At 68.0% G+C, this 57,671-nt stretch carries 47 protein-coding genes and 3 tRNA genes (1 of these 50 running past the window's edge); 28 read left to right on the top strand and 22 right to left on the bottom strand.

Going from position 1 to position 57,671, the window contains the following annotated elements; all coding sequences use genetic code 11:
- The 3 genes in view from ACH34Q_RS07920 to ACH34Q_RS07910 are tightly spaced (each overlapping or abutting the next) and all read right to left on the bottom strand, a layout consistent with a single transcriptional unit that may run on beyond the window.
- Positions 1–320: the 5' portion of a GntR family transcriptional regulator gene (locus ACH34Q_RS07920; RefSeq protein ID WP_395982120.1), read on the bottom strand. Its footprint begins 184 nt before the window's first position; the window shows 320 of its 504 coding nt (coding positions 1–320); its start codon is at positions 318–320; the stop codon falls past the left edge of the window.
- Positions 317–664: a hypothetical protein gene (locus tag ACH34Q_RS07915; RefSeq protein ID WP_395982119.1), complete on the bottom strand. Its 348-nt coding sequence runs from the start codon at positions 662–664 to the stop codon at positions 317–319. Before ACH34Q_RS07915 ends, ACH34Q_RS07920 begins: the two co-directional genes overlap by 4 nt.
- Entirely contained in the window at positions 661–1,137 is a 477-nt protein-coding gene (locus ACH34Q_RS07910) for an ATP-binding protein (protein WP_395982118.1), read from the bottom strand. The genes ACH34Q_RS07915 and ACH34Q_RS07910 overlap by 4 nt, the downstream gene beginning before the upstream one ends.
- Before the next feature lie 172 nt (positions 1,138–1,309).
- Here ACH34Q_RS07910 and ACH34Q_RS07905 point away from each other — a divergent pair, with 172 nt between their 5' ends.
- Both ACH34Q_RS07905 and fxsT read left to right on the top strand, forming a co-directional pair.
- Positions 1,310–2,083 carry a multiprotein-bridging factor 1 family protein gene (locus ACH34Q_RS07905; RefSeq protein ID WP_395982117.1) on the top strand — a complete coding sequence of 258 codons (774 nt, stop codon included), beginning with the start codon at positions 1,310–1,312 and terminating at the stop codon, positions 2,081–2,083.
- A 668-nt stretch (positions 2,084–2,751) separates the two neighbouring features.
- The gene (gene fxsT, locus ACH34Q_RS07900) at positions 2,752–5,232 is read left to right on the top strand and encodes an FxSxx-COOH system tetratricopeptide repeat protein (protein ID WP_395982116.1); all 2,481 of its coding nucleotides are present in this window, start codon (positions 2,752–2,754) and stop codon (positions 5,230–5,232) included.
- Between the two features lie 2,447 nt (positions 5,233–7,679).
- Here fxsT and ACH34Q_RS07895 read toward each other — a convergent pair.
- Positions 7,680–7,889 carry a hypothetical protein gene (locus ACH34Q_RS07895; protein WP_395982115.1) on the bottom strand — a complete coding sequence of 70 codons (210 nt, stop codon included), beginning with the start codon at positions 7,887–7,889 and terminating at the stop codon, positions 7,680–7,682.
- Between the two features lie 247 nt (positions 7,890–8,136).
- Here ACH34Q_RS07895 and ACH34Q_RS07890 point away from each other — a divergent pair, with 247 nt between their 5' ends.
- Complete coding sequence (locus ACH34Q_RS07890) at positions 8,137–8,388, top strand: hypothetical protein (RefSeq protein WP_395982114.1); 252 nt, start codon at positions 8,137–8,139, stop codon at positions 8,386–8,388.
- A gap of 493 nt (positions 8,389–8,881) precedes the next feature.
- On the opposite strand, the gene ACH34Q_RS07885 is transcribed toward ACH34Q_RS07890, so the two are convergent.
- Positions 8,882–9,505 carry a tyrosine-type recombinase/integrase gene (locus ACH34Q_RS07885; protein WP_395982113.1) on the bottom strand — a complete coding sequence of 208 codons (624 nt, stop codon included), beginning with the start codon at positions 9,503–9,505 and terminating at the stop codon, positions 8,882–8,884.
- Positions 9,506–9,803: 298 nt separating this feature from the next.
- The gene (locus tag ACH34Q_RS07880) at positions 9,804–10,610 is read right to left on the bottom strand and encodes a PIN domain-containing protein (RefSeq protein ID WP_395982112.1); all 807 of its coding nucleotides are present in this window, start codon (positions 10,608–10,610) and stop codon (positions 9,804–9,806) included.
- A gap of 2,414 nt (positions 10,611–13,024) precedes the next feature.
- Here ACH34Q_RS07880 and ACH34Q_RS07875 point away from each other — a divergent pair.
- Together ACH34Q_RS07875 and ACH34Q_RS07870 are read left to right on the top strand one after the other, a co-directional pair.
- Positions 13,025–14,227 (top strand): hypothetical protein, encoded by a 1,203-nt coding sequence (locus ACH34Q_RS07875; RefSeq protein ID WP_395982111.1) that lies wholly within the window; start codon positions 13,025–13,027, stop codon positions 14,225–14,227.
- 406 nt (positions 14,228–14,633) lie between these two features.
- Complete coding sequence (locus tag ACH34Q_RS07870) at positions 14,634–15,143, top strand: hypothetical protein (RefSeq protein WP_395982110.1); 510 nt, start codon at positions 14,634–14,636, stop codon at positions 15,141–15,143.
- A 339-nt stretch (positions 15,144–15,482) separates the two neighbouring features.
- On the opposite strand, the gene ACH34Q_RS07865 is transcribed toward ACH34Q_RS07870, so the two are convergent.
- Complete coding sequence (locus tag ACH34Q_RS07865) at positions 15,483–16,049, bottom strand: DUF2637 domain-containing protein (protein WP_395982109.1); 567 nt, start codon at positions 16,047–16,049, stop codon at positions 15,483–15,485.
- Complete coding sequence (locus ACH34Q_RS07860) at positions 16,042–16,263, bottom strand: hypothetical protein (RefSeq protein WP_395982108.1); 222 nt, start codon at positions 16,261–16,263, stop codon at positions 16,042–16,044. The genes ACH34Q_RS07865 and ACH34Q_RS07860 overlap by 8 nt, the downstream gene beginning before the upstream one ends.
- Positions 16,264–16,582: 319 nt before the next feature.
- On the opposite strand from ACH34Q_RS07860, the gene ACH34Q_RS07855 reads away from it, so the two are divergent.
- The 4 genes from ACH34Q_RS07855 (at position 16,583) to ACH34Q_RS07840 (ending at position 17,207) form a co-directional block, all read left to right on the top strand.
- Positions 16,583–16,786 carry a sigma factor-like helix-turn-helix DNA-binding protein gene (locus tag ACH34Q_RS07855; protein WP_395982107.1) on the top strand — a complete coding sequence of 68 codons (204 nt, stop codon included), beginning with the start codon at positions 16,583–16,585 and terminating at the stop codon, positions 16,784–16,786.
- Between the two features lie 188 nt (positions 16,787–16,974).
- A tRNA-Ser gene (locus ACH34Q_RS07850) sits at positions 16,975–17,059 on the top strand.
- A gap of 1 nt (position 17,060) precedes the next feature.
- Positions 17,061–17,133 (top strand) — tRNA-Met (locus tag ACH34Q_RS07845).
- A 1-nt stretch (position 17,134) separates the two neighbouring features.
- Positions 17,135–17,207: transfer RNA gene (locus tag ACH34Q_RS07840), tRNA-Arg, on the top strand.
- Positions 17,208–17,213: 6 nt separating this feature from the next.
- Here the strand turns inward: ACH34Q_RS07840 and ACH34Q_RS07835 are convergent.
- A complete protein-coding gene (locus ACH34Q_RS07835; RefSeq protein ID WP_395982106.1) occupies positions 17,214–18,443 on the bottom strand; it encodes an FAD-dependent oxidoreductase in 1,230 nt (409 codons plus the stop codon).
- 92 nt (positions 18,444–18,535) lie between these two features.
- On the opposite strand from ACH34Q_RS07835, the gene ACH34Q_RS07830 reads away from it, so the two are divergent.
- From ACH34Q_RS07830 to ACH34Q_RS07820, 3 genes are all read left to right on the top strand, one after another.
- Positions 18,536–19,171: a TetR/AcrR family transcriptional regulator gene (locus ACH34Q_RS07830; RefSeq protein ID WP_395982105.1), complete on the top strand. Its 636-nt coding sequence runs from the start codon at positions 18,536–18,538 to the stop codon at positions 19,169–19,171.
- Between the two features lie 335 nt (positions 19,172–19,506).
- Entirely contained in the window at positions 19,507–20,634 is a 1,128-nt protein-coding gene (locus ACH34Q_RS07825; protein ID WP_395982104.1) for an MFS transporter, read from the top strand.
- 45 nt (positions 20,635–20,679) lie between these two features.
- Entirely contained in the window at positions 20,680–21,867 is a 1,188-nt protein-coding gene (locus ACH34Q_RS07820; RefSeq protein WP_395982103.1) for an MBL fold metallo-hydrolase, read from the top strand.
- A gap of 19 nt (positions 21,868–21,886) precedes the next feature.
- Here ACH34Q_RS07820 and ACH34Q_RS07815 read toward each other — a convergent pair whose 3' ends face one another.
- The 4 genes from ACH34Q_RS07815 to ACH34Q_RS07800 form a co-directional block, all read right to left on the bottom strand.
- On the bottom strand, positions 21,887–22,111 hold the full coding sequence (locus tag ACH34Q_RS07815) for a hypothetical protein (protein WP_395982102.1): 225 nt from the start codon (positions 22,109–22,111) through the stop codon (positions 21,887–21,889).
- Between the two features lie 105 nt (positions 22,112–22,216).
- The gene (locus ACH34Q_RS07810; protein WP_395982101.1) at positions 22,217–23,098 is read right to left on the bottom strand and encodes a hypothetical protein; all 882 of its coding nucleotides are present in this window, start codon (positions 23,096–23,098) and stop codon (positions 22,217–22,219) included.
- A 138-nt stretch (positions 23,099–23,236) separates the two neighbouring features.
- Positions 23,237–24,022, bottom strand: a complete 786-nt coding sequence (locus ACH34Q_RS07805) for a class II aldolase/adducin family protein (protein ID WP_395982100.1) — start codon at positions 24,020–24,022, stop codon at positions 23,237–23,239.
- A gap of 9 nt (positions 24,023–24,031) precedes the next feature.
- On the bottom strand, positions 24,032–25,225 hold the full coding sequence (locus ACH34Q_RS07800; RefSeq protein WP_395982099.1) for an amidohydrolase family protein: 1,194 nt from the start codon (positions 25,223–25,225) through the stop codon (positions 24,032–24,034).
- A 104-nt stretch (positions 25,226–25,329) separates the two neighbouring features.
- On the opposite strand from ACH34Q_RS07800, the gene ACH34Q_RS07795 reads away from it, so the two are divergent.
- The 3 genes from ACH34Q_RS07795 (at position 25,330) to ACH34Q_RS07785 (ending at position 29,235) form a co-directional block, all read left to right on the top strand.
- Positions 25,330–26,040 (top strand): IclR family transcriptional regulator, encoded by a 711-nt coding sequence (locus ACH34Q_RS07795; protein ID WP_395982098.1) that lies wholly within the window; start codon positions 25,330–25,332, stop codon positions 26,038–26,040.
- A 259-nt stretch (positions 26,041–26,299) separates the two neighbouring features.
- The gene (locus ACH34Q_RS07790; protein WP_395982097.1) at positions 26,300–27,259 is read left to right on the top strand and encodes a PRC and DUF2382 domain-containing protein; all 960 of its coding nucleotides are present in this window, start codon (positions 26,300–26,302) and stop codon (positions 27,257–27,259) included.
- Positions 27,260–27,399: 140 nt separating this feature from the next.
- The gene (locus tag ACH34Q_RS07785; RefSeq protein WP_395982096.1) at positions 27,400–29,235 is read left to right on the top strand and encodes a glycoside hydrolase family 3 protein; all 1,836 of its coding nucleotides are present in this window, start codon (positions 27,400–27,402) and stop codon (positions 29,233–29,235) included.
- Positions 29,236–29,338: 103 nt separating this feature from the next.
- Here ACH34Q_RS07785 and ACH34Q_RS07780 read toward each other — a convergent pair whose 3' ends face one another.
- The 6 genes from ACH34Q_RS07780 to ACH34Q_RS07755 all read right to left on the bottom strand — a co-directional run bounded on the left by ACH34Q_RS07780 (position 29,339) and on the right by ACH34Q_RS07755 (position 36,558).
- A complete protein-coding gene (locus ACH34Q_RS07780) occupies positions 29,339–30,211 on the bottom strand; it encodes a polysaccharide lyase family protein (protein ID WP_395982095.1) in 873 nt (290 codons plus the stop codon).
- Between the two features lie 3 nt (positions 30,212–30,214).
- On the bottom strand, positions 30,215–31,804 hold the full coding sequence (locus tag ACH34Q_RS07775; RefSeq protein ID WP_395982094.1) for an alkaline phosphatase D family protein: 1,590 nt from the start codon (positions 31,802–31,804) through the stop codon (positions 30,215–30,217).
- A gap of 132 nt (positions 31,805–31,936) precedes the next feature.
- Positions 31,937–32,752 (bottom strand): carbohydrate ABC transporter permease, encoded by an 816-nt coding sequence (locus ACH34Q_RS07770; protein ID WP_395982093.1) that lies wholly within the window; start codon positions 32,750–32,752, stop codon positions 31,937–31,939.
- The gene (locus ACH34Q_RS07765; protein WP_395982092.1) at positions 32,752–33,882 is read right to left on the bottom strand and encodes a carbohydrate ABC transporter permease; all 1,131 of its coding nucleotides are present in this window, start codon (positions 33,880–33,882) and stop codon (positions 32,752–32,754) included. The genes ACH34Q_RS07770 and ACH34Q_RS07765 overlap by 1 nt, the downstream gene beginning before the upstream one ends.
- Before the next feature lie 7 nt (positions 33,883–33,889).
- Entirely contained in the window at positions 33,890–35,179 is a 1,290-nt protein-coding gene (locus ACH34Q_RS07760) for an ABC transporter substrate-binding protein (protein ID WP_395982091.1), read from the bottom strand.
- Positions 35,176–36,558, bottom strand: coding sequence for a Gfo/Idh/MocA family protein (locus tag ACH34Q_RS07755; RefSeq protein WP_395982090.1), 1,383 nt, complete (start codon positions 36,556–36,558; stop codon positions 35,176–35,178). Before ACH34Q_RS07755 ends, ACH34Q_RS07760 begins: the two co-directional genes overlap by 4 nt.
- A 145-nt stretch (positions 36,559–36,703) precedes the next feature.
- On the opposite strand from ACH34Q_RS07755, the gene ACH34Q_RS07750 reads away from it, so the two are divergent.
- Entirely contained in the window at positions 36,704–37,843 is a 1,140-nt protein-coding gene (locus ACH34Q_RS07750) for an ROK family protein (protein WP_395982089.1), read from the top strand.
- 185 nt (positions 37,844–38,028) lie between these two features.
- Here ACH34Q_RS07750 and ACH34Q_RS07745 read toward each other — a convergent pair whose 3' ends face one another.
- The 3 genes from ACH34Q_RS07745 to pdhA are packed head-to-tail and all read right to left on the bottom strand — an operon-like array spanning position 38,029 to position 41,470.
- Positions 38,029–39,327, bottom strand: a complete 1,299-nt coding sequence (locus ACH34Q_RS07745; protein WP_395982088.1) for a dihydrolipoamide acetyltransferase family protein — start codon at positions 39,325–39,327, stop codon at positions 38,029–38,031.
- Entirely contained in the window at positions 39,324–40,340 is a 1,017-nt protein-coding gene (locus ACH34Q_RS07740; protein WP_395982087.1) for an alpha-ketoacid dehydrogenase subunit beta, read from the bottom strand. The genes ACH34Q_RS07745 and ACH34Q_RS07740 overlap by 4 nt, the downstream gene beginning before the upstream one ends.
- A gap of 11 nt (positions 40,341–40,351) precedes the next feature.
- Positions 40,352–41,470, bottom strand: coding sequence for a pyruvate dehydrogenase (acetyl-transferring) E1 component subunit alpha (pdhA, locus tag ACH34Q_RS07735; protein WP_395982086.1), 1,119 nt, complete (start codon positions 41,468–41,470; stop codon positions 40,352–40,354).
- A 205-nt stretch (positions 41,471–41,675) separates the two neighbouring features.
- On the opposite strand from pdhA, the gene ACH34Q_RS07730 reads away from it, so the two are divergent.
- The 12 genes from ACH34Q_RS07730 to ACH34Q_RS07675 all read left to right on the top strand — a co-directional run bounded on the left by ACH34Q_RS07730 (position 41,676) and on the right by ACH34Q_RS07675 (position 57,636).
- On the top strand, positions 41,676–42,302 hold the full coding sequence (locus ACH34Q_RS07730) for a GntR family transcriptional regulator (RefSeq protein WP_395982085.1): 627 nt from the start codon (positions 41,676–41,678) through the stop codon (positions 42,300–42,302).
- A gap of 121 nt (positions 42,303–42,423) precedes the next feature.
- Positions 42,424–43,791, top strand: a complete 1,368-nt coding sequence (gene xylB, locus ACH34Q_RS07725; RefSeq protein ID WP_395982084.1) for a xylulokinase — start codon at positions 42,424–42,426, stop codon at positions 43,789–43,791.
- A gap of 103 nt (positions 43,792–43,894) precedes the next feature.
- Positions 43,895–45,058: a xylose isomerase gene (xylA, locus tag ACH34Q_RS07720; protein ID WP_395982083.1), complete on the top strand. Its 1,164-nt coding sequence runs from the start codon at positions 43,895–43,897 to the stop codon at positions 45,056–45,058.
- Positions 45,059–45,220: 162 nt separating this feature from the next.
- Complete coding sequence (locus tag ACH34Q_RS07715) at positions 45,221–45,451, top strand: hypothetical protein (RefSeq protein WP_395982082.1); 231 nt, start codon at positions 45,221–45,223, stop codon at positions 45,449–45,451.
- 18 nt (positions 45,452–45,469) lie between these two features.
- Entirely contained in the window at positions 45,470–46,507 is a 1,038-nt protein-coding gene (locus ACH34Q_RS07710) for an extracellular solute-binding protein (protein ID WP_395982081.1), read from the top strand.
- A gap of 13 nt (positions 46,508–46,520) precedes the next feature.
- Positions 46,521–47,438 (top strand): carbohydrate ABC transporter permease, encoded by a 918-nt coding sequence (locus ACH34Q_RS07705; protein WP_395982080.1) that lies wholly within the window; start codon positions 46,521–46,523, stop codon positions 47,436–47,438.
- Positions 47,435–48,349 carry a carbohydrate ABC transporter permease gene (locus tag ACH34Q_RS07700; RefSeq protein ID WP_395982079.1) on the top strand — a complete coding sequence of 305 codons (915 nt, stop codon included), beginning with the start codon at positions 47,435–47,437 and terminating at the stop codon, positions 48,347–48,349. The genes ACH34Q_RS07705 and ACH34Q_RS07700 overlap by 4 nt, the downstream gene beginning before the upstream one ends.
- 10 nt (positions 48,350–48,359) lie before the next feature.
- Complete coding sequence (gene yicI, locus ACH34Q_RS07695) at positions 48,360–50,672, top strand: alpha-xylosidase (RefSeq protein WP_395982078.1); 2,313 nt, start codon at positions 48,360–48,362, stop codon at positions 50,670–50,672.
- On the top strand, positions 50,672–52,042 hold the full coding sequence (locus ACH34Q_RS07690) for a GH1 family beta-glucosidase (protein WP_395982077.1): 1,371 nt from the start codon (positions 50,672–50,674) through the stop codon (positions 52,040–52,042). Before yicI ends, ACH34Q_RS07690 begins: the two co-directional genes overlap by 1 nt.
- A gap of 266 nt (positions 52,043–52,308) precedes the next feature.
- Positions 52,309–53,526 (top strand): MFS transporter, encoded by a 1,218-nt coding sequence (locus tag ACH34Q_RS07685; protein ID WP_395982076.1) that lies wholly within the window; start codon positions 52,309–52,311, stop codon positions 53,524–53,526.
- Positions 53,480–54,505, top strand: coding sequence for a LacI family DNA-binding transcriptional regulator (locus ACH34Q_RS07680; protein ID WP_395982075.1), 1,026 nt, complete (start codon positions 53,480–53,482; stop codon positions 54,503–54,505). The genes ACH34Q_RS07685 and ACH34Q_RS07680 overlap by 47 nt, the downstream gene beginning before the upstream one ends.
- A 113-nt stretch (positions 54,506–54,618) precedes the next feature.
- Positions 54,619–57,636: a glycoside hydrolase family 3 C-terminal domain-containing protein gene (locus tag ACH34Q_RS07675; protein WP_395982074.1), complete on the top strand. Its 3,018-nt coding sequence runs from the start codon at positions 54,619–54,621 to the stop codon at positions 57,634–57,636.
- Positions 57,637–57,671 lie beyond the last annotated feature (35 nt).

Genomic DNA, 57,671 nt, shown 5'->3' with positions numbered 1-57,671 from the left:
GGTAGGAAATCGCCGTCCTCGATCCGGGCTCGCAGGTCAGCGGCAATGCGCTGGTAGCGAGTCCGCACCTGCTCGGCCGACGCCTCCTCATCGGGCCCGCATACGAACCGGCCGATCGCCGCCCGAGCCCTGATCAAGCGTTCCGTTTCCAGTGAGGACAGGGCACGGCGAACCGTGTTGCGAGTGACACTGAACTCCCGGCATAGAGCCGCCTCGGAAGGAAGCCGAGAGCCGGCGGGATACGTGCCGGTTCTGACCCGCTGGCGCAGCGTGTCTGTGATGTGGACGTACGCGCCCCAACGAGTGGCTCGCTTGGTCATGAGGCGGAACACACACGGTGCGCGATTCGGATGATCGGATCGAGTGCCTCGAAGATGCGCTCTACCGTGCGAGGCAGGTCGGTGCATGGGGCGAGTGGACTCCCGTCCGGGAGCCAGTACCACCACACCGCTTCACTCTGCGCCTCCTGTGCAGGGGCGGCGATGATGCTCTCTCCGACGACCGGGACCTTCGGATGGAAGACGCGTAGCAACGGAACCGCCTCGGCATACCGAGTGACAGCAACCAGCTCGGTATCGGCGATCGCCCACCCGAGCCCGTCCAGGTGTTCCGCCGCCAGAGCGCGATAGCCGGGCGTCGAGGCAGCGATGAGGTAGGCAATCACGACTGGCCATCCTTGCCGTTCGACCACGCCTCTACCTCGAACCACACGGCCTTGCCACGGTGGGTCTGGTACGTCCCGTGCTGGTGGGCCAGTGCGCCGATGAGGAACATTCCTCGGCCGGACTCATCGAGCATTTCGGCGTTCTGAAGGCGAGGAGTGTCCCGACTCTGGTCATGGACCTCACAGCGCAGGCAGTTGCCCACGCGAAGCATGACAAGGCGCAACGGAAGCCCCGTGTCGGAAGCCGTGTGCTGGTAGGCGTTGGTGGCCACCTCCGAGACACAGAGTTCGGCGGTCTCGGCCGCGTGTGCCACGCCCCACGCGGTGGCAACGCACCGCGTGAAGCGGCGCGCCATACCGACCGACTCGGGCGCGTACGGGAGCTTCAGTTCACCGAGAAGCGACCCAAGAAACTCCTCGAAGACGGGAGACCGGTACCACGACACGAGATCCGGCAGTTGTTCGGCCGACACAGGAGAGCCTCCTCGGCTTGTCGGGGGAAGTGACCACATGAGCGGACGCACTGAGGTTCGCCATGTCCCGAGAGCCTTCCGGTGCCTGTGGGACCTCTCCACCGGCATCTAGGGACGTCTAGGGACGTCTTCTGTTAACGTCGCTGGTGACACAGACGCCACGGGAGGTCTCGTGAACGATTTGCTGCGACGTGCACTTTCCGACGCTCAGCTAACCGAGGCCGACCTGGCCGAACGCATCGGCGTAGACCCCAAGACCGTCCATCGCTGGCTAGCCGGCCGCGTCCCCTACCCCCGCCACCGGGCAAGCCTCTGTGGCCTCCTGGGCCAACGCGACGAATATCTGTGGCCCCAACTCGCCGCCCCGCGAGCACTCAGCGAGCCTCCAGGCGCCCAAGTCCTCGCTACCTATCCGCACCGCTGGGCCGTTCCCCGTGCCGTCTGGCAGCACCACTTCGCCAACGCCCGCCACGAGATCGGCATCCTCGCTTACGCAGGCCTCTTCCTCGCCGAGGACCAAGGCGTCATGCGGACCATTGCAGGCAAGGCCCGCGAGGGTGTCACAGTTCGAGTTCTCCTCGGCGACCCGGACGGCCCACGCATATCCGAACGCGGTACTGACGAGGGCGTTGGCGCCTCACTGGCAGCCAAGATCCGCAACGCCCTTGTGTTGCTCTACCAGCCCCTCCGCGACCTCGACAACGTTGAGATCCGCCTACATGACACAGTCCTCTACAACTCCATCTACCGAGCCGACGACGATTTCTTGATCAATCCCCACGCCTACGGCATCCCGGCGTCACATGCCCCCGTCCTCCATGTCCGCCACGCTCAAGCCGACGACATGGCCACCACGTATCAACACAGCTTCGACCGCGTCTGGTCCAGCGCTGGGGAACCCAGCGCGCCCCAGGACAACACAGACGTCAAGAAGCACTCCGGGTGAGCAGTTTCCTTGCGGTATCAAGGGCGCCCGCTATGCGGCCGCCGCCGGTCGGTCCGGACCGGGCATGCGGCCTCTCCGGGCCGACCCGCCCCGGCCGCCCGGCCGGTTGTGGTCGTTTCGTGGAGATTTCGGCGATGACCCCGTGTCTTCTCAGTGGGCGGGTCGATGATGGACGCTATGGCGAATTCCAGGCGGGGCCGCTGGGCGGGAGCCCTGACCGGTGGTGTGCTGCTGCTCGGTGTCGGGATCGTATTCGTCGTAGTCGGTCTGGACAAAGCCGACAAGATCGCAAGTAGCGCAGGCTTTTTCGTTGGTGTGGCCGGGCTAGCAATAGCGGTCTATGGAGTGAGCTTGGCCCGCAGCACCACGCCCCCATCACCGCCCCAGCCTCCCGAGCCAGCGCCGCCTGAACCGTCTTCCCTAGAGAAAGCAACCGCATCCGGTGAACGATCCGTCGCGATCGGAGGCGACAACTCAGCGCCGATTGTGACAGGGGACAACAACGAGGTCCAATGACGACCACACCACCTGACCCCCAGCAGCCGCACGGACAACACCGCGCCGGGGACCGCGCTGTCTCAGTCCACGGCGACAACCGGGCGCTGGTTGTGACGGGAGACCATAACCAGATCACAACGGTCCAGGGAGCACCACCCCCAGCTTTTCCCATGCCGGGTGAGGTCGAGACGCCGGGCCAGGTAGTGGAGGTGCCCCGGGAACCGACCCGGGTGTTCGTTGGCCGTGCCGAGCAGCTTGATCGACTTAATGCACTGGTGACAGAGCCCGGGACAAGAGATGTGGTGATCTCGCAGGCGGTGCATGGGTTGGGCGGAGTGGGCAAGTCAGAACTAGCGCTGCAGTTTGCGCATCTGCACCGGGATCACTATCCGGTGGTGTGGTGGGTCATCGCTGATGATGCTGAATCAATCGAGGCGGGTCTGGCGGCTCTGGCTCGCACACTTGTGCCCGAAGCAGCGCGGGAGTCCCCGCCTTCGGACGCTGCCCGGTGGGCGGTGGATTGGCTGAACTGCCATCCCGGGTGGCTACTGGTCTTCGACAACGTGACCGTCCCCACGCACATCGAGCGGTGGCTGGCGATACTGACGGGCGGGCATGTGCTGATCACTAGCCGCCGCGATGTCCGCTGGCCCGGCACCACTACAACCCTGCGGCTAGACGTGCTGGACGAGGATTCGGCGGTGGAGTTGCTGACTCAGGTCAGTGGTCACACCGACCCCGCAGGGTACGACCTGCCTGCGCGAATCGCCGGCGAACTGGGATATCTGCCGCTGGCGCTGGACCAGGCGGCCGCCTTTATCCAGCAGACCCACACAACGCTTGAACGGTATCTGCGATTACTGCGCGATCAGCCCTTCCAGGTGTACGAGGCAGCCGCCGACGGGGATAAGACACAGGCGACCATCGCCCGGTTGTGGGACATCACCATGCAGGCGCTGGCCGAGACTGCGCCGGACAGTATCGCGTTGATCCGGGTGCTGGCCTGCTACCACCCGGAGGACATCCCGCGCATCCTGGCCTACCCTTCGGTAGGCACTGATGAGGTGGCGATCGATCGGGCATTGGGGCTGCTGGTGTCCCACAGCCTGATTACGTTGACCGACGATCTGATCAGCATGCATCGCCTCACTCAGGCCGTCATCCTTCACGCGACTCCGGGCATCGAGTCTCGTGATGTGGCACTGGCCGGTCTTCTGGCTGCGCTGCCTCCCGATCCGCAATTCAACATCGACGGCTGGCCGCGCTGGCGAGCTCTGCTCCCGCACGTTGAACCGGCCACTAGCAGGTACCTCGCCGGGGAGCAGCCCACCAACCTGGAAACTCTCCTCAATCAGACAGGGCAGTTTTATCTTGTCCAGGGCCAAGCCCGCCAAGCAGAACGCCTCCTCACCACGGCCGTTGAGATCGCTGTAGCCGCCCACGGTTCCGATCATCCCGAAGCCGCCACCAGCGTGGGCAACCTCGCCGCCGCCTACATCGCCCTGGGGCAGCCCGGGAAGGCGAAGCCGCTGGCAGAGCGCGCGTTAGCAATCGCAGAGGCCGCTTACGGTCCCGACCATCCCATCGTCGGCCATTGGCTGGGAAATCTCGCTGGCACCTACCAGGAGCTGGGGCAGCCGGGAGAGGCGAAGCCGCTGGCAGAGCGTGCATTGGCGATCGCAGAGGCCGCTTACGGTCCCGACCATCCCGGTGTCGCCATCTGGCTGGGGAACCTCGCCGGCACCTACAGCGACCTGGGGCAGCCCGCTGAGGCCAAGCCGCGGTTCGAGCGGGCGCTGGCGATCGCAGAGACCGTTTACGGTCCCGACCATCCCACCGTCGGCAAATGGCTGAAGGATCTCGCTGCCACCTACCAGGAGCTGGGGCAGCCGGGAGAGGCGAAGCCGCTGGCAGAGCGTGCATTGGCGATCGTAGAAGCCGTTTACGGTCCCGACCATCCCACTATCGGCCAATGGCTGGAGAGTCTCGCTGCCCTCTACCGTGAGTTGGGGCAGCCGGGAGAGGCGAAGTCGCTGGCAGAGCGTGCATTGGCGATCGCAGAGGCCGACCAGGGCCCGGATCATCCCGATGTCGCTAACGCGCTGGGGAATCTCGCTGGCACCTACCAGGAGCTGGGGCAGCCGGGAGAGGCGAAGTCGCTGGCAGAGCGTGCATTGGCGATAGTAGAAGCCGTTTACGGTCCCGACCATCCCACTATCGGCCAATGGCTGGAGAGTCTCGCTGCCCTCTACCATGAGTTGGGGCAGCCGGGAGAGGCGAAGCCGCTGGCAGAGCGTGCATTGGCGATCGCAGAGGCCGACCAGGGCCCGGATCATCCCGATGTCGCTATCACGCTGGGGAATCTCGCTGCCATCTGCAGCGACCTGGGACAGCTCAGCGAGGCGAAGGCGCGGTTGGAGCATGCGCTGGCCATCTCCTTGGCTGCCTACGGTCCCGACCACCCCCACGTCCTCACTTGGCTGGAAAATCTCGTGATCATCTGCCACGACTTGGGGGACGAAGATGCAGCTGATGCGGCGGTCACGCAATTCGCCGAACAGTACGCAAAAAGGACATTGGGAGTCGAGCATCCTACGACCCAATTGCTGCAACAGTTCGGTGAGTCCCTAAAACCATCTACGGAGTGCTAGACAACTACCGAAGGGAGCGGGGGAACACCGCAGGTCGATCAGACCGTAAAGCGAGTGTGAAGCGGGGGTCTCGCGACCCCCAGCCCCCTGCGGGCCGGAGGGCACGCCCGCGCGAAGCTGTCTGTCACACCGTCTCGCCGTTCGCGCGGGCGCACCCTCCGGGACGGTGGCCGTGCTAACGCGAGTGCCAACAACAGCGCTGGATGACCTTGGACGACGATGGACGATCCGGAGGGCAGGGACCAGGCCAGGGGATGCCTGTGGACGGTCCTGGACATCGCCGATCTTGCTACGGATCAGAAGGCACGCGACTTTTACCTTGACCTAGCCATTTAAGCCACGGTAGTACCGCTCCTCGTTAACCAGCGGTCCCAGATCCAGCGCCGTGAACCCGGAAATCTTCGTCGTACAACTGCACTCGGCTAATTACCCAGTCGTATAGCATCGGGTTCATCTTGTCCGATCCGCCAACGCGGATGCATGGATTTTCTGGGCCAACAAAATCTGAGTCGTCCAGAGACCAGGTGTATCCACCCCAATACACAACAGAACTACCGACGACAAAAGCATAATAGTGTGGATCCTCTCGATACCATGTCACTTCTATATTTAGGACCACCCTCCCAGGTGATCGAAATGAAATTGTCCGCAGCTCATCGGTTATATTTTTGATGATATGTGCATGCATTTCGTTCTTTTGTCTCTGGATGCTTGCATCAAGCGCGCCCGGCAGTGTCCTCTGGGCTATGTAGTCCGGGTGAGCGCAGTAGAGACGTATATTTAGATATCCCGAGCATCTACCCGCGCTTAGATCGTCTGCCACCTCTCTGACATACTCAGATATTGAGCGAAGTCGTCCGCCCACAATAACGAGTTGGAGTGGCGAATCTTGCTTGGTTCGCTTTAGGTTTCTCTGAATATCCTGCATTATGTCGGCACGCGCCGCTCGCATGTTGCTGTACGTGATTTCTGGTGTCACATTGCGGCCCAGTTGCTGTTTTATTTCGATCAGAGTCCATATAGCCGCGTTGGCTGCGATGAAATAGAAGGCCGAAACATACCGGTCGAGTGCAGGTACAAGTGAAAATACCGCCACGCCAATCAGTGATGAACCAGCTAGTATCGCATTCCAGTTCTTGGTGAGATGGCCATGTACTCTAGATAGAGATTGTCCCATTTCACGTCCGTTCGCTGATGGTCAGCAACTGTGGCCGATTATAGGTGGCGTGAACAGGCTTATATCCTTACCTGTGAGTACTGTTGCTGTATGACTCAGGGAAAGAGAGAGGCCTGCTCAGGTAGTGGTGGGGCAGATGGGGCGGCTGTGCCTGATCGGGTGGGTTGCGAACCAACGCGGTGGCACCTTCCCTGCCTTCCGTTGAGCTGGACTGTTCACAGTCTGGATGACGGGAGGAGGACTCGTGTCTGGAGCTGGCACAACTGATCACCGACATTGGACAGGGACGAAAGATCATGGCGCCAGCTCTTGCACAGACGTTGGTATTGCGCTATATCAGGCATATGGAAACTCAGTGGGGACAAATAATTGGTGCAATAATTCTAGGCGCTACAGGCCTATGGTTTGCCCACAACTATCGCAGGCAACTGAAGATAAAGCTCATGGAACGCCTCGTCACCTCCTACGCTGACCTCTGGGAGATAACAGGGCAAGTTCCGCCCGACGGAATGCCGCCAAATCTAACTCAACGCCAGAAGCTGGCCGAGGATATGGGGGACTGGTACTTCCGCAACGGAAATGGGCTGCTTATTAGTCCAGGTATTCGGACTCTCTTTTTTGCGATAAAGTGGAACTTGGAATCGACACCACCTGCAGTACGACCGACGGCACTCGCAGTCAAACTTAACTCTCAGCCGCCCGATAAGGTCGATCTCATTTTCGCGTGCGCATGCATGCGCTTCATTTCGGAACTCCGGTCGGAGCTTAAATCAGACCTTGCTATTTATACGGGTCGCATAGCAAGAAAGCGATATGGGCTGCGCGAAGATGAGCGGGAACTGCTTAATGACTGCGGGCTTCGTCTGCCTCGATTTCTCCGAAATAGCCCCCCGAAGGGTCCATGTGTTTGCGGCACCTGCGAGGGTGGATCTGATCGTCACGGAACAGACATCCCAAGGTGATCAATTTGTAGTAGCCAAGGCCCAAGAAGGGCTAGCTGAACAGTGATGGAGCCTCGACGTACCAGACCTGTCATCTATGCGACTCCAAGTAGTATGCGTCGATAGTCGACCCCGAGCGGGTAACCAGGCGGCTCCCAGCATTCAATCCCTGCCGAGGTGGGACAGGTCGCCGTGTGTCATCGGACGATTAGTGAGCGATTAGACACGCTGATCAATGGGCATTTACGGCTACTCGCGGCGCGCCGCAACGCCAGGGCAGCCGCCTTGAGGGCCAGGATCCGAATGATTCCCAAGCTGAAGGTACGGGTTCAATCATCGTCCTTGATCCTCGTACGGACGTACGTGATGAGGTGATCTGGACACGTGGCGATCGCCTCGCCGTTTGGGTAGATGATCGTGAACTCCGCATCACGCCCGCAGACCTCAGAACCTCCCTGGGCACACTTGCGTGCGCGGCTCTTCTGGGCCCTTGGTGTGTAGTGGTCGGCGCTCCACTCCTTGACTTCGATCTGTGCCATGGTGCGTCCTTCAGCAGGTTGGCCGCTTCGAGGCTCACGATAAACCGCGTTGGCCGGAGGGCGTAGAGCCTAGGGAAGGTTGCCATGCCGAATGCCGGTCGAAGTCCGGAGACTGGTCGGTGTAGGTGCAGGTCAGGAGCGTCTGGCAGTAGGACTATAAATCCGCTGCCCGTCCCGAGCGCGCATCTGTCGCCAAGTGGACACGAGGGCTGCTGACACCCGCGCCCGTGGCGTCGATGATGGACACGTGGTCCGACGAGAGCAGTATGAGCGGCTGGAGCGACATCTTGTCGCAGATGGCCGGGGACGCATCGAGATGACCTTTGCTGAGGTCTCCACCGTGATCGGGGCACCCTTGCCCCGGAGCGCTTTCGATCACTCCGCATGGTGGGGCACGGACCCCAAGCACACTCAGGCGGTCTGGCTCGATGCCGGCTACCAGGCCCGACCCAACCTGACCGCGCATCGCGTCGCCTTCCTGCGAACCGCCGGACGGTGACAGCAATAGTGACAGCAACGGCCACCACCAGAGCCCACCACCGGCAGCCCAGGACCACCGTCCAGCCTCGGCGGACTCACTCCGGGCAGGGTGGTCGTTCTAGCTGAAAAGCGGACGGTTGGCGAGCGGCCATCAGATGAGGGCGTGTGGTTCTGTGGACTCTGCTGGCCGGCCTCCGCGCGCCAGGGGAGGCGAAGTGGGGGCGCGCGGCAGGCGACGAGTGCGGGCGAGAGGCCAGATCAGGGAGGCGACGACGGGCAATTAGCGGGCAATTAGCCAGGGTGATCCAGAGGTACTCACGGTCACTCGTGGGAGGGGTGGCGGGCAGGTCAGCGGCCCTAACAGGTGTGATCGGTTTGGTTCCCAAGCTGACAGCGCGGGTTCGATTCCCGTCACCCGCTCCACCACGAAGGCCCAGGTAGGGAGTACATCCCCACCCGGGCCTTGATCGTTTTTGGAGCCCTACGCGCGCCCTCGTGCCATTAACGTGCCATTAGGCCACCGGCACCAGGGCGCCGGCCGGACCGCCGTCATCCTCGTCTCCGCCCTGGTCACGCTCGGCCTGGACGAGCGCGTCAAACCCGTCCGCGATGGCGCGATCCCCCTTGGCCGACCGGTGCTGGTATCGCAGCGCGGCCCGCTCGTTGTCGTGCCCCATGCGTGTCATCAGATTCCGTAGCGAGACGCCCATGTCGGCCGCCAGCGTGTTGCCCGTGTGGCGAAGGTCGTGGAAGTGCAGGTTCCGAACGCCTAGCGCGCTAACCACGTGGCTCCAACGGGTGAGCTTGTTGAAGCCGCTCCGCCGCATCGGTCCGCCCTTGATCCCGGTGAAGACGAGGGCATCAGCGCCGGGCCGGACGTACTTGGTCATGTAGGCGACCAGGTGGGGAACGATCGCGGCCGGGAGGGAAACGGTACGCATGCCCGCCCGTGACTTGGTGGGGCCGAGAATCATCTCTCCATTGGCCCGCTCGACGTAGGCCGCCCGAACCCGGACGGTGCGGTTTACAGTGTCGATGTCGCACCGCCGGAGGGCGGTGATCTCGCCCCACCGGAGGCTCGCGAACGCAGCGAGCAGGATGAACGCCCCCGTAGGGGGCTGCTCGCTTCGGAGCACACATCCCGCGCGAACGGGCGAGAGGCTGCGACAGACCTTCCCGCGAGGGCGATGGTACTGACCGGCGGGGGCCTTGAAGCGGCTGCAGGCCGACCGTCCGCTTTCAGAAGTAGCAACCACCCTGCGGCCACCCCGTCGACCAAGGTCAGACGGGGGCCAACATGCGCCCATGGTGCTGGTTGGTTGCTGTCGTTGCCGTCACCCTCCGGCCGCCTGAGCCGCTGCCCGCACCATGCCTGGTGAAAACTGATTAGGCCCGTGGCGTCTGTGGCTGCCGTCAGGTAGCGCCCCTGATGGTTCAGTCCTCGGCGTCTGCGCGGGGAACCTGGACAGGCGACAGCCCCTCGGCTGCCGACCGGTACATCTGCACGTAGTCGCATGAGGCGAGGAGCGTCGGCTTGCCGAGGAGAACGTTGACCTGAATGGCCTGGTCAATGATCTCGGCGTCATTGTTTGGCTGCCGCCGGTGCCATCCGTTGTCGAGGAGCACCTCGATGGTTACGTCGGCACTCTGAGGCAGTGCAGCCGGCGAGGTCGGTTCGTTCCCGTGAAGCTGCCACAGTGCCTTGAGCACCTTGCGTGCTTGCTGCTTCTGTGACCTGTTGTTGCTGCGCTTGAGGGAGTCGAGTTCCTCGATGACCAGGATGGGGACGATCACGCGTACAGTCTGGCCCTTAAGTGGCAGGGCGAGGCTCTGCCAGTCGTACTCTGTGAAGAACTCACCCTCCATGAACGCAGAAGTGTCCGGGACCACGGGATGCCCTGGACGATCCACGAACACTTTGAGCCTTTCCAACTCCTCGTACGCTACCTGGAAACGGTGCTCCCAATCCTTGCGCTCTTGGTTAAGTACCCGGTTGAACACACCAGCGCTCACGTTGCTGAGCTCGGATACCCGGTGTTGGCTGGCCCGCAACTGGTCAATGAGGTCGGAGGAACTGAAGTGGTTACGAAGTTGGCCTTCGGCCATCTCGTACCAGTCGAGTACCGCTGCCTGTTGTCGATATTGCTGGTCGACTCGGTTGAACGGGTTACCACATTCTAGTTTTAGCCTTCTGAGGGTCTCGATAGCGTTATCGATTTGACCTGGACTCTTCAATCGCATGAGGGTAGTATCCTCCACTCGCGGTCGCCGCCACCACCTGATTTGTTGAGGTCTGGTAGGTGGGGGAAGGACTCCCCGCGTTGGGCGTCTCATCCTTGTTGTGGAGGGGGGCCAGAAGCCACGCGGCAGCTCGGCTCGGCCCTCGCCACGCAACCCACCTCAACCATGCAGTGCTGAGCGGAGAGTTGCTGCGTAGCGATTCATTACGAGTCCAACGAACAAGATCCACACCCGTCCACAGACGTCCCCTGACCTGCTTCAGAGTGCAACCTTGCGTGCTCCGATCCCACACGCGTCCAGGGTCGTCCAGGGCCGCTGTTAGCACCCGTGTTAGCAATCTCCCGAACGCATCCACCACGATCCGGATCACACAAGCACGAACGGTGCGCAAGCGTGACCGAGTGTCCCGCGCGACTGTGTGCTCCGGTCCGCTTGAGGCCAGGGCAGCAAAGCCCCGCTTTGGGCACGTTCGAGTGTCGTCACTCGCCGGCCGATGACCCGAGTGCTCACAGGCGTACAAGCAGCCCGATCAGGTGACTGAAGACCATCTCAGCGTGAAGTGTTACAGTGATAGATCCTCATCGTCGTAGAGCCTGTTTTCGCGATGCCGCCTGGCAAGATTGACTATCCAACGTTCCCGAGCAAGGGTTTGGGTGGGGCAGTCGTGAGAAGCGGCTTCGTCGGCGGCGTTTACCAACCTGAGCGCCATCGCACCCCGTTGATTGAATGCCCTCTGAATTGCTCTACCGACGTCGACGGAGTTCTTCGTGTGCTCCTCGAACCGCTCTCTTATCAGCTCCTCACTCTTACGGCATGCAGCGATGCGATCACGAAGCCATGTCTCGTGCTGCTCCGCCCGAGCTAGCCGACTTTCGATCTGCGCCCCTTGATGGCCTGCACAGATCTCACACAGGTCCTGTGTGACACCGAGACGTTCACGCACTAGCTGCGGCAAATCACAGCAGGCACAGTCGATGTTGATAGTGCTGGTAGGACGTGCCACAGTGGTCCCGTTCGACGTCTGGTCACCTGGAGAATCAACAGGGAATGGGATTGCTTGAAACCCGCGGACAGCCAGCACTTTACGAGTGAGGGCAGATCCGACCTTTTCTGCCTCCTCGCGACTTTCATACCGCTTGGCTTTGCCGAACTCACCAGCAAAAGAATTGTTGCCTGCATAGTACTTCGTGGCTCGCATTTGCCCACGCAGACTGACCTTGAGAATCCAGGGAAAACCGTGGTAACTCATCGATCGCGCATCGCTTCCAGGGTCGTATCGGAGGGAGAGCCCCCATCGATCTCGAAGTAGGCAAGCCAGGCACCCCATGGGACCCGATCACCGAGACATCAGAGCTAGGGCCACAGGAATCGAGATCCTCCCACTCTGGGCAACATCGTAACTACATCCCTGCTGTCTCGCCACTACGTTCGACTAGATGCCGGGTGTCTCGGTGACATCTTCCCCAAGATCTTGTGGTTGGACCGACCATCTCTCGGGCGAAGTCGGGGACGCCGGCCCTGCGCCGAGTCCTCCAGGAGTCAGACAGGCAGGACAACCCGACAGGTTTCTGCGACTTTATGATCTCCACGCCTTGCGTGCTGGGGCAGTCGTAGTCGGGTCTCCACGGCGGGATCGGAGGCACAGGCCGACCGTCCAGCGCGCCGTCCCTGGCGTGGTCGCCCAACGACCGCGTAGCGCCGCCCTCGTTCGGGCTCAGCAGGAACAAGGGCCAGGGCGACGATGACGAGGGTGAGGACGGCGAAGCGGGGGCGATGGTGCCGATGGCCTAATCGCTCGCTCATCGTTCGGCGGCGTCCTGGGCGCTGGAATGACTGGCCCAGGTCTGGGACTCACACCCACGGATCTGGGCCTTCTTCGTGGACGGGTAACGAGAATCGAACCCGCGCGGTCAGCTTGGGAATCATTCGGGATCATGGCCCTCACGGCGGCTGACCAGGCGTCGCACCGTACTGCGAGTGACCGTGAATACCTCTTGATCACCGTGGCTAATCGCTCACCGTCTGCCGCCTGGCCTGCTAGGTCTGCCATTGCATGTCCCGAGGTCGGGCGGTGCTGGACGTGCGCCTATGGTGACCGTCGTTGTCGTCAAGGCTGTCCTCACCAACCGGCCGGCGCTTCCTCCTGCGCCAGTACTCCGCAGGGCCAGAGGACTCGGAACGCAGGGCTTGTCACGGGCCGAGCACCGGCGGCCCCAGCAGCGACCGCCCCTGACCACAAGCTGTTCCCAACGCCGTGGCGATCTTAGGGCGATACTGCTTATCTAGAGCGTGGCTCCTGGTGTTCGACCCCGGTGGTCGCAAGGTAGGCCAATGATGCTGTTTGCGCGCGCTCGGTGGCACAGTCCGTCACACTGGAACTCGCCCTATCTCCAGACAGAAGGACAGAACCTCCTATGGACTTCGATGCACTGAAGACTTCGGGTTCCAAATTCTTACGGTCGGCGCTGACCCACTGGTGCAATGACTTCAGTGTCCTGACCGTTCTTCATGCCGGTATTGGTTGTGAGCACCTTCTAAAAGCGTACTTGACTAGCTTCAATGTGCTGTTGATCGCAGATTCAAGGGACCGCGCCCTGAAGTACGAGGCGATTGGGCGAGGCGATGCAGCACCGGCGCCATTGACTCAAGCTAAAACGATCGGTGCCGCAGAGGCCTTTGTGGTAGCAGAACGCCTAATGAGCGGTCGAATGCAGATCAATATGAGGGAGTTTGAAATCGTCTTATCGGCTCGCAACGGGGTGGCCCACTCTGCTTACCACGACGTAACGACTACGGCGAACACTCTCGCGCTTGCCGTGAAGCTCACAGAGTCTCTACGCACCGAGATGTCCATCTCATCACGAGAGTTCTGGCAGGAATATGAGGGTCTTCAAGGAGACCTGGAATTACTAAGAGAATCTTACATTAACCGACACACCAAAGGAGAGACGGCTCACCACAACTTGCGCGGAAACGAGCCGAGTGAAGGAAAGACAAGTAGCAGACAATCCGAGAGTGAAGTAAATGCCGAAGCAACAACGACGATGGAACTCGAATCAAAAGCATTCGCCGTGGCGAAGGTTGCTTCCGTTAAGATCGCTTACGCCAAACGCATCTACCAAGCTAGACATGGCAAGCGGTCGGCCGCGCGCGTGCAGGCCCTCGTAGAGCCCGATAATGGCGAGCTGGAAGGCTTTACCACGCGTCGAGCGTGCCCTTCCTGCGGCTACCAAGCATTTCTAACCGTTAAGTCGGAGCTAAGATTCTGTTCATGCCAGGGTAGATGCAATCATCGCGATCGACAACTTGAGAAGATAATTCCGACACGCTTCCAATGTCTTGCGTGCAGTTTGGAGTCGATCGAAGGGGAGGAGATTATCGCTTTCGGATTCACTGAACCATCCGACCATCTATATTATGCGGATTGCAGTATCTGTGAAGCGGACGCCTCGGTACTGGGAACGCACATAACGGAACAAACCCAGGAGGGGCCCATTACCTATGGATATCCGGAGCGGATATTTTGCTGGGAATGCGGCGAGCATGTCCAGGACCCCGTAAGGATGAACCAAGAATTTCGCGTCGACACAAAACAAAGGGTGAACATTTTTTACTAGTGGGATAGAATTCAAGTCGTTGTACCTGTCCACGCTCCTCGAATGTTCACCGTCGTTGTCAGCATCCGCGATAGCACGCCAACCATCCCGGAGGGTGCGACCGCGCGAACGGCGAGACGGTGTGACAGACAGCATCGCGCGGGCGTGCCCTCCGGCCCGCGGGGGGCTGGGGGGCACGAGACCCCCGCTTCACCCACGCTTGCCAGTCTTACCCCACAACTTCCGGGCCTGTACCTCCCGCTTCCTCCCACTCAAGGTCTTAACTAAGATATGTAAGATATGCTTGTCTAGTAGTGAATAACTTGGCTACCATTAATGCCATGGGGGCATTAATGAGACTTCTAACCACATCCGAGGAATAGTGAATAGCACACCTTTCTAGGTTATCCTACTCGCGGGAGCGTCCGTGGGAGCCCTATTCACCCTGATTGGAAACTTCTACCTGAAGAGACTTGAATGGAAGCGTGAAGATAGACAACGCTTTCTAGAGGAGCGTCGGGAAGCATATGTGAGCATGCTCACCGCGATAGACGAATTTTGGCTAAAATGTGCGGACCTGATTACTCTATATGAGGAAGCTTGGGAGTTTGAGCAGAAGCAACAGTCGGCCTTGCATATAGAGCAGAAGATTGATTCCGTCCTCCCTGAACTGGAGAAAGAGGTGTATCGGATAAATCGGGCAACGAGTATCGTCAGGCTTATCTCCCCGCGACCCGTGAGAGAGGCGGCAGGAAGGCTCGACTCCCGTGCAACGGTAATGACGATCGAACTTGGCAGTCGGCCAGCAGACGAGCCCGATAAGAAACCTCATTCCGTCGGATATCCTTCTGAAGAACGGAATGCTTTCCTTGATGTAGCGCGCAAGGACCTTCACCTTCCTGGTCTGGAAATCCAGAACGGTGAGTGGATTTCTTAGATTCGCGCTTAGGGCCCTAGTCCAGGACTTCCTCGATGGAAGGTTCGGATTTCCGAGGCGGACGATCGGTCCGGCGCGGCGGGACCGGACCGGAGAGGCCGCACGCCCGGCGCGCCGGGGCGGGCGGCCGCCGGCGGCGCGTAGCGGCGCCCTTGAAACCGTAATGAAAGTTCTAATCAGGGTCGTTGGGTGTCCAGACCGAGTCCGGCAGGTGGGCCTCGCCGCCGGTCCCCAGTTGGGCGATCCTTCAAGCGCGTGTGGGAAGAGCTTTGAGTCATTAGCGTAGGTATGCGAGAGCCCCAGCCATGCGCCGATGCGCATGACTGGGGCTCTGGTGGTTCAGGTGGTGTTGGGTTGGTCCACGGTGGCGATGATCCGCTTTACCTTGCAGCGGTCGATGCCGTGTCTCTCGGCTAGGTGGCGTTGGGAGAGGGGGCGTCCTGGGCCGTTGAGGCTTGCTTTGTACTCGGCCAACAGGGCTTCCTCGGGAGAGTGCTCCACATCGGTGCGGGTCGGTTCCGGGCTGGTGGCGCTGCGGGTGAGGGTCATAAGGAGTTCGAAGGAGCCGACTAGGGCTAGGGCCGGCCAGGCGCTGACCACCGCGCCTATGACACCGTGGTTCAGGCCGTGTGCCACGTTGGCACCGATGGTGGCGATGATGCCTACGGCTAGGCTCCACTTGGCCAATGGTGGTACGGGCTGCTTCCGACGGCTCGCGTCCAGGATCACCATGGAGGCCGCCCAGATGAGGCCGTCCACGGTGAACGGGACGAGGCGCGCCGTGATGCCGGACTCCCCGTGAGCGTGCACCAGCTCGTACGCGTGGCGGTACGAGATGACGGCGGCTACTGCTGCCACGGCCAGGACGGCTAGGGCTGTGGTGATCCGTGTGAGTCGGTCAGCCATCGGCCAGCTCCTCGCGCCAGGTGAGGGCGAACGGGTCGTTGGGGCCGTGGGTGGCTTCGCGTTCGGCGAGGGTCATGGCTGTGATGGCTTGGTTGTAGGTGAGTGGCGCCGGCCATGAGGTGGCGTGCCAGGTCTGGCCCTTGCGGGTGGCCGTGGCTATGGGGTTGCCGTTGACCGTGGCGGTCATCTGGGTGTCGGTGATTTCTAGGGCCATGGGGTGGCCTCCTCCCTGCTGAGGGGAGGGAGCCACGGGAGCCGGAGACGTGAGCCAACGCATGTCGATCTTGAGCGACGTGCGCTGACGGTGCCGGACTCGCCGGTGGCTCTCCTCCCTGGGTTTGCGCAGGTGGTTGGCTCCCAGAACGACTCCATCGGACGGTGCCGGACGTACCGGCACAGACCGTGGCTCAACGGTTCCTTAAGGACGGCATAAGCGGGTGCCGCTGGGCGGGTAGGGGTGCGAGGTTCGTGGCGTGGCACTGCGATCCGGCAAGAACGGCGATTCGTACGCCCCCGGGACTCCGGGAGGGCGTGTGCGTCCGGTGAGTGTCGCCCGGGCCTTCCGGGCACTGCCGACGGCGCATCGAGAGATCCTCAACGAGACGGTCTTCCGCGAGCGGTCGGTGAACGAGGCCGCCGCTTCGCTGGGAGTTCCGGTGGACGAGGTCAAGGCCCGCGTCTACCACGCGCTGCGTGCCTTGCGGGTGGCGCTCGATACCCCCGAACCGGGGCGCTAGGTGAGGTCGGGACCTCGTCGGAAAAGGCTTTGCCATGCCCGCGCGGGTACGGCAGGGTAAGGGCCAGACGAAGGAGAGGGGAGCGGAAATGCGAAGCCGAATGCGTAGTCGTCGCCGTTCCGTGCGCCCCTGGGCATGAATCGCATGTCCTGACCGCCCGCGGATCGCGGGCGGTCTTTTGTTTTCCCGGAGGGTTGGCCGAGCGGTAAGGCAGCGGCTTGCTAAGCCGTCGTCAGGGTGAACCCTGCGCGAGTTCGAATCTCGCACCCTCCGCGGCGGGTAGGAACGCTGGTGCGTTCGGTGGCCTCATAAACCACTTCAGGTGGGTTCGATTCCCACACCCGCTACGTCTCCGTGGCGCAGTGGAGAGCGCGTCTGGTTGCGGACCAGAAGGCCGCAGGTTCGAGTCCTGCCGGAGACATGCGGGTCAGGGGCGGAGGGCCTCTGCCATGGCCGCTTCGGCGCGGTCGATCTCCTGGAGCTGGAGGAGGATCTCCTTCGGTGTTGCCTCTCCGACCGCTTTCTGCAGCAGCGGGGTGTGGTCGAGGATCGCGTCGCGGAGCGGGCGCAGTACGGCGGGCGAGTGGTGGAACACCTGGCCCAGGGCGTAGGCGGTCTGGGACTGGCGCGCGGTGTGCGGCTTGCGGGGGGTCTCGAAGTCCTGAAGGGCCCTTTCGACCTGGACGTGGTCGCGCAGGTCCACACCGGCCAGGCGGCGGCCGAGGAAGTAGCCGTCCTCGGTGGCCATGCCGGCGCCGTACGCGGCGTACGGGGAGGTGGGGTGGGCCGCGTCTCCGATCAGGGTGGCCCGGCCCTTGGACCAGGTCTTGAGCGGCTTGCGATCGCGGATCACCCAGCGCTGGACGTGGGCGGGGTCGGTGGCGGCGATCAGTTCGGGCAGCGGGGACGGGAAGTGCCCGGCCAGGCCGGCGGCGGTGGAGTGCAGTTCGGCGGTGAAGTCCTCGCGGGCGTCGTGCGCGGTCAGGACCCACCATTGGAAGCCGTCGCGGCCCTTGTCGCGGATGGCCGTCCAGCTGCCCTGAACGGTGCGGTCGTGGGTGAGGACGCACATGCCGCGGGGGGCTGCGACGGACTCGTCGAACGTGTAGCCGCCGAAGACGTGCAGGTTGTGCTCGCGCTTGGGGGAGTCGCCCCACAGGGTGCGGCGTACGAGGGAGTCGATGCCGTCCGCGCCGATGACGACGTCGGCCTCGTGCTCCCGGCCGTTCAGGAACAGGCGGACGCCGTCGCGGTCCTGTTCGATGCGTTCGACGTGGTGGTCGACGTGCAGGACGCCGGCGGGCAGCGCGGCCAGGAGCCGCTCGTACAACTCGGGACGCAGCAGGCCGATGAAGCCGCCGCCGTAGTCGCGGACGATGTCGTCGGGGAGGTTCACCCGGACGCGGCGGCGGCCGCGGGCGTTGCGGAACTCCGACGCGCACGGCGCGCCGAGGTCGCCGGTGTCCACGCCCAGCAGGCCGAGCGCCTTGATGGGGGGTGGCCACAGGTTGAGGATGTTCCCGGCGGGCCGGGCTTCGGGATAGCGCTCGAACAGGACCACATCGTGTCCAGCCTGGTGGACGGACAGCGCTGCGGCCATGCCGCCGGGTCCGGCGCCGATGATCGCGACGCGGCCGCGCGGGGGTGAAGTGCTCATGGCCTGCCCTTTCCAGTAAACCGTAGTGCTCGCTACGGTTTAATGAGGATCGGGCCGCGCGGTCCGGATGTCAATGGGGCGACAATGGGGACGTGACTCAGCCCGGCGACCTGGCCATCAACCCGCCCCGGCAGGAGCGCTCCCGGCAGGCCTGGGCGCGGATCCTGGACGCGGGTGTCGCGCTGGTGGAGGAGGGCGGGTACGAGGCGTTCACGATCGCCGCCGTGTGCGAGCGCGCGCAGGTGGCCCCTCGTGCGCTGTACGACCGTACGAGCAGCAAGGAAGCCCTGTTCCTGGCCGTGTACGAGCATGGAATCGCCCGCATGCTGGCCGACCAGGAGGTCTTCACGCGCCAGGAGCGGTGGGCCGCCCTGGCGGGGCGGGAGGCGATCGACCGGGCGGTACGGGAACTGGCGGCGATCTTCGATCGGCATGCGCGGTTCCTGAAGCAGGTCGTCCTGCTGTCCGGGGCGCATTCGGAGGTGCGGTGGCGGGGCCGGGAGCATGTGCGCCGGCTGGCCGACCACTTCGGCGGCGCGGTGACGGCGGCCCAGTGGCCCGGCACGCGGACCGATCTGGCGGAGGCGGTCCAGTGGTGCTTCAGTACGGTCTTCTCAGGCCTGGTGCTGCGGCTGGTCTACGGGTCCGACTTCGCCGCGCCCGACGTCGATGACGCTGGCTATGTCGACCGCCTTGTGCTGACCGCCCAGCGCTACCTCCTGGTCTGAGGCCCGCGGGCCGCCGGTCGGGCCTGATGAGCGCGGGCCGATCATCCATGCCGTCGATGCTCGCGATCAGTAATCGCGATCAGCCGGGGGCTATGCGGCGGGGGTGACCTCACTCATAGTTATGGCAATCCGAAACGCCCGTTCACCCGGGCGGTCCCACCCCCCGGTGTGATGAGGCTCCGTCGCGTGGCGTGCCACGGCAACGATGCGACCTCGCATTCCGTCCTGCCGCCACGTGGAGTGCCCGCATGCCCAAATCCGTGTCCTCGCCACCGCCGATGGGTGTTACGGACACCCCGTCGGGGGCGGCACACCGCATGCGTGTGGTGCTGCTCATGGCCGGCAGTTGCCTGCCCATTCTGGGTGCGGTGCTGATCGCGCCCGTGCTGCCCAAGATGCAGGACCACTTCGGGGACGCGGCCGGCGCGAAGGCGCTCGTTCCCATCGTGCTGACGATCCCGGCCCTCGCGCTGGCCCTGCTGGCCCCCTTCGCGGGGGTGATCGTGGACCGGCTCGGCCGCAAGCGACTCCTGGTCGGCTCGACCGTCCTGTACGCGGTGTTCGGTACGGCCCCGCTCTGGCTCGACTCGCTGCCGGCCATCGTCGCCAGCCGTGCCCTGGTCGGGGTCACCGAGGCCGCGATCATGACCTGCTGCACCACGCTGATCGGCGACTACTACAGCGGGCGTGTCCGCGACCGCTACCTCGCCCTGCAGACGATGTGCGCGTCCGCGTCCGCGACGGCCTTCTTCGTCATCGGGGGAGCGGCGGGATCGGCCGGCTGGCGCGCCCCGTTCTGGATCTATGCCGTCGGACTGCTGATCGCCCCCGCGATGGCCGCCTTCCTGTCGTCCCCCCGGCCCGGCAAGGTCACCGACGCCGTCGAGGGAACGCCGCGTCCCTTCCCCCTGCGGCAGCTGGCCGGGATCTGCGGGCTGACGGCGTTCGGCGCCGTGGTCTTCTACACCGTCCCGGTCGAGATGTCCTACCTGCTGGACGATCTGGGCGTGGAGTCCACCGGCGTCATCGGCGGGGCCACCGCCGCCGCCAGCGCCGCGACCGTGGTCGGTTCGATCATCTTCACCAGGCTCTCGGGCGCTCCCTCGGTCAGGCTGCCGGCCGTCTTCGCCCTGTGTGCCACCGGGTTCGTGGTGATGGGCCTGGCGGACACCGCCCTCGTGCTGGTCCTCGGCGCGATGCTCAACGGGCTCGGCGCCGGCATCCTGCTGCCCTCCCTGCTCACCATGGCGATGTCGCGGCTGGACTACGCGGACCGCGGCCGCGGCACGGGCCTGTGGCTGGCGGCCTTCTTCGCCGGTGAGTTCGTGTGCCCGCTGCTTCTGCTCGCCGGCGAAGCCGCCCTCGGCAGCCTGGCCAGGGCCGTCGGTGTCCTCGGCCTCGTCACCGCCGTCGTGGCCGCCGTACTGCTGCTCTCCCGGCGCCGCGCGGCTGCGCTGTCGTAACGGATTCCCACCTTTCATCTCCGCTGATCAAGGAGCGTTTTCACCATGTGCGACGTCGTTGCGCGCGTCATCGGCCAGGCAGATTCGATGCCCGAGAACAGCCGCCGCCGGTTCCTGCAGGTGCTGGGCGCCACCGCCGTCTCGAGCGGCCTGCTGGCGGCGGGCGCGCAGCCCGCAGCGGCCCGGCCCGTCGGCCAGCGCCCGAAAAGCCGGACGCGGCTCGTCCTGCTGGGAACGGCGGGCGGCCCCGCGTGGATCAACGGAGCCCGGTGCGGTGTCTCCAGTGCCCTCGTTCACCGGGGACGCGTGCATCTCGTCGACCTGGGTGCCGGCGCCCAGCAGCGACTCGTACAGAGCGGGCTCGGCGGGCCGGCAGGACTCGGCACTTCCCTGGCCGCCGTACGCGCCATCTTCCTGACCCACATGCACAGCGACCACGTCACCGACTGGCCCGCTCTGTACGCGACGGGTCCGATGAACACCGTGGGGCGCAAGCTCCCCCCGATCGACGTGTTCGGCCCCGGAGACCGCGGCACCCTGCCGCGGGTGTTCCCCGCGAACCGGCCGGCGCCGCCGTTGTACAACCCCGCCGACCCCACTCCGGGGATCGCCGCCATGACCGGCTACCTGCGGCAGGCGTTCGCGGCCGACTTCAACGACCGCAGCCGTGACAGCAACTTCACCGACCCCAACGCCCTGTTCTCCGTACGGGACATCGACCTGAACGGGGTCTGGGACATCGACCCGCAGGGCAAGCCGCCCAGGCTCACCAGGCCGCTGCCGGTGTGGGAGGACGGCGACGTCCGGGTCACCGCCACGCTCGTCGACCACCACCCGACGGCCCCCGCCTTCGCGTACCGGTTCGACACACCGGACGGCTCGGTCGTCTTCTCCGGGGACACCGGCGTCAGCCAGAACCTCATCGACCTGGCCAAGGACGCCGACTACCTCGTCCACGAGGTCATCGACCCCGCCTTCGTCGATGAGCTCGTCGCGGTGCTGCCCCCGGAGATCGGCGAACCGCTGCGCGAGCATCTCCTCGTCTCCCACACCACCATCGAGCAGGTGGGACGCGATGTGGCGGAGAAGGCCGGAGCCAAGAACCTGGTCCTCACCCACCTGACTCCGGGCAGCGACGACACCAAGCGCTGGAGGCCAGCGCAGCGCGGCTACTCCGGCCGCCTCATCATCGGCCAGGACCTGCTGGAACTCAACGTCGGCAGGCGCTCCTAGCTCGGAACGAGGGCGGCGATCAGGGGCGAGAGCCCCCGGTCATGCTGTTGATGATCTCGTCCACCTGGGCGATGTCATAGCCGCGTACCACCACCCGCAGGCCGCCCTCAGGCGGCGCGGCCCCGGTTTCCAGCGCGGTGAGATAAGCCTCGACGTCGTCCGGGTGGTATCCGCGGAGCGTCTTGCCGAGCCCCCATTTGTTGGAGCCGTTCGAACTCGGGGACCGGGAACTCTTGCGGACCATGCGAACGTCCTCTCAGGGCGCGTGAACCTGGGGCTCCCACTCTCCCAGAAAGTGACGTTCCCTGATCGCTCCCTGACTACTTCAGGCCGGGCCGGGTCGTGCCCGTCAATCCAGAAGCTCTTCGGCGGTGTCGACCGTGGCGGCGCGCCGTACCCAGCGTTCGAGCTGGTCGGAGTCGGTGCAGCCGGTGACGCGCTCCCGGACATCGCTGGGTACATCGAGGCCACGGGCGTCGAGGACCAACAGCACCGACCTCGCCTCGCCCTCGGCCAGCCCCTGCGCCAGCCCCTGCGCCTTGCCTTCGGCTCTGTGGGTGATGGCGAAGTCCGAGGTCCACTCGTAGTCTTCGATCTTCACGGTCTCCTCCAGGAGCTTCCGGGCGGCGTCGGACAGTCGTGACACCACGTAGTCATGGTACAGCTTGCCGGTGTCGCCGGTCAGGGTGGCGAAGGCGGCTGAGAGGCTGCTGACGACGGCTTCGGCGTTCGGTCCGTCGGCGTGGGCGGGGGCGCTGAGGACGGCGAGTTCCGGCAGGCGCCGGGCCATGGACTCGTCGGTGACGGGGGGCAGGATCTCGGGATAGACGGTCAGGGGCTTGAGGACCCATTCGGGATGGCCCATGTCGATCGGGGCGGCGCAGCCCTGCGCGGTGGCCTGGTCGGGGCAGAACACCAGCAGCGTCACCGGGCATCTGCGGCGCAGGCGCAGCAGGGCCAGGTACGCGGGCCAGCTGAAGGTCTTCTCCTCTCGGGGACGTAACTGCGACTCGACCACCACGCCGAGACTGGGCCTGTCGGGGTCGTTCAGCAGGACGGTGGCGTCGCAGCGAAGCTCGGCCGGGTTGAGGTCGGCGTAAGACTCCGACGCCAGGGTGACCTGGACGTCGCTGGGCACGTCGAGCCGGAAGACGCTGCGCAGGAGTGCCGGGACGAGATCCGGCCGGTTGCGGACCATCTCCAGCGGGAGTTCATGGTTGAACGTAGGCACGACTTCAAGCTAACGGTAATCGATTGATTACATGGGGTTAATATCGGGCCAAGTTGAAATTGGTCCGAGTGGGCCATGTGTCCGGCTAGTACTCGTGTTCGGTACGTATGGCTTGGGTCGTGGTTGTAGTTGCTTTGTTCACTTGCCGTGGCCGCGCCGGTTTTGGGCGGCGCGGCCACGGGTGGTGGGCAATTGCAGGAGGGACGGGTCTGCTCTTAGTTCTTGGCGGACCATCGCCTCCCAGAAGCCGAGGAAGTTCTCGCCGTTGCTCTGACGCATCTTGTCGGCCCACCACTGGGGGAGTGGCGAGTCGAGGGTGCCTCCGGCGGCGCGGATGTGCCAGGCGCGCTGGCAGCGTTGCTCCAGGGCGATGGCTCGCTGGTGGACGGCCCGGGCCGAGCCGCCCAGGACGAAGACGCCGTGGCCCGCGAGGAGTGCGAGGTCGGCGCCGCCCATCTTGGCGACGGCGGCGCGGGCCGATTCCATGCTGTTGACGGCGCCCTCGTACTCGTCCACCACGACGAGTTCGCCGCCGCCGATGGCGGAGCTCTGGTCCATGGGGGGCGGGGCCTCGCGCATGTCGGCCCAGACCGTCCCGTAGAGGGGGTGGTTGTGCACGGCCCAGCCCACGTCGGGGCGTTGCTCGTGCAGGGCCAGGTGGAGGGGGATGCCCAAGGGGACGGGCCAGTCGCCCTCGACCAGGTTGCCTTCGAGGTCGATGCGGATGACCTGGTGGGGCTGGAGCTCATCCCACGTGATCAGCCAGGGGTTGCAGAGCAGGGTGCCGTCGCCGAGGGCGCAGGTGATGTGGCCGGCGAGATGGTCGTTGTAGCCCTCGCGCCACAGGCAGCGGGCCAGCAGGACGAGTTCCTCGCGCAGCGACAGGTCGGGGATGAGCTTGTCGGGGGTGGGTTCGAACGGCATGGTTCCCCTTCAGCCGAGCGGGAGGACGGTGGCGGGCAGGGGGTGGCGGTAGAGGGCGGCGGCGTTCTCGGAGCACATCGCGCGGAGCTCGGCCGGCGGGATGTGGCCCCAGGCCTCCTCGATGACGGGCTGGGTGTCGGGCCAGGTGCTGTCGCCGTGCGGGTAGTCGGTCTCGAGCATGATGTTCTCGACGCCGATCCGGTACCGGGTGTCGATCGTGGACGGGTCGTCGATGGTGCAGAACCAGAAGTTGCGGCGCAGCACGTCCGAGGGGCGCACGTCCCAGCCGTCGCCGTAGCCGGAACGGTCCACGATGTTGTCGAGCCGGTCGAGCAGCATCGCGACCCAGCCGATGCCGCCCTCGCTCATCGCGATCTTGAGGTTCGGGTGCCGGAGCGGGTGGCCGGACCAGAGCCATTCGGCGCACGAGCGCAGCGACTGCTGGCCGAACAGGGTGGCGCCCAGCTGGAGGCGGGGCGCGCCCGGCGGGTGCTGGGACAGGCCTGAGCTGCCCACGTGCAGGGAGACGACGGTGTCGGTCTCGACGCAGGCCTCCAGGATCGGGTCCCAGTGGTCGCGGTCCCAGAGCGAGGGCAGCCCGATGGCGTGCGGCCGTTCGGGGAAGGTCACCGAGGTGAAGCCGCGGGCGGCGTTGCGGTGGATCTCCTCGACGGCCAGCCGCGGGTCGGTGAGGTGGGTGATGCCCAGCGGGACGATCCGCTCGGGGTACTTGGTGTACCACTCGTCGTACAGCCAGTCGTTCCAGGCGCGGACGCAGGCGTTGCCGAGCTCCTGGTCGTGGGTGGCGAAGAAGACGCGCCCGCAGAACCCGGTGATCTGGGACGGGAAGTTCACCGACGCCCAGACGCCGTTGATGTCCATGTCCTTGATGCGCGCGTCGATGTCGTAGCAGCCGGGACGCATCTGGTCGAAGCGGAACGGCTCGAACTGGACGGTCTCGGGCCGCCGGCCGGCGACCGCGTTCATGCCGACCTGGGTGTAGCGGTCGCCCTCGAACTCCCAGACCTGGTGGCCCTCGGGCGTGTCCACGATGCGCGGCGCGCGCTCCTGGAGGTGGGCGGGCAGCCGCCCCTCGAACGTGTCGGGCGGCTCCACCACGTGGTCGTCCACCGAGATGATCGTGTATTTGGCCTCGCGCGGCGCCGGCTCCGGCAGGAACAGGTCGGGCTGGGCGATCGTCATGACCCTCCTTGTGGTGATCCGTCTCGGGCTGATCGGTCTTGTTCGCTGATCAGCGCGTGTGTTACTGTGCGATATATTTGTTGTATTAATCCTAGGTTGGTGGCATGAGCACGGTCAAGCAGGTGCGATCGGTCCACAACGCGTGCACGGTGGTCGAGGCCATCGCGGCCGGCCAGCCGGTGGGCGTGAGCGAGCTCGCGCGGCGGACCGGCCTGGACAAGAGCGCCGCGCACCGGATCGCGGTGACGCTCCATGCGGCGGGGTGGATCCGGCCCGCCGAAGGCCCGTCCACCCGGTGGGAGCTGGCGCCGGCGTTCCTCGGCCTGGCCCGCAGGGGCGGCACGGCGAGCCTGGCCGCGGCGGTCCTTCCGGCCATGGAACGGCTGCGCGACGACAGTGGTGAGACCGTCCTGCTGGCGGTCATGGAGGACGATCGGATGGTCGTCGCCGAGGTGGCCGAGAGCCGCCGGCCCGTACGGCTGAGCATGGCCACCGGGGCGGAGATGCCCGTTCCCGGCAGCGCGGCGGCGCGGGCGATCGCCGCGTACCTGCCCCGGGAGGAGGTGGAACGGCTGCGGGCCGCCCATCCCGGCTTCGATGACGACCGTTCCCTCGCGCGCGTCCGGCGGCAGGGCTGGTCGGCGAACGACGAGGAGGTCCAGGAGGGCGCGCGCGCCGTCGCCGCCGCGCTGACGGCACCCGACGGCTACCCGCTCGGCGCGCTCGTGGTGTGCGGCCCGGCCGACCGGATGCCCTCGATCCGGATGCGCGAGTGCGGGCGGCTGGCGGCCGAGGCCGCGTCCGACTTCCGCTAGGGCGCCCTCGGGCGCCGTGTTTACCCTGGTCACGATCGGAAACACAGGTAGTAGCCAGACAACTCCGGACATCGGAGTACGGGTACGGGGGAGGCCCCGCTCAGTGGGGGTAGCGCCGCGGTACGCCGCGGGTCCGGCCCGGGGAGCCCCGACCCGTCGCGCACGGCGCTGGACCCGGTCCATGCCGAAGCACGTCCGCCCGCGCGCGGACGGGGTCCGCCCGCCCACAGGAACGTTCAGTGGAACAGGGGTGTTTCGCGTGCAGACGCAGACGAATGTCAAGGAACTGATGGACCTTGATGTGACCGACAGCTCCGGCCACAAGTGCGGCACGGTCAAGCAGGTCTATCTCAACGACGTCTCCGGGGAGCCGGAGTGGGTCCGGGTCCACACCGGGTGGTTCGGTACGCGGGAGAGCTTCGTACCGCTGTCCGACGCCCGGCGTACCCAGGACGGGCTCCAGGTGCCCTTCGACAAGGACAAGGTCAAGCACGCGCCGAACGTCGACGCCGACCAGCATCTGTCGCGGGAGCAGGTCACCGACCTGTATCGCTACTACGGTCTGCGGCCGCCGTCGGGGCGCCAGACCAACGCCGTACCAGGCCAGCCGTCGCGCAAGCAGACGCTGCGCGGCCAGGCCGCGGGCGAGCAGCAGGCGCGCGACCAGGCGGGCGCCGACCAGCAGGGCCGCGGCTCGATGTCCAAGACCGAGAAGATGCAGGCCACCCACGGCAGGGTGGCGGGCGAGCAGCCCGCCGCCGATGACGGGATGGTCGAGATGACCCTCTCCGAGGAGCGGGTCCGGGTCGGAACCGAGCGGCACGAGGCCGAGCGGGTCCGGCTGCGCAAGCGGATCGAGGTCGAGCACATCGAGCGGACCGTCCCGGTCTACCGCGAGGAGCTGCGGATCGAGCGCGAGCCGATCGCCGAGGGCGAGCTGGGAGCCGACGCCGCCGGCCGGCTCCGGATCGGCGAGGACGAGCGGGAGTTCATCCTGCACGAGGAGCGCCCGATGATCTCCAAGGAGGTCGTCCCGGTCGAGCGGATCCGGGTGCGCGCCGAGCGGATCGCCAGCGAGCAGACCGTTCGGGACGAGATCCGCAAGGAGCGGATCGACTTCGCCCACGAGGGCCAGGGCACCACCGGGCGGACGCAGGGCACCGCCGGGCGGACCGGCGACACCGGCGGGAAGATGTCCGGGCGGCACGAACGCAAGTGATCGGGCGTACGTGACCCCGGCCGGGAGTGGCCGGGGTCTCGTCGTGCTCAGGGGTGTTTACGCGGCGCTCCGAACGCTTTACGTTGCTTTTGTTGGGGGGGAACACAAATTGGCCCGATGAGCCCCAAGCGGAGGCGACGATGCACCGCAGCCCACCCCGGTCCCTGGTCCTCGGCCTGATGGCGGCACTCGTGCTGTCCGGTACGGGCGGGAGCGCGACCGCGGAACCGACCATCTCCTACCTGGACGACAGGCGCCCGGTTCATGACCGGGTGGAGCGGCTGCTGGCCCGGATGAGCCTGGACGAGAAGATCGGCCAGATGACGCAGCCGGAGCGGCAGAACGTCACGAGCGAGGACATCACCCGCTACCGGCTGGGCTCGCTGCTGTCGGGCGGCGGATCGGTGCCCACGCCGAACACGCCCGAGTCGTGGGCGGACATGTACGACGGCTTCCAGCGGGCGGCGCTCGCGGCGCCGCTGCGGATCCCGCTGATCTACGGCGTGGACGCGGTGCACGGCCACAACAACGTGGTCGGCGCGACGATCTTCCCGCACAACATCGGGCTCGGCGCCACCCGCGACCCCGAACTGGTCCGCAGGATCGGCGCCGCCACCGCCGAGGAGGTCTCCGGTACGGGCGTCGACTGGAACTTCGCGCCCTGCCTGTGCGTGGCCCGCAACGACCGCTGGGGCCGTACGTACGAGTCGTTCGGCGAGATCCCCGAGTTGCCCTCGCAGATGAGCACGGTCGTCACCGGGCTCCAGGGCCGGCGGCTGGGCGGGCCCGCGTCCGTCCTGGCCACGGCCAAGCACTACGTCGGAGACGGCGGGACCACCGGTGGCAAGGACCAGGGCGACACGCAGCTCTCCGAGGCCGAGCTCCGGAAGATCCACCTGCCGCCGTTCCAGGCCGCGATCAGGCGCGGCGCGGGCTCGGTGATGATCACCTACAGCTCGTGGAACGGTGTCAAGGTGCACGGCCACGACCACCTGATCAACGGCGTGCTGAAGCGGGAGCTGGGCTTCTCCGGCTTCGTGATCTCCGACTACAACGGGATCGACCAGATCGACGGGCAGCCGGGCTTCACCCCGGCCGAGGTCCGTACGGCGATCAACGCGGGCATCGACATGGTGATGGTGCCGAGCGAGTGGCGCCGGTTCATCGAGACGCTGAAGGCCGAGGTCGAGGCCGGCCGGGTGCCGATGGCGCGGATCGACGACGCCAACCGCCGGATCCTGACCAAGAAGGTCGAGCTGGGGCTGTTCGAGCGGCCGCTGACCGACCGCCGCTACCTGCGTACGGTCGGCAGCGCCCAGCACCGGGCCCTGGCGCGCGAGGCCGTGGCCGAGTCGCAGGTCCTGCTGAAGAACCAGCGGAACGTGCTGCCGCTGGACCGCGGGAACGGCAAGATCTTCGTGGCCGGCAAGAACGCCGACGACATCGGCAACCAGTCCGGCGGCTGGACGATCACTTGGCAGGGCTCGTCCGGCCCGATCACGCCCGGGACGACCATCCTCGAAGGGATCGAGCAGACCGCGGGCAAGTCCGGCACGGTGACGTACAGCAGAGACGGCAGTGGCATCGACGGCTCGTACGAGGCGGCCGTGGCGGTCGTGGGCGAGACGCCGTACGCGGAGTTCTTCGGTGACCGGCCCGGCGCGATGGGCCTGGACGCGGAGGATCTGGCGACGATCGAGCGGCTGCGCGCCTCCGGCGTGCCGGTGATCGTGGTGCTGGTCTCGGGCCGCCCGCTGGACATCTCCGCCGAACTGCCCAAGTGGAACGCGCTGCTCGCGTCCTGGCTGCCCGGCACCGAGGGACGCGGCGTGGCCGACGTGCTGTTCGGGATCCGCAAGCCGACCGGGAAACTGCCGGTGACCTGGATGAACAGTGTCTCCCAGCAGCCCATCAACCGGGGCGACGGCCAGGACCCGCTGTTCCCCTTCGGCTACGGCCTGACCTACCGCCGATAGCCAGACCGACCATGTTGACTCGTGGCGTGTTCGCCTGTTCACGGCACAGGGAGGGCGAACACGCCACGAGTCAACGGGGAAGGGCGGTCACGGGGAAGGGCGGTCAGCGGGCGAAGATGCCCAGGGCGTCGTAGACGTGCCAGGAGCCGATCTGCTTGTCGATGGTCAGGACGTTCTCGCCCGCCTTCAAGGCGGCGGTGGGAAGGGCCAGCTCCACGTACGACGGCTTGAGCGGCGTGCTCGGCAGGGTCGCGTCCCCCTCCAGGGAACCCCGCGTACCGCCGTTCTCCAGCTTCACCTCGCGTACGGGTGTGCCGTTGAGGGCGAGCTGGATCGTCCCGGGAATGGAGGCGTGGGTGTCCACCAGCCAGATGGCCAGCCACGTCTCCCCGGACGGTACGGCCTCCAGCGGGAAGCGGAACGTCGCGCGGCTCGGCTTGTTGCCCGCCCAGGAGTCGGACGGCCCCGGCTGGATGTACGCCCAGTCGTTCGCCGGTGTGCTCTTGCCGTACGTGTAGTCCGAGCCGTTGGGGAACCGGGTGCGGTACTGGGCGTACCCATTGGGCGCCAACGCCAGTTCCAGCGTCTTGTGGTCGAAGTCGCCCACGGTGGCGAGCGCCTTGCCGGCGACGGTCACGGACTCGATGCTGTGAGCGGCCAGTTCGGCGGACGGGCGGCTGCGGTTGCCGGCGGCGTCCACGACGACGACGCGGTAGTACCAGTCCTGGCGCTCGCCACCCATGCGGTCGTGCATGAAGAAGCCGTAGACGGTCTTGCCGATGAGCGTCTCTGGGCCGATGCCGAAGCCGCGCGAGTGCGAGCCATAGATGGCGTAGTGGTCGACGAGGGGCTCGTACGCCTCGCCCTTCCAGGACAGGCGGATCCGGCCGATCCCGGCCTCGGCGCGCAGGGCGTGCACGGGACGGGGCCGGCGGCCGGCGAGGGCGAGGGCCGAGCGGCGGGTCACGGTCGTCATCGGTCAGACCTCTCGGTTCAGGCCGGGACGCCCGGCCTCGGTGACGAAGCGCGCCGTCGTACGGACCGGGGCGCCGGGACGGGTGACGTACTCGACGGTCTTGTACTCGGAGGTGAGCTTGGCCGGCGTGAGATCGCAGCTCACATACCCGCGCCGGGCGTTGTAGAGCTTGACGTGCGGGTTGGCCAGCCAGAGCCTGCCCGTGGAGTCGGTCTCGGCACCGTCGCCGTCGGAGCCGATCGAGCCGGTGACCAGCTCGGTCCCGATCGTCTTGGACGCGGGGTCCTTGAAGTCGGCCTTGAGTTCGGCCGCGACATGGCGGTGGATGTCGCCGGACAGCACCACCGGATTGGCGATGCCGTGCCGGTCCAGCGCCGACCACAGCCGCTTGCGGTTGGCCGGGAAGCCGTCCCACATGTCGTTGCTGTAGAGCTCGCCGGGTCCCGTGTCGCGGTCGATCTCCGCGACGACGACGCCGGAGCCGAGGAGGTTCCAGGTGGCGTCGGACTCGCCGAGACCGTCGTACAGCCACTTCTCCTGGCGGGCCCCGAGGAGCGAGCGCTTCGGGTCGTGCCGCTCGGGGGAGTTGTCGGTGACCACTCCGGCCGGGTAGGTGTCGCGGTACTGCCGGTTGTCGAGCATGTCGATCTGCGCGAGCCGGCCCCACTTGTAGCGCCGGTAGAGGGCCAGGTCGGGGCCTTCCGGACGCATCACGCTGCGCAGCGGGAGGTTCTCGTAGTACGCGCGGTACGCGACGGCGCGGCGGCGCAGGAAGTCGGCGGGCGGTACGCCGGTCTCCGACCACTCGTCGGCGTGGTTGTTCTGCACCTCGTGGTCGTCCTGGGTGAACAGCCAGGGGGCGATGGCGTGCGCGGCCTGGAGGTTGGGGTCGGTCTTGAACAGCGAGTACCGCAGGCGGTGCTGCTCGAGCGTGTTGATCTCGACCGCGTGCTCCGGGCCGGGCAGCGGGACGCCCTGCCGCCACATGTTGGTCTGGGTGATGCCGTACTCGTAGATGTAGTCGCCCAGGAAGAGGACGAGGTCCAGGTCCTCCTTGGCCATGTGCTCGTACGCCGTGAAGTGGCCGTGGTACCAGGCGGCACAGGACGCCGTGGCGAACCGCAGCGAGTCGGGCGTCGTACGGGGATCCGGGGCGGTGCGCGTACGGCCGGTCGGGCTCAGCTCGGAACCGGCACGGAAACGGTAGAAGTACTCCCGGCCCGGACGCAGCCCGTGCACCTCGGCGTGTACGGAGTGGGCCAGCTCAGGGGTCGCGAGGGCCTGGCCGCGCTTGACGACGCGCTTGAACGCGGCGTCCTCGGCGACCTCGTACCGGACGGTGAAGGGGCGCGGCGGCATGCCGCCGTGCCCGTCGGCGGCCAGCGGTGTGGGCGCGAGGCGCGTCCACAGCACGAAGCCGTCCGGGAGCGGGTCGCCGGACGCGACGCCCAGCGTGAACGGGTCGGACGGCACCTTGCCGCCCGCGGTCTCGCCGGCGGCGGCGTGACCGGTGCCGGCGGCGAACGCGGCGGCGCTCACCCCGGTCATCGCCAGGAACGTCCGGCGTCTCGGAGCGGGCAGGGGTGATCTCATGCGCGTACTCCAGGGGGAAGGGCCCGGTCGGGCGGCGGACTGGAGGAATCTTGGGCACGGGACGTGGACGGCGGGCGTCCTGCGGTCAACGCGGGATGATCGGCGAGCGGGTCATTCGAGGCCGCCGCCGGGTCATTTCAGGCCACCGGAGGTGAGGCCGGCGACGATGCGGCGCTGGAAGGCCAGCACCACGAGCACGAGCGGCACGGTCACGATGACCCCGGCCGCCATCTGGGTCCCGAACGGCTGGTCGTAGCCGTGCTGGCCGGTGAACTGGGCCACGATCACGTTGGCGGTCTTCATCGCCTGGTCGTTGACCATGCTCACCGCGATCAGGTACTCGTTCCACGCCACCACGAACGTGATGATCGCGGTGGTGAACACCCCGGGCGCGGCCAGCGGCAGGATGATCTTCCGGAACGCCTGGCCGGCGGTGCAGCCGTCCACCATCGCCGCCTGCTCCAGCTCGAACGGCAGCCGGCGGAAGAACGCGGTGAGGTTCCAGACCGCCAGCGGCAGCGCGAACGACAGGTTCGGTACCACCATCGCCTGGTAGCTGTTGATCCAGCCGATGTCGGTGAACAGCCGCAGCAGCGGGACGATCAGCAGGCTGCCGGGGAACATCGAGGTCGACACGATGAGCGCCAGCGCCGCCCGCTTGAACCGGAACCGCAGCCGGGCCAGCGCGTACGCCGCGGTGATCCCGATGATCAGCGTCAGCAGGGTGGTGATCCCGGCCACCACCACGCTGTTGCCCAGCGCCCGCACGAAGCCGTTGCCCGGCTGGAACACCGCCCGGTAGTTCTCCAGCGACACCGGGCTCGGCAGCACCGACATGTCCAGGATGTCGTTGGTGCGGCGCAGGCTGGAGACGACCATCCAGTAGAAGGGCAGCAGGCAGAAGACCACCACGATGGCCGGCGACAGCCGGTCGGTCCAGCGCCGCATCACCGCTCGTCCTCCTTACCGATCATGTCGTTCCCCTTCTGGGAGGACGACCCCCCAGACCCCCCGCGAGCGGCTCCGCCGCCATGCCTCTCTTCGTTCAGCATGTCGGCGCCAAGCAGCCGTACGAAGACGTACGCGGCCAGCGCGATGTAGAGGAACAGCACCGTCGCGGTCGCGGCGGCGGGGCCGTAGTTGAGGTTCATGGCGTCGTCCCAGGCCAGCTGCGACAGCGTCTCCACCGAGGGCTTGCGGGTGCCGATCAGGACCTGCGGCAGGTCGAACATCCGCAGCGAGTCCATCATCCGGAACATCACCGCGACCAGCAGCGACGGCATGACCAGCGGCAGCGTCACGTTCCTGAACCGCTGCCACGCCCCGGCCCCGTCGACCCGGGCCGCCTCGTACACCTCGTCGGGGATCACCTGCAGCCCGGCCAGCACCAGCAGCGCCACGAACGGCGCGGTCTTCCAGGTGTCGGCGAGGATCACCGCGAACTTGGCGGCGACGCCGTCGGCGGTCCACAGGATCTCGCGGCCGAGCACCTTGTTGGCCACGCCGTCCGCCGAGAAGATCCACCGCCACAGCAGCGCGGAGATCGCGGTCGGGATCGCCCACGGCACCAGCACGCTGGCCCGGAAGATCGCCCGCCCCCGGAACGCGCGGTGCATCAGCAGCGCCATCCCCAGCCCGAGCAGCGTCTCGAGCACGACCGTGGTGACGGTGAAGAACGTGGTGTTCCACAGCGCGGTGAGGAACCGGTCGTTCCCGATCAGGCTCGTGTAGTTGGCCAGGCCGCTGAACCGCTCGGCCTCCACCACCAGCCCGTCGGCGTCCAGTTCCTCGCTGGTGCGGTGCAGCGAGTCCCAGACCGCGGCCACCAGCGGGAACGCGATCACCACGGCCAGCACCGCGAGCGTGGGGGACAGCAGCGCGGCGGCGAGCCGCCCCTCGCCCGCCGTCGCCCGCCCGCCCGAACCGGTTCCGGTACGGGCCCGGCGGAGCCTGCGGGCGGGCCGTCCCCGGCCGGGATCCCCCGTGTGGGCCTGGTCGCCTGGGGGAGCGGCCCCGGCCGGGGACGTGACCGACGGGCCGGCCGGATCGCGGCCGGTGTCGGTGGTCAGCTTCTCCATGAGTGGATCAGTCAGCCAGGCCGGCGAGGGCGGTCTGCAGTTCCGTGGCGGCCTGGTCGGTCGTCTTCTTGCCGGTGATCGCGGCGGTGACGTGGTCCTGGATCGCGGCGGTGACCTCGTTGTACTTGACCACGACCGGGCGCGGCTTGGCGGTCTCCAGGCTCTTCTTCATGACCGGCAGGTACGGGTACTGCTTGATCAGCGCGGGGTCGTCGTACAGCGCGGCGCGCGACAGCGGGAACGACTGCTCCTTGTTGTACTCGCGCTGCACGTCCAGGCTCACGATGTACTGGATGAAGTCCCGCGAGGTGGCCTGGTGCTTGGAGAACGCCGAGACCGACAGGTTGTTGCCGCCGAGCGTGCCCGAGCCCACGCCGTCCTTGCCCGGGAGCGGTGCGATGTCGAACTTGCCGTTCACCTTGGACGTGCCGTCCTTGGCGGCGGCCAGCGCGTACACGTAGGCCCAGTTGCGGTGGAAGACCAGCTGCCCGTCCTGGAACGCGCGCCTGCTCTCCTCCTCCTTGAGCGTGATGCCCTTGGACGGGATCGTGCCGTTCTTGAACCCGTCCACCAGGAACTGCAGGCCCGCCTTGGCCTGCGGCGTGGTCACCTGGGGCTTGCCGCTTGCGTCGAACACCGTGCCCCCGGCGGACTGCACGGCCTCGGAGTAGTTGACGGTCAGGCCCTCGTACTTGTCGTACTGGCCTGCGAAGCAGTCGGCGTCCTTGCCCTCGTCGGTCTCCTTGACCTTCTCGCAGGCGGCCTGCATCTCGGCCCACGTCTTCGGCGGGTCCTTCACACCGGCGGCTTCCAGCAGGTCGGTGCGGTAGTACAGGATCCCGGTGCCGGTGAGCCAGGGCGCCGCGTACAGCTTGCCCCGGTACTTACCGGTCTCCAGGGCGGCCGGTACGAACGTGCTCGGGTCCAGCTTGCTCTCGTCCAGCGGCAGCACCCAGCGGCGCGCGGCGAACTCGGCCGTCCAGACCGCGTCCAGCCGGATCACGTCGTACGCGTCGGACTTGATCTGCGCGTTCTGGACGAGCTGCTGCCGGGTCTGGTCGCCGTCCTCGGGCAGCTCGACGATCCGCACCTGCTCCTTGGGGTGCGCGTCGTTCCACTTCTTGACCAGCTTCTGGATGGTGCCGGTCAGGTCCTTGCCGGTGGCGAACGTGATGGCGCCGCGCGCGTCGTTGGTCGCCGTGCCCGCGGCGTCCTTGCCGTCGGAGCCGCCGCACGCGCTCAGCACGAGGGCGAGGGCCAGGGATCCGGCGGCGCCGGTCCACACTTTTCTGGTCATGGGGTCGCAGTACCTTTCGCGGGGGGTTGCGGAGAGGGTGCGCTCTCGGAGGGGGCGGTGCCGGCGGAGCCGATGCCGGCGGAGGCGATGCCGACGACCGTTCCCGCGTGGCGCGCGCGTTCGGCCGCCCATACGACGCGGTGCGAGGCAAGGCTCTCGCGGCCGCCGGAGGCGAGCGGGGCCGGGTCGCCGGCCGCCAGTGCCGCGACGAACGCGTCGGCCAGCGCTTCGTCGGCGGCGTCGTGCCGGCCGTCGGGCGCTTCGTGCTCGGGGCGGGTCGAGGCGGGAACAGGACCGGATCCGGTGTCGAAGGTCTCCAGCTCGCCGGTGACGAAGTCGCGCAGCGAGAGCCGCACGCCGTCGCCCTCGATGCAGCCGGCCGAGCCGAAGATCCGGGTCTGCCGCTGGGCGTACGGGGAGAACGCGGTCACGGTGAAGGTGCCGGTGGCACCGGACGGGAATTCCATGTTCACGACCTGGTGGTCCACCACGTCGTTGTCGCAGTCGTACACGCACCGGCCGTACGGGCCCTCGCGCAGCGCCGCGACGACGCCCTCCTTGGTGAAGTCGTCGGTGATCGCGCCCAGCGGCCAGGCCTCGCGCTCGGGATCGCCGAGGCAGGACAGGTAGAGCCGCTTGGCGGAGTACGCGCACTCGGGTTCGACCGAGCAGTCCAGGCAGCGGGCGGCGGCCCCGGCCGGGCGGTTCTCCGGCCGGAAGTGCGACAGCCGCCCGAACGAGCCGACCCGGGACGGGGTCTCGCCCATCACGTGGATCATCCAGTCGATGTCGTGGACCGACTTGGTCATCAGCATCGGGCCCGACTCGTCCTCCCTCCGCCAGTTGCCCCGTACGTAGGAGTGGGCGTGGTGCCACCAGCCCACCGGTTCCAGATGCTGGACGCTGATCGGGGTACCGATCCGCCCCGCGTCCAGGAGATGCCGGATCAACCGGGTGTAGGGCGTATAACGGAGCACGTGACAGACCGCCAGCATCGTCCCGGCCCGCTCGGCCGCCGCGACCACCCGTTCCGCGTCGGCCTCGGTGGTGGCCATCGGCTTCTCCAGCAGGATGTGGTAGCCCTGCCCGGCCAGCCGGACGGCGGGTTCGGCGTGCTCGGTGTCCTGGGTCGCGATGATCGCGCCGTCGGCCAGCCGGTGCTCGCGGCCGGCGTCGACCAGTTCGGTCCAGCTCGCGAACACCCGGTCCGGCGGGATCCGGTGCTCGGCGGCGAACCGCTCGCGGCGCTGCGGGTCCGGCTCGGCCACCGCGACGATCCTGCCGCGCGCGGTGGCCAGGATCCGGCGGGCGTAGGTCGAGCCGCGCAGCCCGGCGCCCACCACCGCGATCGTCGGCCGCGCGCCGTCCGCTGCCACCACTGCGTCACCTGCCCTCTGAGCTGCACGTCGCTTTACGAAAGGGTCTTTCGTAAGTAGGTTGGCAATAATGTCCACGGTCGGCCGATCCCTGTCAAGGCCCTGAACCGAGCTCGTGAACCGAGCCAGTGAATCGACGAGAGGTGCCGTGTCCGAAATTTCCCTGCACGGGGGCGATCCTTCGGTGCTCCGCAGGCTCAACGCCGCCGCGACGCTGCGCGCGCTGCGCGGCGGGGGCGAGCCCACCCTCAGTGAGCTGGCCCGGCTGGTCGGGCTGTCCCGCCCCACCACCGAGGGCGTGATCGGCGAGCTGACCGGGCGCGGCCTGGTGGCCGAGGTCGCGCCCCGTTCCGGCTCCGGCCTCGGCCGTCCCGCCCGCCGCTACCGGTTCCGCGCCGAGGCCGGCTACGCGCTGGGCCTGGACATCGACGCGCACAGCGTCCAGATCTTCCTGGCCGACCTCAACGGCCAGGTCATCGGCTCGCACCGGGCCGGACTCGACGTCGGCTGGGAACCTCCCGAACGGCTCGCCGCCGTCCGCGCCGCCATCAAGACCTGCCTGTCGGCCACCGGCATCGACCGTTCCGCCCTCTGGGCCGTGGCCGCGGGCACCCCCGGCGTCGTCACCGCCGAGGGCACGGTCGCGTTCTGTACGGTCGTCCCGGGCTGGCAGGGCCTCAATCTGGGCCGCGAGCTGGGCCGCTCGTTCGCCTGCCCGGTGTACGTGGAGAACGACGCCAACCTCGCCACCATGGCCGAACGCTGGCGCGGCGTGGCCGAGGACACCGACGACGTCATCTGCGTCCTGGCCGGCCTGCACACCGGCGTCGGCGCCGTCATCGGCGGCCGGCTGCACCGCGGCCGCTGGGGCGCGGCGGGCGAGATCGGCATGCTTCCCGAGCTGGGCCTGCGCGATACCACGGCCGCGCTGACCGGCGTCCCCACCGGTTCGGTCCGCGGCGCCGAGGACGCTGCCGCGGAGGCCGTCCTGACCGCCGCCCAGCACGACGACCCCGAGGCCGTCGCCCTGGTCGAACGGCTCGCCGCCCGGATGTCGCGCGGCATCGCCGCGATGGCCCTGGCCATCGACCCCGAGATGATCGTCGTCGGCGGCGCGCTCACCCGCGCCGGCGACCGGCTGATCGACGAGCTCCGCCGCCAGGTCCGCCCGCTCTGCCTCAGCCCTCTGCGGATCGAGGCCTCCACCCTCGGCGACGAGGCCGTCGGCGTCGGTGCCGTACGGCTCGCCCTCGACCGCATCGACGAGAATCTCTTCCGCGTCGACTGACCCATGACGGCTTCCGCGCGGCCGGTTCACGGACGTTCACGCGGTCATTCAGCGGCAACGTGATGTCAGTGGCAGCTTGATTTCAGTGGCAGCGTGATTCAGTGGCAGTACGTGCGTTCGGCGTGCACCTGGCGGCGGTCGGCGACCGCAGCGTCAGGTGCACGCCGAACACGTGGTGCGGTAGGTCAGGCGACGATGAGCAGGGGCTGCTCCAGCAGCTCGGCGAGGCGGGCCAGGAACGCGGCGCCCGTGGCGCCGTCGCAGGCGCGGTGGTCCACCGACAGCGTCACCGCCATGCGCTTGCCCGGCACGACCTGGCCGTCGCGGACGACCGGCTCGTCCCGTACCGCGCCGACCGCGAGGATGGCGGCCTCCGGCGGGTTGATCACGGCCGAGAAGTGCGCGATCCCGTACATGCCGAGATTGCTCACGCTGAACGTGCCGCCGCTCATGTCCTGCGCCGGCAGCTTGCCCTCGCGGGCCTTGCCCGCCAGCTCGCGGGTCTCGGTGCCGATCTGCGAGACGCTCTTGCGGTCGGCGTCCCGGATGACCGGCACGAGCAGGCCGTCCTCGACCGCCACCGCGATGCCGATGTTCACCCGCTTGTGGAACAGCAGGTCCTCCGGCGTGTACGAGACGTTCACGGCGGGGTGCTCGAGCAGCGCGGTCGCGCACGCCTTCACGATCAGGTCGTTCACGCTGACCTTGGCGGGAGCGAGCGCCGTGTTGAGCGTGGCCCGGAACGCCAGCAGTTCCGAGGCGTCCACCTCGCGCGTCAGGTAGAAGTGCGGCGCGTTCTGCTTGCTCTCGGTGAGCCTGCGGGCCGCGACCTTGCGGAACCGGTTGAGCGGCACGCGCTCGACGTCGGCGTCGTCCGCGCGCACGGGCGCGGCGGCCGGCGCCGGCTTGGCGGGGGCCTCGGCGGGCGCCTCGACGGTACGGATCGCGGCCTCGATGTCCGCGCGGATGACCCGGCCGCCCGGGCCCGACCCGTTCAGCGTGCCCAGGTCGAGACCGTGGTCGCGGGCGAGCCGGCGCGCGAGCGGCGACGACGGCGGCCGCGACCCGCGTGCCGGCTCAGCCGCCACAGGCGCAGGTGCAGGTGCAGGGGCGGGCGCGGGGGCTGCGGCGGGGGCCGGTGCCGGTGCCGGGGGAGCGGCAGCGGGCTCGGGCGCCGCCTCGGGCTCCGGCTTCTTCGCGGGAGCCGCGGCCGCAGCCGCGGCGATGTCCGTTCCCGGCGGGACGACGATGGCGATGGGGGAGCCGATCGGGGCCGCCTCGCCCTCGGCGACGAGGATCTCGGCGAGGACGCCGTCCTCGTACGCCTCGTACTCCATGACGGCCTTGTCGGTCTCGATGTCGCAGATGACGTCGCCGACGGCGATCGCGTCTCCCGGCTTCTTCTGCCAGGAGCTGATCACGCCCTCCTCCATCGTGTCGGAGAGCCGGGGCATCAGGATCTCGGTCGTGGCGGTGTCGGTCATCGGGAGGTCTCCAGGGCGATGCGGCCGGTCGCGCGGAGGGTCTCGCGGACGGCGGTGATGAGGGAGTCGGCGGAGGGCAGCGCGGCCAGCTCCAGCGGCTTGGCGTACGGCAGCGGGACCTCGGCCATCGCCACCCGGCGGACGGGGGCATCGAGCCAGTCGAAGGCGCCCTCCTGGATGGTGGCGGCGATCTCGGCGCCGATGCCGTAGGTGAGCCAGTCGTCCTCGGCGATCACGGCGCAGCCGGTGCGGCGCACCGAGTCGACGAAGGTCTGCCGGTCCAGCGGGCGCAGGCTGCGCAGGTCGACGACCTCGGCCGAGATGCCCTCCTCCGCGAGCCGTTCGGCGACCTCGGTGGCGACCGTGGCCATCCGGGAGTAGCCGATGATCGTGATGTCGGTGCCGGGCCGGGTGACGGCGGCGCGGCCGATCTCGGCGGGCTCGATGTCGGCGACGTCGGCGGGCAACTCTCCCTTGCTGTTGTAGAGGGAGAGGTTCTCCAGGAACAGCACCGGGTCGTCGTCCCGGATCGCGGCCTTGAGCATCGCCGACGCCTCGGCCGGCGTGCTGGGCGCGACGACCTTCAGGCCCGGGATGAACGAGTAGAACAGCTCCACGTTCTGCGAATGGGTGGCGCCGAGCTGCTGCCCGCCGCCGCCGGGCGTGCGGATCACCAGCGGGACGCTGCACTGGCCGCCGAACATCCCGTAGATCTTGGCGGCGTGGTTGACGATCTGGTCCAGCGCCAGCAGCGAGAAGTTGATCGTCATGATCTCGACCACCGGGCGCAGGCCGAGCATCGCGGCGCCGATCGCGGCGCCGACGAAGCCCTCCTCGGCGATCGGGGTGTCGCGGACCCGGCGCGGGCCGAACTCCTTGAGCAGCCCTTCGGTGATCTTGTACGAGCCCTCGAAGAGCCCGATCTCCTCGCCGATCAGGAAGACGTCGTCGTCGCGCAGCATCTCGGCGCGCAGCGTGTCCCTCAGGGCCTGGCGGTAGGTGACAAGTGCCATGGAACGGCTCCTCAGGAACGGAACAGCGGGTCGGCGGGCAGGCGGCGCAGCTCGCCCGCGACCGGCGTGGCGTAGGTGTAGTCGAACAGCGTGGACGGGTCGGGCGCCGGGCTCTGATCGGCGAACTCGGCGGCGGCCGTGACCTCGGCGGCGACCTCGGCCGCGATGGCGGCGCGGTCGTCGGCCGACAGCACGCCGTCGCGCTCCAGGCGGTCGCCGAGCGCGGCCACGGGGTCCTGGTCGAGCAGCGCCTGGCGCTCCTCCTTGGACCGGTAGCGGGCCGGGTCGACGACCGAGTGGCCGCGCAGCCGGGGACTGACGGCCTCCAGCAGGTACGGCCTGCTCTCGGTGCGGGCGTGCTCGACGGCGATGCGGGCCGCGTCGCGTACGGCGACCACGTCCGCGCCGTCCACCCGGGCGCTCTCCATCCGGTACGCGGCGCCGCGCCGGTACAGCTCCGGCTCGGCCGAGGACGCCTCGACCGTGGTGCCCATCCCGAGCCCGTTGTTGATCACGACGAAGACGGCCGGCAGGTTCCAGAGCGCGGCGATGTTCAGCGACTCGTGGAACGCTCCGATCGCGGCGGTGCCGTCGCCCATCTGGCACATCACGACGTCGTCGCCGCCCTTGTAGGAGACGGCGAGCGCGGCGCCGGTCGCCAGCGGGACCTGCCCGCCGACGATGCCGTACCCGCCCAGCAGCCGGGCCTCGGCGTCGAACAGGTGCATGGACCCGCCCCAGCCCTTGGAGACGCCGTCCGACCGCCCGTACAGCTCGGCCATCACCCGGCCGGGCGCGATGCCCTTGGCCAGCGCGTAGCCGTGCTCGCGGTAGTTGGTGAACAGGTAGTCGGTGGGCCGCAGCGCGGTCATCAGCCCGACCACCGTGGCCTCCTCGCCGAGGTTCAGATGGCAGTAACCGCCGATCTTGGCCTCGGTGTACGCCCGGGACGCCCGCTCCTCGAACCGGCGGATCAGCAGCATCTGCCGGTAGTAGCCGACCAGCTCCGCGCCGTCGGCGGCGGCCGGTTTCGGGCCCTTCGCGGCGGTCCCCGCCCTGGTCCGGCCGGTACCGCCGGTGGTCTTGCGGGGACGGGTCCCCGCGGCCCGCGCCTGGGTGATCTCGGCCATCGGCGTTCTCCTCACGACTCCTGGAGCGCACCGCGGGGTCGCCGCGGGCCTCCATCGCTCAGCATTGATCGGATCTTCATTGATCGGATCGTCGACGATCGGGCGCGCAACGATCAATGATCGATCATATGTCCTGCTATCAGTATGCACTGACCAGCCGGTTCCCGGGAAGTGCCGCTCATGCGGCGCCCTCTACCATTGGCGCGTGAACGTTTCCGCTCCGCTGCTGCGTACCGGCCTGGCCGCCCAGATCCGGGAGTTCATCGTCGACGGCATCAGCGCCGGGCGATGGGAGCCGGGGGAGCGGATCGTCGAGCGCCGGATCGCCACCGAGCTGGGCGTCAGCCAGGGGCCGGTGCGCGAGGCGCTGCGCCAGCTGGAGGCGCTGCGGCTGGTGGAGAGCCTGCCCAACCGCGGCGCGCGGGTCCGCCCGTTCACCGAGCAGGACCTGGGGGAGATATTCCCCGTCCGGGCCGGGCTGGAGCGGAGCGCCGCCGAGCTGGCGCTGCCCCGGCTCGCCGGGCGTGTGGACGCCCTGGAGCGGCACAACCGGCGGCTGGCCGAGGCCGCCGAGACCGGCGATCTGCAGCAGCAGATGCGGCTCAGCATCGAGTTCCACCGCGAGGTGGTGGAGGCGGCCGGCAACCGGCTGCTGGTGTCGGTGTGGGAGTCGCTGGGCATCGAGCTGTGGACGACCCTCTCCCTCCGCCTGCACCAGACCGAGATCTACTCCAAGTCGGCCGAGCACGCCGTGCTGATCGAGGCGTTCCGCCGGCAGGATCCGGAGGCCCCGCGGATGCTGCACGAGCACGTGATGAACTACGCTCCCTGATCACCGTTGTGTCGGCGGTCACACCGGTTTAGAGTGCGGGAGTCGAATCGCTTCGACAGAGCTGACAGGGCGGCGGCAGAGCGGCCCGGTGGCTCGGCGGAGGCTCGGCCAAGGAGGATCAGTGCTCGTCGCCGGGATCGATTCCTCGACCCAGTCCGTCAAGGTCGTCCTGTGCCGTGCCGAGGACGGCGCGGTGGTCGATTCGGCCACCGCACCGCATCCGGACGGCACCGAATGCCATCCCCGGCACTGGTGGGAGGCCCTGAACAAGGCCTACGACCTGCTCGAACGGGCCGACGCGATAGCCGTGGCGGCTCAGCAGCACGGCATGGTGGCCCTCGATGAGGACGGCGAGGTGGTCCGTCCCGCGCTCCTGTGGAACGACACCCGTTCGGCGCCGCAGGCACGCGCGCTCGTCGGCGAGCTGGGCGGCGCCGGGACCTGGGCCGAACGTACCGGCAGCGTCCCGGTCGCTTCGTTCACCGTGACCAAGCTGCGCTGGATGGCCGAGAACGAGCCCGAAAACGCGCGCCGCACCGCCTCGGTCATGCTCCCGCACGACTGGCTGACGCTGCGGCTCGGCGCCGACGGCCCGGTCACCGATCGCGGCGACGCCTCCGGGACCGGCTACTGGTCCCCGGCCGAGGGCCGCTACCTGCCCGAGCTCGTCACCGCCGCGCTCGGCCACGAGCCCGCGCTGCCCCGGGTCGCCGGCCCCGCCGAGACGGTCGGCACGACGCCCTGGGGCGCGCGGCTGGCCCCCGGCACCGGCGACAACATGGGAGCCGCGCTCGGCCTCGGCCTGCGCGAAGGCGACGTGGCCGTCTCGATCGGTACGTCCGGGACCGCGTTCGCCGTGGCCCCCGCCCCGGCCGCCGACCCGTCCGGCCTCGTGGCCGGCTTCGCCGACGCGACCGGCCGCTACCTCCCGCTGGTCGCCACCCTGAACGCCGCGCGCATCCTGACCTCGGCCGCCGCCCTGACCGGTACCGACCTGGACGGCCTGTCGGCGCTCGCCCTGGCCGCCGAACCAGGCGCGGGCGGTCTCACGCTCCTGCCCTACCTGGACGGCGAGCGCACCCCTGACCGGCCGGATGCCACCGGCGTCCTGTCGGGCCTGACCACGTCCAACGCCACCCGCGAGAACCTCGCCCGCGCCGCCGTCGAGGCCCTGCTGTGCTCGCTGGCCGACGCCGTCGATCACCTCGCCGCCCAGGGCGTGCGGCCGCGCCGTACCCTGCTCATCGGCGGCGGCGCCCGCTCGGCGGCGGTCCGCGCCATCGCTCCCGCGATCTTCGGTACGCCGGTGACCGTCCCCGAGCCCGCCGAGTACGTCGCGCTCGGCGCCGCCCGGCAGGCCGCCTGGGCCCTGGCCGGTACCCTCGAGCCGCCCGCCTGGCCGCCCGCCCCCGCCACCGAGCACACCGCCGCCCCGGCCCCGGACATCCGGGCCCGCTACGCCGCCCTGCGCGACACCCCGACCCGTTGACTCGTGGCGTGTTCGCCTCGTTCGGTGCCGGGGAAGGGCGAACACGCCACGAGTCAACGAAGAAGAGCCGTGGAGACGACAAGTTGGATGGATGGAGGACAGCGTGAGTGAAGATCGTTTCGCCCCTCAGGCGTCGGACCGGTTCTCGTTCGGTATCTGGACGGTGGGCTGGCAGGGCGTGGACGTGTTCGGGCCCGGTACGCGGCCGCCGATGGCCGCCGACCGGGCGGTGCGGAAGCTGGCCGAGCTCGGCGCGTACGGGGTCAACTTCCACGACAACGACGTGTTCGAGTTCGAGGCCACGGCCGCCGAGCGGGACGAGCGGCTCGGCGCGTTCCGCAAGGCCCTGGACGAGACGGGCCTGGTGGTGACGACCGCGACCACCAACCTGTTCTCGCACCCGATCTTCAAGGACGGCGCGTTCACCGCCAACGACCGGGACGTGCGGCGGTTCGCGCTGCGCAAGGTCATGGACAACATCGACCGGGCGGCCGAGCTCGGGGCGAAGACGTACGTGTGCTGGGGAGGCAGGGAGGGCTCCGAGTCGGGGGCGGCGAAGGACGTACGGGCCGCATTGGACCGTTACAAGGAGGGCTTCGACGTCCTCGCCTCCTACGTCGTGGAGCAGGGGTACGACCTGCGGTTCGCGATCGAGCCCAAGCCGAACGAGCCGCGCGGCGACATCCTGCTGCCGACCGTGGGGCACGCCCTGGCGTTCATCAATGAGCTGGAGCGTCCCGACCTGGTGGGCGTCAACCCCGAGGTCGGGCACGAGGAGATGGCGGGGCTCAACTACGCGCACGGCCTGGCACAGGCGCTGTGGCACGGCAAGCTGTTCCACATCGACCTGAACGGGCAGCACGGGCCCCGGTACGACCAGGACCTGCGGTTCGGGGCCGGCAACACGCGCGGGGCGTTCTGGGTCGTCGACCTCATCGAGCAGAGCGACTACGAGGGGCCGATCCACTTCGACTTCAAGCCGCCCCGTACCGAGGACGACGAGGGCGTGTGGGAGTCGGCGCGCGGCTGCATGCGCAACTGGCTGATCCTGCGCGAGCGGGTCCGGGCGTTCCGGGCCGACCCCGAGGTCCAGGAGGCGCTGCGCACGGCGCGAGTGGACGAGCTGGCCGTGCCGACGCTGGCCGAGGGCGAGGGCTGGCGCGCGGTACGGGACTTCACCCCGGACGTGGCGGAGCTGGCCGAGCGCGGGATGGCGTTCGAGCGGCTCGACCAGCTCGCCCTGGAGCACCTGTACGGCGCTCGCTGAGTGCAGTGGGCGGATGGATGGGAGCGCTCCCATCCATCCGCCCAGGTCAGCGGGGCCCACCGGATTCCATCGCCGCCGGCCTATTGTGTCGCGGCTCACCCGGGCTTACGATCCCGGAGAATCGAAGCGCTTCGATTCCCCACCCCCCGGAGGAGAAAGCCCATGATCAAGGCGCGCAGGGGCGCGGCGTTGCTGGCCGTGCTCGCCGCGGGTTCCCTGGTGCTGTCCGCGTGCGGCGGCGGCGACGGTGAGTCCGATCCCAACGAGCTCGTGCTGTGGCACTACGAGGCGCCCGAGAGCGCCATGGCCAAGGCCTGGAACCAGGCGATCAAGGAATTCGAGCAGACCCATCCCGGCGTCAAGGTGAAGTTCGAGGAGAAGGGCTTCGAGTAGATCCAGAAGACGGCGCCGATGGTGCTCAACTCCAAGGACGCCCCCGACGTCATGGAGTACAACAAGGGCAACGCCACCGCCGGTCTCCTCTCCCGGCAGGGGCTTCTGGACGACATGACATCCGAAGTGACCAAGCGCGGCTGGGACAAGATGCTCAGCCCCAACATCCAGGTCACCTCGAAGTACGACGACCGGGGCGTCATGGGCGGCGACAAGTGGTTCGGCGTCCCGAACTACGCCGAATACCTGCAGGTCTACTTCAACAAGGACCTGTTCGAGAAGCACGACGTGAAGGTGCCGGAGACGTTCGCCGACTTCACGGCCGCGATGGACGCGTTCGTGCGGAAGGGCGTCACCCCGCTGACCAACTCGGGCGCCGAGTACATGGCGCACCAGTTCGTCTACCAGCTGGCCCTCGACAAGGCCGACCGCCCGTGGGTGGAGGGCTTCCAGCGCTACACGACCAAGGCGAACCTGACCGACCCGGCCTGGACGCACGGCGCCACGACCTTCGCCGACTGGGTGAAGAAGGGCTACGTCGCCAAGAATTCGGTGGGCCTCAAGGCCGAGGACGCCGGGGTCGCGTTCATGAGCGGCAAGTTCCCGATGATGTTCTCGGGCAGCTGGTGGTTCGGGCGGGTGAACGAGACCGCGAAATTCGACTGGGACACCTTCGTCTGGCCCGAGGCCAAGATGACACCGGGATCCGGCGGCAACCTGTGGGTCGTTCCCAAGGGCTCCAAGAACAAGAAGCTCGCGTACGACTTCATCGACATCACGATGAAGAAGCACATCCAGAACACGCTGGGCAACGCGGGCGGCATTCCGGTGGCGGCCGACCCGGCCGCGATCACCGACCCCAAGGCCAAGAAGCTCATCCAGAACTTCAACACCCTGGCCCAGAACAACGCCCTGGCCTTCTATCCGGACTGGCCCGTGCCCGCCTTCTACGACAAGTGGGTATCGGAGACCCAGCGGCTCATGAACGGCAAGGGCACGCCCGCCGAGATCCTGGGCGAAGTGCAGAAGGCGTACGACGCCGGCCTGCCCAAGTGACCCGGCCCGCCACGTGACCACGAAGACTCGGAAAGCGGCGGACCGGGAACGGCTCGGGTACCTTCCCTACCTGATTCCCGGCCTGCTGCTGTTCACCGCCGTCATCGGCGTGCCCTTCCTGATGAACGTCGCCACCAGCTTCACCGAATGGGACGGCGTGGGCACGCCGGAGTGGACGGGACTGGCCAACTACACGCAACTGGCCGGAGACGCGGAGTTCTGGGCCTCGTTCCGGCACAACGCGCTGGTCATCGTGGCGATGGCGATCGCGCCGACGGTGCTCGGGCTGATCCTGGCCGCGCTGCTCACCGACCTGATCGACCGGCACTTCGGCTCCCGCGTGGCCAGCGTGCTGCGCGCCTGCGTCTACCTGCCGCAGGTGCTGCCGGTGGTCATCGCGGGCGTGGTGTGGAGCTGGCTGCTCAACCCCGAGAACGGCGCCGTCAACGCGGTGCTGGCCGCCGCCGGGCTCGACTCGCTCGCGTACGACTGGCTGGGCGACCCGGCGACCGCGCTGGCGAGCGTCCTCGTCGTGATGCTGTGGATCCAGATCGGGTTCCCGCTGGTGATCTTCATGTCCGGGCTGCAGCGGGTGGACCCGTCGCTGTACGAGGCGGCGGAGATCGACGGGGCGAGCTGGGCCCGCCGGTTCTGGCACGTGACCGTTCCGCAGATCCGCCCGGAGATCTTCGTGGTGCTGCTGTGGACGACGATCGCGGCGCTGAAGGTGTTCGCCCCGATCTACGTGCTGACCAAGGGCGGTCCCGGCGGGGCGACCAACGTGCCGGCGTACTACTCGTTCCAGAACTTCTTCGACAAGACCGATGTCGGCTACGGCTCGGCGATCACCACGGTGATGACGCTGATCATCGTCGCGCTGACCGTCGTCTTCCTGCGGATGCAGGGACGGCAGGCGGAGGGGGAGCGATGACCACGACCCTCACCGGAACCAAGGGCAAGGCCAAGGCCGGGCCCGGCCGCGCGGCCCGTCCCGGCGACCCGGGCGGGCGGCGACGGCGGCGGCGCGGGCCGGCGGCGTACGCGGTGCTGGTGGCGCTGTTCGCGCTCGCCGCGCTGATGCTGATCCCGTTCGCCGTCGTGGTGCTCAACGCGGTCAAGACACCGGCGGAGTACTCGGCCAACGGCCCGCTGGCGCTGCCCGAGGGCATCAGCTTCGAGGGCATCACCGCGTTCTGGGACCGGACGGGCTTCGGCCAGGTGCTGCTGAACAGCGCGTACATCAGCGGCTCGGTGGCGGTCCTGGCGGTGCTGCTGTCGGTGTTCAACGCCTACGCGCTCGGCATCGGCCGGATCAAGGGCCGGATGTGGGTGCTGGTCGTCCTGCTGCTGGCCAACACGCTGCCGCAGGAGGCGCTGGTCTACCCGCTGTACTACCTGTCCAAGCAGGTGGGCCTGTACGACACCCGGCTGAGCGTGATCATCGTGTTCACGGTGATCCAGAGCGCGTTCGGCACGTACCTGCTGTCGTCGGTGCTCGCGGCGTTCCCCCGGCCGCTGCTGGAGGCGGCCCGGATCGACGGCGCGAGCCGGTGGCAGGTGCTCCGGTACGTCGTGGTGCCGGTGATCCGGCCGACGATGGCGGTCCTGCTGGTGTTCTTCTTCGTCTGGACCTGGAACGAGTTCCTGATCCCGCTGGTGTTCCTGATCTCCAACGACAACCAGACGGTCTCGGTCGCGCTCGGCGTCCTGCAGGGGCAGCGGCTGATGGACGCGACCATGTCCAGCGCCGCGTCGCTGCTCGGGCTGCTGCCCACCGTGCTGTTCTTCCTGATCTTCCAGCGCACGCTGTCCCGCGGGCTCACCGCGGGCGCCATCAAGTAGTAGGGGTGAGATGAAGTTCAGTGACGGCTACTGGATGATGCGCGAGGGCGTGCACGCGGTGCATCCCGTCGAGGTCCTCGACTGCACGGGGTCCGGGCCGGGCCCGCTCGTCGTGCACGCGCCCGTCCAGCGGATCCGGCACCGGGGGGACCTGCTGAAGGGGCCACTGGTCACGGTGGAGTGCACGGCCCCGGTGGCGGACGTGATCGGCGTGACGATCACGCACTTCGCGGGGGAGGAGCCGCGCCGGCCGGAGTTCGAGCTGTCCCTGGACCCGCCGGCGGACGCGGCGGTACGGATCGACGGGGAGTCCGCGAGCCTGACCTCGGGCGCGCTGACCGTACGGTTCGGGCGCGGCGGCGAATGGGGCGTGGACTTCCTGGCCGGGGGACGCAGGCTGACCGGGACCAGGCCCAAGGCGACGGCGGTCATCGACACCGACGACGGCCGGCACTACGTCCGCGAGCAGCTCGACCTCGGCGTGGACCACTTCGTGTACGGGCTGGGGGAGCGGTTCGGGCCCCTGGTCAAGAACGGCCAGTCAGTCGACTCCTGGAACGCCGACGGCGGCACCGCCAGCGAGCAGGCGTACAAGAACGTCCCGTTCTACCTGACCAACGCCGGCTACGGGATCTTCGTCGACCATCCGGGTCGGGTCTCGTTCGAGGTGGCGTCGGAGGCGGTGGCCCGCGCGCAGTTCAGCGTCGAGGGCCAGTCGATGCGCTACTTCGTCATCTACGGGCCGACGCCCAAGGAGATCCTGCGCAAGTACACGGCGCTGACGGGACGGCCCGCGCGCGTACCGGACTGGTCGTACGGGCTGTGGCTGTCCACCTCGTTCACCACGTCCTATGACGAGGAGACCGTCAGCGGTTTCATCGACGGGATGGCGGAGCGGAACCTGCCGCTGAGCGTCTTCCATTTCGACTGCTTCTGGATGCGCGAGTTCCAGTGGTGCGACTTCGAATGGGACCCGCGCGTCTTCCCCGACCCGCCCGGCATGCTGCGCCGCCTCAAGGAACGCGGCCTGCGCATCTCCGTTTGGATCAACCCGTACATCGCGCAGCGCTCGCCGCTGTTCGCGGAGGCGAAAGCGCGCGGCTACCTGCTGAAACGCCCGAACGGCGACGTGTGGCAGTGGGACCTGTGGCAACCGGGCCTCGGCGTCGTCGACTTCACCAATCCCGAGGCGCGCGAATGGTACTCGGCGAAACTCGACGCGCTCCTGGAAATGGGCGTGGACTGCTTCAAGACCGACTTCGGCGAGCGCATCCCGACCGATGTCGCCTACTACGACGGCTCCGACCCCGAGCGCGCGCACAACTACTACACCTACCTCTATAACCAGACGGTGTTCGAGCTGCTGCGCAAGCGGCGCGGTGAGACCGAGGCGGTCGTGTTCGCCCGATCGGCCACGGTAGGAGGGCAGCAGTTCCCGGTGCACTGGGGCGGCGACTGCGAATCGACGTTCGAGGCCATGGGAGAGAGCCTGCGCGGTGGGCTCTCCCTGGGGATGTCGGGGTTCGGCTACTGGAGCCACGACATCGGCGGCTTCGAGGGGACGCCCGACGCGAGCCTGTTCAAGCGGTGGATCGCGTTCGGCCTGCTGTCCTCGCACAGCCGCCTGCACGGCAGCGACTCGTACCGGGTGCCCTGGCTCTTCGACGAGGAGTCGGTGGAGGTCCTGCGGCTGTTCACCCGCCTGAAGATGCGGCTGATGCCGTACATCGCGGGGGCCGCACGGCAGGCGTACGAGGAGGGCTTGCCGGTGATGCGCGCGATGGTCCTCAACTATCCGGACGACCCCGCGTGCACCCACCTGGAACGGCAGTACATGCTCGGCGACGACCTGCTCGTCGCTCCCGTCTTCTCCAGTGAGGGCGAGGTGTCGTACTACGTTCCCGAGGGCGTCTGGACGCGCTACCTCACGGGAGAGCGCGTGCACGGTGGGCGCTGGATACGCGAACGGCACGGATTCGACAGCGTCCCCCTACTCGTACGGCCCGGTGCCGTCATCGCGGAAGGCGCCGTAGAGGATCGGCCCGATTACGACCATGCGGACGGCGTGACCCTGCGCATGTACGAGTTGGACGATGGCGCCCACGTCACGACCGACGTCGCCACGGCCTCGTTCACCACCTCCCGTACCGGTGCCGTCATCCGTACGGTCGCCCAAGGCGCAGGCGCCTGGAAACTCCTTCTGGTGAACGCCGACCCTTCCACGGTCACCGCCGAGGGCGGCACGCTGAACGAGCATGACCAGGGCGTGCTGATCCACGCCACCGGCCCGGAAATCGTCGTCACCCTAGAGAGGGACCACTGATGCCCGAGGGCTTCCTATGGGGAGCGGCCACCGCCGCGTACCAGATCGAAGGGGCCGCCCAGGAGGACGGACGCGCGCCGTCCATCTGGGACACCTTCAGCCACACGCCCGGACGCACGCTGAACGGCGACACCGGAGATGTGGCGACCGACCACTACAACCGCTGGCGCGAGGACATCGCCGCGATGGTGGACATGGGGATCGACGCCTACCGCTTCTCCATCTCCTGGCCGCGCGTATGGTCGGCCGGCGCGTACAACAGCAAGGGCGTCGACTTCTACGCACGCCTGGTCGACACCCTTCTGGAGAACGGGATCGCCCCCGTCGCGACCCTCTACCACTGGGACCTGCCCCAGGAGCTGGAGGACGCGGGCGGCTGGCCTGCCCGCGACACCGTCTCCCTCTTCGCGGAGTACGCGGCCCACATGGGACGCGCCCTGGGTGACCGCGTGCACACCTGGACGACGCTGAACGAACCGTGGTGCTCGGCCTTCCTCGGATACGCCGCTGGTGTGCACGCACCCGGCCGTACCGACCCGGTCGACGCGCTCAAGGCCGCCCACCACCTCAACCTCGCCCACGGCATGGCCTCACGCGAGCTGCGCGTGGTGGCGGCGCCGTCCGCACAGCACTCGATCACACTCAACCTGCACCACCTGCGCGGCGAGGACGAGGCCGTACGGCGGGTGGACGCGATCTCCAACCGCGTCTTCCTCGATCCGCTGCTCGGCCGCGGCTACCCGGCCGACCTGCTGGAGGACACCGCGTCGCTCACCGACTGGTCGTTCGTCCGGGACGGCGACGAGGAGACCATCGCCGCGCCGCTGGACGTCCTGGGCGTCAACTACTACTCGCCGACCCTCGTCCGGACCTGGGACGGCGTCTCGCCCCGTACCCACGCCGACGGGCACAAGGAGGGCGCCGCCACGCCGTTCGTGGGCTGCGAGAACGTGGAGTTCGTCGCGCAGCCCGGCCCGTACACCGCGATGGGCTGGCCGGTGGACGCGACCGGCCTGGAGGAGATGCTGCTCGGCCTGCACGCCGAGCACCCGGACGTACCGCTGATGATCACCGAGAACGGCGCCGCGTACGACGACGCGGTGGAACCCGGCGGCCGGGTCCGCGACGAGCGGCGCGTCACCTACCTGCGCGACCACCTGGCGGCGATGCGGCGGGCGATCGAGGCCGGCGTGGACGTGCGCGGCTACTTCGCCTGGTCGCTGCTGGACAACTTCGAGTGGGCGTACGGCTACGAGCGGCGGTTCGGGCTGATCCACGTCGACTACGCCACCGGCGAGCGCCGCTGGAAGGACAGCGCCCACTGGTACAAGGAGATGGTCAGGGCCTCCAAGGAAGGCGTCCCGGCATGAGGCGAGCGGGCAGCAGACCATGAGTGAGCCGGAGGGGCGCGGCGGCGCCTGGACTGACGAGCGAGGGACGAGTGAGGAGGGAAGGCGTCGGCTTGAGGCGCCCCGGAGGCGAACGGGCAGCAGACCATGAGTGAGCCGGAGGGGCGCGGCGGCGCCTGGACTGACGAGCGAGGGACGAGTGAGGAGGGAAGGCGTCGACTTGAGGCGCCCCGGAGGCGAACGGGCAGCACAGCATGAGCTGGCGGGTCTCTCGGCGTGGGGGCGCGGTGGCGGCACTGGCCGTCGCGGCGTTCTGCTTCGGTACGACCGAGAGCCTGCCGATCGGCCTGCTGCCGTTCATCTCCGCGGATCTGGACAGTTCCGCCTCGGCCGTCGGGCTGCTGGTCACCGGCTACGGCGTCGTGGTGGCGCTCGTGTCCGTACCGATCACCAAGCTGACCGTACGGGTCCCGCGCCGGCCGCTGCTGACCGGCGTGATGGCCGTCTTCGTGCTGATGACGCTGGCCGCCGTCCTGGCGCCCGGCTACGGGACGCTGATGGCGGCGCGCGTGGTCACCGCGCTCGCGCAGGCGCTGTTCTGGCCGGTCGCGGTGGTCGCGGCGGCCGGGCTGATGCCGCCCGAGAAGCGCGGGCGGGCCGCGTCGTACGTGTTCGCGGGCGGCTCGCTGGCCATCGTGCTGGGTGTGCCCGCCGGGACGTGGCTGGGGGAGGCGGCGGGCTGGCGCGCCTCGTTCGCCGTGCTGGGCGTGGTCACCGCGCTGGCGCTGGTCGCCATCGCGGTGCTGCTGCCCGGAGGCCCGCCCGGCCAGGGGCATGCCGCGAAGGCGACCGCCCCGGACGCCCGCCGGTTCCGGACGCTCCTGGTCGTGATCGTGCTGGCGATCGGCGGCTCGTTCACCGCCTACACCTACATCGCCGAGTTCCTGACCGATGTCGGCGGGTTCCCGGAGACCGCGATCAGCCCGCTGCTGCTGGCCAACGGCGCCGCCGACATCGTCGGCCTGGCCATCGCGGCGGCGGTCGTCGACCGAGGCGCGCGCGGGCTGCTCGGCGGCGCCGCGGCGCTGCTGGCGGTCGCGCTGCTGGTCCTGTACGGGTTCGGCGCGACGGCCGCCGGAGCGGTCGCCGGGCTGGTCCTGATGGGCCTGGCGATGCCCGCGATCGCGACGTCGATGCAGGCCAGGGTCCTGGAGACCGCGCCGGGCAACACCGACATCGCCTCGGCGTGGGCGTCCGCCGCGTTCAACGTCGGGATCGCCGGCGGCGCGCTGACCGGCGGGCTGCTGCTGCCGCTGTACGGGGTCCGCTCCACCGCGCTCGCGGGGGCCCTGGCCGCCGGCGCGGCGGCGGCACTGGTCGCCGCCGAGCACGTCCGGGCGGACCGGCGGGGCGCGCCGGTACGGAAGCCGGAACGCGCTTATCATCGCGGAATTCGACATGCGGCACAAAAGGAAATGGGAACCTCTGGTGGTCAAGATCACTGATGTGGCGCGGCATGCCGGGGTCTCGCCGAGCACGGTCTCGTACGTGCTCAGCGGCAAGCGCTCGATCTCGTTCGAGACCCGGGAGCGGGTGCTGGCCAGCATCGCCGTGCTCGGCTACCGGCCGCACGCGGGCGCCCGCGCGCTGGCCAGCAGCCGCTCGAACGTGCTCGCGCTGATGCTCCCGCTGCGCACCGGCATCCATGTGCCCGTCGTGATGCAGATCGCCGTCGCCGCGGTGACCGCCGCCCGCCGGTACGACCACGACGTGCTGCTCCTCACCCAGGAGGAGGGCGTGGACGGGCTGCGCCGGGTCGCCGACAGCGCGCTGGTCGACGCGCTGATCGTGATGGACGTCCAGATGCGCGACCCCCGGCTGCCGCTGCTGCGCGAGCTGGGCCGGCCCAGCGTGCTGATCGGCTTCCCGGCCGACGCGGACGACCTCACCTGCATCGACCTGGACTTCACGGCCGCCGGCGCCGCGTGCGCCGACCACCTGGCCGGGCTCGGGCACCGCTCGGTGGCGCTGATCGGCTCCCCGCCCGAGGTGTACGAGCGGCAGACCGGCTACGCCCAGCGGGTCGCCGACGGCTTCCGTACGGCGGTACGGCGGCACGGCATGACCGGCGAGGTCTACCCGTGCGAGTCCAGTGCCGACGCCGCCCGCGCCCTGGTCGCGCGGCTGCTGGCCGAGCGGCCCGAGCTCACCGGCGTGCTGGTGCACAACGAGCCGATCATGGAGCCGGTGATCCGCGCCTTCCGTACCGCCGGGCGGAGCGTGCCCGGCGACCTGTCGGTCGTCGCGATCTGCCCGGACGAGATGGCCGAGCACACCGACCCGCCGCTGTCGTCGGTCGCGATCCCGGCCGAGGAGGTGGGCCGCCGCTCGGTCGAGCTGCTGATGTCCAAGCTCGGCGGGGAGGACGTGCCCGCCGCCACCCTGCTGCCGCCCCGGCTGACGCCGCGCGGCAGCGACCGCTGACCGGTACGGCCAGAGCACGCGGCAGGACGCGGCGTGAAAGGAGGGAGAACGGCGCGGCGGGTAATCGAAGCGCTTCGATAGCTCGGGGGATGGGTTCGCAAAGGAGAGTCACGGTGCCGAAGCAACAACGACGTCCGTACGGCCGGTCCACCCGGCCGCTGATCCCCCTGCTCGCGGCGGCGATGATCGCCACCTCGCTCGGCACGGCCGCCCCGGCCCTCGCCCGCGAGACCTACCCGTTCCAGAACCCCGGCCTGTCCGAGCGGGACCGCGTCGAGGACCTGCTCGAGCGGCTCACGCTGGACGAGAAGATCTCGCTGCTGCACCAGTACCAGCCCGCGATCCCGAGGCTGGGCATCAAGCGCTTCAAGACCGGGACCGAGGCCCTGCACGGGCTCGCCTGGTCCACCGACGTCAACTCCACCCCGAACCCGGGCGCCGTCCGTACCGCCACCGCGACCGTGTTCCCGCAGTCGGTGGGGCTGGGCGCCACCTGGAACCCCGACCTGCTGAAGAAGGTCGGCTCGGCCGTCGGGGACGAGGCGCGCGGCTACAACAAGGAGGACTCCGACGTCTGGAGCCTCCAGCTCTGGGCACCCGTGGTGAACCTGCTGCGCGACCCGCGCTGGGGCCGCAACGAGGAGGGCTACTCCGAGGACGCCCTGCTCAGCGGCCTGCTCGGCACCGCGTACGGCCACGGCATGCAGGGCGACGATCCCCGCCACCTCAAGGCCGCGCCCGTTCTGAAACACTACCTGGCCAACAACAACGAGGTCCGGCGTACCGAGACCAACTCCAGCCTGCGGCCCCGGGTGAAGAAGGAGTACGACGAGGTCCCGTTCAAGATGCCGATCTCCGCCGACGCGGCCACCGGCATCATGACCGCGTACAACCTCATCAACGGCCGTCCCGCCACCGCGCACGCGGACGCCGACGACGTGGTGCGGGCCTGGACGGACAAGACCCTGTTCAACGTCACCGACGCCGGCGGGCCCAACAACCTGATCGGCTCGCAGAAGTACTACGCCGGACTGCCCGAGGCCAACGCCGCCACCCTCAAGGCGGGTGTGGACAGTTTCACGGTCGACGACACCAAGTCCGAGATCACCGTCAACGCGGTCAAGGAGGCCCTGGGCAAGGGGCTGCTGGCCGAGTCCGACGTGGACACCGCCGTACGGCACATCCTGAGCGTGCGGGTCCGGCTGGGCGAGTTCGACCCGGGCGGCGGCCCGTACGGGAAGATCACCAAGGACGTGGTGGACAGCCCCGCGCACCGGCGGCTGGCCCGGCAGGCCGCGACCGAGCAGATGGTGCTGCTCAAGAACCAGGCCAGGACGCTGCCGCTCGACGCCTCGAAGGACAGCAAGGTCGCGGTCGTCGGCCCGCTGTCGGACACCCTCTACACCGACTGGTACTCCGGCGCGCTGCCGTACCGCGTCACCCCGCTGGACGGCATCAAGAAGCGGCTCGGCACCGGCGGTACGGTCGCCGGCACCGAGGGCGTCGACCGGATCGCCCTGAAGGACCCCAAGACCGGCAAGTACATCACCGGCGGCGCCGACGCCGACGGCGACATCCTCAAGCTCTCCTCGTCCACGGCTGCGGCGACCGCGCAGTTCGACGTGTTCGACTGGGGCCAGGGCGTCATGACGCTGCGGAACGCGGCCAACGGCAAGACCGTCGGCCGCTACACCAAGCCCGACGGCGGCTGGACGGACACGTTCGCCAACGACCAGGCGCAGCCGGCCGGGTGGTTCGTCCAGCAGATGTTCACGCTGGAGAAGAGCGGCGACGGTCACCTTCTCCGGTACGCCGGATACGAGAAGGACTCCGACTGGGCCGAGCCCGCCAAGTCCTACGTGAAGACCGGCGAGGACGGCACGCTGGTGCTCGGTACCAAGGAGGAGGCCACCACCTTCTCCCGCGAGATCGTGCGCAGCGGCGTGGACGAGGCGGTCAAGGCGGCGACGGGCGCGGACGCGGCGGTCGTGGTGGTCGGCAGCATGCCGTTCATCAACGGCCGCGAGGACCACGACCGCACCACGATGGCCCTGGCCGAGGGCCAGTCCGAGCTGATCAGGGCGGTGCGCAAGGCCAACCCCAACACGGTCGTCGTGGTCGAGAACAGCTACCCGACCACGCTGAACTGGGAGAAGGAGAACGTCCCGGCGATCCTGTGGTCCAGCCACGCCGGAGCGGAGACCGGTAACGCGCTCGCCTCGGTGCTGTTCGGCGACGCGAGCCCGTCCGGGCGCCTGCCGCAGACCTGGTACGGCTCGGATCAGGACCTGCCCGACATCCTCGACTACGACATCATCAAGTCGGACCGGACGTACCTCTACTACAAGGGCACCCCGCTCTACCCGTTCGGTCACGGCCTCTCGTACGGGACGTTCCGCTACGGCAAGCCCAGCGTGCAGACGCGCGCGGGCAAGGTGACCGTGACCGTACCCGTCACCAACACCGGCAGGATGGCGGCGGACGAGGTCGTCCAGCTCTACACGCACCAGAAGTCGTCGCGGGTGAAGCAGCCCGTCAAGCAGCTGCGCGCGTTCGACAAGGTACGCGTCGCGCCCGGCCGCACGACCACGGTCAAGCTCGACTTCCGCGTCTCCGACCTCGCCCACTGGGACGTCACCCGCGGCAAGTGGACCGTCGAGAAGTCCAAGCACGACATCATGGTCGGCGCTTCGTCGGGTGACATCCGGCAGCGCTCCTCGCTCAAGGTCCGGGGCGAGACCGTACCGGCGCGCGACCTCACCAGGCCCACCCGGGCGGCCGACTTCGACGACCACCAGGGCGCCGAGATCGTCGACGAGTCCAAGGCCCGGGGCGACGCCGTCGGTGCCGGGGCGGGCGACTGGATCGCGTTCGCCGGAGCCGACCTCGGCTCGGGCGTCCGCGGTATCAAGCTGCGGGCGAGCAAGGAGAGCGCGGGCGACACCACCGTCCAGGTCCGGCTCGGCGGCCCGGACGGACGGCTCGTCGGCACCGTGAACGTCCCGTCCACCGGCGACCGCTACGCCTACCGGGACCTGACCGCCGCGATCGGCAGGACGGCCGGCCGCCAGGACGTCTACCTGGTGGCACGCGGCGACGTACGCCTGAGCACCTTCTCCCTCACCCGCTAGCCCCGGGGTCGACTCGTGGCGTGTTCGCCTTTCTC

The sequence above is a fragment of the Actinomadura sp. 9N407 genome (assembly GCF_044326315.1).
Lineage (GTDB): Bacteria > Actinomycetota > Actinomycetes > Streptosporangiales > Streptosporangiaceae > Spirillospora.
This window is presented reverse-complemented; position numbering and strand designations above follow the sequence as displayed.

Excerpts from the sequence above, each read along its gene's own strand:
- fxsT (WP_395982116.1), top strand. The coding sequence starts at position 2,752 with ATGCCGGGTGAGGTCGAGACGCCGGGCCAGGTAGTGGAGGTGCCCCGG.
- ACH34Q_RS07895 (WP_395982115.1), bottom strand. The coding sequence starts at position 7,889 with ATGGCACAGATCGAAGTCAAGGAGTGGAGCGCCGACCACTACACACCA.
- ACH34Q_RS07880 (WP_395982112.1), bottom strand. The coding sequence starts at position 10,610 with ATGCGATTGAAGAGTCCAGGTCAAATCGATAACGCTATCGAGACCCTC.
- ACH34Q_RS07875 (WP_395982111.1), top strand. The coding sequence starts at position 13,025 with ATGGACTTCGATGCACTGAAGACTTCGGGTTCCAAATTCTTACGGTCG.
- ACH34Q_RS07865 (WP_395982109.1), bottom strand. The coding sequence starts at position 16,049 with ATGGCTGACCGACTCACACGGATCACCACAGCCCTAGCCGTCCTGGCC.
- ACH34Q_RS07860 (WP_395982108.1), bottom strand. The coding sequence starts at position 16,263 with ATGGCCCTAGAAATCACCGACACCCAGATGACCGCCACGGTCAACGGC.
- ACH34Q_RS07835 (WP_395982106.1), bottom strand. The coding sequence starts at position 18,443 with ATGAGCACTTCACCCCCGCGCGGCCGCGTCGCGATCATCGGCGCCGGA.
- ACH34Q_RS07825 (WP_395982104.1), top strand. The coding sequence starts at position 19,507 with ATGGCCGGCAGTTGCCTGCCCATTCTGGGTGCGGTGCTGATCGCGCCC.
- ACH34Q_RS07820 (WP_395982103.1), top strand. The coding sequence starts at position 20,680 with ATGTGCGACGTCGTTGCGCGCGTCATCGGCCAGGCAGATTCGATGCCC.
- ACH34Q_RS07815 (WP_395982102.1), bottom strand. The coding sequence starts at position 22,111 with ATGGTCCGCAAGAGTTCCCGGTCCCCGAGTTCGAACGGCTCCAACAAA.
- ACH34Q_RS07805 (WP_395982100.1), bottom strand. The coding sequence starts at position 24,022 with ATGCCGTTCGAACCCACCCCCGACAAGCTCATCCCCGACCTGTCGCTG.
- ACH34Q_RS07800 (WP_395982099.1), bottom strand. The coding sequence starts at position 25,225 with ATGACGATCGCCCAGCCCGACCTGTTCCTGCCGGAGCCGGCGCCGCGC.
- ACH34Q_RS07795 (WP_395982098.1), top strand. The coding sequence starts at position 25,330 with ATGAGCACGGTCAAGCAGGTGCGATCGGTCCACAACGCGTGCACGGTG.
- ACH34Q_RS07785 (WP_395982096.1), top strand. The coding sequence starts at position 27,400 with ATGCACCGCAGCCCACCCCGGTCCCTGGTCCTCGGCCTGATGGCGGCA.
- ACH34Q_RS07780 (WP_395982095.1), bottom strand. The coding sequence starts at position 30,211 with ATGACGACCGTGACCCGCCGCTCGGCCCTCGCCCTCGCCGGCCGCCGG.
- ACH34Q_RS07775 (WP_395982094.1), bottom strand. The coding sequence starts at position 31,804 with ATGAGATCACCCCTGCCCGCTCCGAGACGCCGGACGTTCCTGGCGATG.
- ACH34Q_RS07770 (WP_395982093.1), bottom strand. The coding sequence starts at position 32,752 with ATGCGGCGCTGGACCGACCGGCTGTCGCCGGCCATCGTGGTGGTCTTC.
- ACH34Q_RS07765 (WP_395982092.1), bottom strand. The coding sequence starts at position 33,882 with ATGGAGAAGCTGACCACCGACACCGGCCGCGATCCGGCCGGCCCGTCG.
- ACH34Q_RS07760 (WP_395982091.1), bottom strand. The coding sequence starts at position 35,179 with ATGACCAGAAAAGTGTGGACCGGCGCCGCCGGATCCCTGGCCCTCGCC.
- ACH34Q_RS07745 (WP_395982088.1), bottom strand. The coding sequence starts at position 39,327 with ATGACCGACACCGCCACGACCGAGATCCTGATGCCCCGGCTCTCCGAC.
- ACH34Q_RS07740 (WP_395982087.1), bottom strand. The coding sequence starts at position 40,340 with ATGGCACTTGTCACCTACCGCCAGGCCCTGAGGGACACGCTGCGCGCC.
- pdhA (WP_395982086.1), bottom strand. The coding sequence starts at position 41,470 with ATGGCCGAGATCACCCAGGCGCGGGCCGCGGGGACCCGTCCCCGCAAG.
- ACH34Q_RS07715 (WP_395982082.1), top strand. The coding sequence starts at position 45,221 with ATGATCAAGGCGCGCAGGGGCGCGGCGTTGCTGGCCGTGCTCGCCGCG.
- ACH34Q_RS07710 (WP_395982081.1), top strand. The coding sequence starts at position 45,470 with ATGGTGCTCAACTCCAAGGACGCCCCCGACGTCATGGAGTACAACAAG.
- ACH34Q_RS07700 (WP_395982079.1), top strand. The coding sequence starts at position 47,435 with ATGACCACGACCCTCACCGGAACCAAGGGCAAGGCCAAGGCCGGGCCC.
- yicI (WP_395982078.1), top strand. The coding sequence starts at position 48,360 with ATGAAGTTCAGTGACGGCTACTGGATGATGCGCGAGGGCGTGCACGCG.
- ACH34Q_RS07690 (WP_395982077.1), top strand. The coding sequence starts at position 50,672 with ATGCCCGAGGGCTTCCTATGGGGAGCGGCCACCGCCGCGTACCAGATC.
- ACH34Q_RS07680 (WP_395982075.1), top strand. The coding sequence starts at position 53,480 with ATGCGGCACAAAAGGAAATGGGAACCTCTGGTGGTCAAGATCACTGAT.